56 protein-coding genes (1 of these 56 only partly in view) are annotated in these 53,818 nt (G+C 67.4%); 35 read left to right on the top strand and 21 right to left on the bottom strand.

Going from position 1 to position 53,818, the window contains the following annotated elements; all coding sequences use genetic code 11:
- Together ACTG4X_RS32400 and ACTG4X_RS32395 are read right to left on the bottom strand one after the other, a co-directional pair.
- A protein-coding gene (locus tag ACTG4X_RS32400) for a GNAT family N-acetyltransferase (RefSeq protein ID WP_097197786.1) crosses the window boundary here: on the bottom strand, positions 1-302 show its 5' portion. Its footprint begins 286 nt before the window's first position; only the first 302 of its 588 coding nucleotides appear in the window; it begins with the start codon at positions 300-302; its stop codon lies beyond the left edge, outside the window.
- A complete protein-coding gene (locus tag ACTG4X_RS32395) occupies positions 299-1,009 on the bottom strand; it encodes a cytochrome b/b6 domain-containing protein (RefSeq protein ID WP_093057768.1) in 711 nt (236 codons plus the stop codon). The genes ACTG4X_RS32400 and ACTG4X_RS32395 overlap by 4 nt, the downstream gene beginning before the upstream one ends.
- Positions 1,010-1,172: 163 nt before the next feature.
- On the opposite strand from ACTG4X_RS32395, the gene ACTG4X_RS32390 reads away from it, so the two are divergent.
- Positions 1,173-1,619, top strand: a complete 447-nt coding sequence (locus ACTG4X_RS32390; protein ID WP_097197787.1) for a c-type cytochrome — start codon at positions 1,173-1,175, stop codon at positions 1,617-1,619.
- Between the two features lie 65 nt (positions 1,620-1,684).
- Here the strand turns inward: ACTG4X_RS32390 and ACTG4X_RS32385 are convergent, their stop codons facing one another.
- Entirely contained in the window at positions 1,685-2,182 is a 498-nt protein-coding gene (locus tag ACTG4X_RS32385; protein ID WP_093057766.1) for a TlpA disulfide reductase family protein, read from the bottom strand.
- 100 nt (positions 2,183-2,282) lie between these two features.
- On the opposite strand from ACTG4X_RS32385, the gene ACTG4X_RS32380 reads away from it, so the two are divergent.
- The 11 genes from ACTG4X_RS32380 (at position 2,283) to ACTG4X_RS32330 (ending at position 10,789) form a co-directional block, all read left to right on the top strand.
- Positions 2,283-2,825, top strand: coding sequence for a hypothetical protein (locus ACTG4X_RS32380; RefSeq protein WP_097197788.1), 543 nt, complete (start codon positions 2,283-2,285; stop codon positions 2,823-2,825).
- Positions 2,826-2,994: 169 nt separating this feature from the next.
- On the top strand, positions 2,995-3,450 hold the full coding sequence (locus ACTG4X_RS32375) for a PTS sugar transporter subunit IIA (protein ID WP_093057764.1): 456 nt from the start codon (positions 2,995-2,997) through the stop codon (positions 3,448-3,450).
- Positions 3,419-3,688 (top strand): HPr family phosphocarrier protein, encoded by a 270-nt coding sequence (locus ACTG4X_RS32370; RefSeq protein ID WP_093057763.1) that lies wholly within the window; start codon positions 3,419-3,421, stop codon positions 3,686-3,688. Before ACTG4X_RS32375 ends, ACTG4X_RS32370 begins: the two co-directional genes overlap by 32 nt.
- 10 nt (positions 3,689-3,698) lie before the next feature.
- Complete coding sequence (gene ptsP, locus ACTG4X_RS32365) at positions 3,699-5,501, top strand: phosphoenolpyruvate--protein phosphotransferase (RefSeq protein WP_093178543.1); 1,803 nt, start codon at positions 3,699-3,701, stop codon at positions 5,499-5,501.
- A 133-nt stretch (positions 5,502-5,634) separates the two neighbouring features.
- Positions 5,635-6,009: a DUF4148 domain-containing protein gene (locus tag ACTG4X_RS32360; protein ID WP_097197789.1), complete on the top strand. Its 375-nt coding sequence runs from the start codon at positions 5,635-5,637 to the stop codon at positions 6,007-6,009.
- Between the two features lie 126 nt (positions 6,010-6,135).
- Positions 6,136-6,603 carry a Spy/CpxP family protein refolding chaperone gene (locus tag ACTG4X_RS32355; protein WP_440532871.1) on the top strand — a complete coding sequence of 156 codons (468 nt, stop codon included), beginning with the start codon at positions 6,136-6,138 and terminating at the stop codon, positions 6,601-6,603.
- 31 nt (positions 6,604-6,634) lie between these two features.
- Positions 6,635-7,093 carry a DUF4260 domain-containing protein gene (locus ACTG4X_RS32350; RefSeq protein ID WP_257014509.1) on the top strand — a complete coding sequence of 153 codons (459 nt, stop codon included), beginning with the start codon at positions 6,635-6,637 and terminating at the stop codon, positions 7,091-7,093.
- Complete coding sequence (locus ACTG4X_RS32345; protein ID WP_097197792.1) at positions 7,087-7,476, top strand: hypothetical protein; 390 nt, start codon at positions 7,087-7,089, stop codon at positions 7,474-7,476. The genes ACTG4X_RS32350 and ACTG4X_RS32345 overlap by 7 nt, the downstream gene beginning before the upstream one ends.
- A 50-nt stretch (positions 7,477-7,526) precedes the next feature.
- Positions 7,527-8,222, top strand: coding sequence for a response regulator transcription factor (locus ACTG4X_RS32340; protein ID WP_176928901.1), 696 nt, complete (start codon positions 7,527-7,529; stop codon positions 8,220-8,222).
- Entirely contained in the window at positions 8,219-9,631 is a 1,413-nt protein-coding gene (locus ACTG4X_RS32335; RefSeq protein WP_440532870.1) for an ATP-binding protein, read from the top strand. Before ACTG4X_RS32340 ends, ACTG4X_RS32335 begins: the two co-directional genes overlap by 4 nt.
- Positions 9,632-9,745: 114 nt before the next feature.
- Positions 9,746-10,789 carry an NADP-dependent oxidoreductase gene (locus tag ACTG4X_RS32330; protein WP_097197794.1) on the top strand — a complete coding sequence of 348 codons (1,044 nt, stop codon included), beginning with the start codon at positions 9,746-9,748 and terminating at the stop codon, positions 10,787-10,789.
- Between the two features lie 24 nt (positions 10,790-10,813).
- Here the strand turns inward: ACTG4X_RS32330 and ACTG4X_RS32325 are convergent, their stop codons facing one another.
- From ACTG4X_RS32325 to ACTG4X_RS32305, 5 genes are all read right to left on the bottom strand, one after another.
- Positions 10,814-11,131 (bottom strand): hypothetical protein, encoded by a 318-nt coding sequence (locus tag ACTG4X_RS32325; protein WP_093057754.1) that lies wholly within the window; start codon positions 11,129-11,131, stop codon positions 10,814-10,816.
- Positions 11,132-11,217: 86 nt separating this feature from the next.
- Complete coding sequence (locus ACTG4X_RS32320; protein ID WP_097197795.1) at positions 11,218-12,066, bottom strand: DMT family transporter; 849 nt, start codon at positions 12,064-12,066, stop codon at positions 11,218-11,220.
- A gap of 84 nt (positions 12,067-12,150) precedes the next feature.
- Positions 12,151-12,843 (bottom strand): AraC family transcriptional regulator, encoded by a 693-nt coding sequence (locus ACTG4X_RS32315; protein WP_440532869.1) that lies wholly within the window; start codon positions 12,841-12,843, stop codon positions 12,151-12,153.
- Between the two features lie 52 nt (positions 12,844-12,895).
- Complete coding sequence (locus tag ACTG4X_RS32310; protein ID WP_097197797.1) at positions 12,896-14,023, bottom strand: SLC13 family permease; 1,128 nt, start codon at positions 14,021-14,023, stop codon at positions 12,896-12,898.
- Positions 14,004-15,536 (bottom strand): class I adenylate-forming enzyme family protein, encoded by a 1,533-nt coding sequence (locus tag ACTG4X_RS32305; protein WP_097197798.1) that lies wholly within the window; start codon positions 15,534-15,536, stop codon positions 14,004-14,006. The genes ACTG4X_RS32310 and ACTG4X_RS32305 overlap by 20 nt, the downstream gene beginning before the upstream one ends.
- A gap of 181 nt (positions 15,537-15,717) precedes the next feature.
- Here ACTG4X_RS32305 and ACTG4X_RS32300 point away from each other — a divergent pair, with 181 nt between their 5' ends.
- Entirely contained in the window at positions 15,718-16,215 is a 498-nt protein-coding gene (locus tag ACTG4X_RS32300; RefSeq protein ID WP_097197799.1) for a hypothetical protein, read from the top strand.
- A gap of 18 nt (positions 16,216-16,233) precedes the next feature.
- Here the strand turns inward: ACTG4X_RS32300 and ACTG4X_RS32295 are convergent, their stop codons facing one another.
- Genes ACTG4X_RS32295 through ACTG4X_RS32285 form a run of 3 tightly spaced genes read right to left on the bottom strand, consistent with a single transcriptional unit; the run spans position 16,234 to position 22,056 of the window.
- Positions 16,234-17,676 carry an efflux transporter outer membrane subunit gene (locus ACTG4X_RS32295; RefSeq protein WP_440532868.1) on the bottom strand — a complete coding sequence of 481 codons (1,443 nt, stop codon included), beginning with the start codon at positions 17,674-17,676 and terminating at the stop codon, positions 16,234-16,236.
- A 5-nt stretch (positions 17,677-17,681) separates the two neighbouring features.
- The gene (locus ACTG4X_RS32290) at positions 17,682-20,819 is read right to left on the bottom strand and encodes an efflux RND transporter permease subunit (RefSeq protein WP_097197800.1); all 3,138 of its coding nucleotides are present in this window, start codon (positions 20,817-20,819) and stop codon (positions 17,682-17,684) included.
- Positions 20,820-20,832: 13 nt separating this feature from the next.
- Positions 20,833-22,056 (bottom strand): efflux RND transporter periplasmic adaptor subunit, encoded by a 1,224-nt coding sequence (locus tag ACTG4X_RS32285; protein ID WP_440532867.1) that lies wholly within the window; start codon positions 22,054-22,056, stop codon positions 20,833-20,835.
- 105 nt (positions 22,057-22,161) lie between these two features.
- Here ACTG4X_RS32285 and baeS point away from each other — a divergent pair, with 105 nt between their 5' ends.
- Entirely contained in the window at positions 22,162-23,547 is a 1,386-nt protein-coding gene (gene baeS, locus ACTG4X_RS32280) for a sensor histidine kinase efflux regulator BaeS (RefSeq protein ID WP_097197801.1), read from the top strand.
- Positions 23,544-24,248 (top strand): response regulator, encoded by a 705-nt coding sequence (locus tag ACTG4X_RS32275; protein ID WP_218840257.1) that lies wholly within the window; start codon positions 23,544-23,546, stop codon positions 24,246-24,248. The genes baeS and ACTG4X_RS32275 overlap by 4 nt, the downstream gene beginning before the upstream one ends.
- 18 nt (positions 24,249-24,266) lie before the next feature.
- Here the strand turns inward: ACTG4X_RS32275 and ACTG4X_RS32270 are convergent, their stop codons facing one another.
- From ACTG4X_RS32270 to ACTG4X_RS32230, 9 genes are read right to left on the bottom strand one after another with little or no spacing between them, the layout of a single operon-like run.
- Entirely contained in the window at positions 24,267-25,403 is a 1,137-nt protein-coding gene (locus ACTG4X_RS32270; RefSeq protein WP_097197802.1) for a DegT/DnrJ/EryC1/StrS family aminotransferase, read from the bottom strand.
- Complete coding sequence (locus tag ACTG4X_RS32265) at positions 25,400-26,368, bottom strand: Gfo/Idh/MocA family protein (RefSeq protein ID WP_097197803.1); 969 nt, start codon at positions 26,366-26,368, stop codon at positions 25,400-25,402. The genes ACTG4X_RS32270 and ACTG4X_RS32265 overlap by 4 nt, the downstream gene beginning before the upstream one ends.
- Positions 26,369-26,387: 19 nt before the next feature.
- Positions 26,388-27,164, bottom strand: coding sequence for a hypothetical protein (locus ACTG4X_RS32260; protein ID WP_440532866.1), 777 nt, complete (start codon positions 27,162-27,164; stop codon positions 26,388-26,390).
- Complete coding sequence (locus ACTG4X_RS32255) at positions 27,161-28,552, bottom strand: glycosyltransferase family 4 protein (protein ID WP_257014512.1); 1,392 nt, start codon at positions 28,550-28,552, stop codon at positions 27,161-27,163. Before ACTG4X_RS32255 ends, ACTG4X_RS32260 begins: the two co-directional genes overlap by 4 nt.
- The gene (gene lipA / locus ACTG4X_RS32250) at positions 28,549-29,550 is read right to left on the bottom strand and encodes a lipoyl synthase (RefSeq protein WP_097197805.1); all 1,002 of its coding nucleotides are present in this window, start codon (positions 29,548-29,550) and stop codon (positions 28,549-28,551) included. Before lipA ends, ACTG4X_RS32255 begins: the two co-directional genes overlap by 4 nt.
- A 7-nt stretch (positions 29,551-29,557) precedes the next feature.
- Positions 29,558-30,253, bottom strand: a complete 696-nt coding sequence (gene lipB / locus ACTG4X_RS32245; protein WP_093057741.1) for a lipoyl(octanoyl) transferase LipB — start codon at positions 30,251-30,253, stop codon at positions 29,558-29,560.
- Positions 30,250-31,464 (bottom strand): MBL fold metallo-hydrolase, encoded by a 1,215-nt coding sequence (locus tag ACTG4X_RS32240; protein WP_257014513.1) that lies wholly within the window; start codon positions 31,462-31,464, stop codon positions 30,250-30,252. The genes lipB and ACTG4X_RS32240 overlap by 4 nt, the downstream gene beginning before the upstream one ends.
- The gene (locus ACTG4X_RS32235) at positions 31,461-31,769 is read right to left on the bottom strand and encodes a YbeD family protein (protein ID WP_093079048.1); all 309 of its coding nucleotides are present in this window, start codon (positions 31,767-31,769) and stop codon (positions 31,461-31,463) included. Before ACTG4X_RS32235 ends, ACTG4X_RS32240 begins: the two co-directional genes overlap by 4 nt.
- On the bottom strand, positions 31,766-32,659 hold the full coding sequence (locus ACTG4X_RS32230; RefSeq protein WP_097197806.1) for a D-amino acid aminotransferase: 894 nt from the start codon (positions 32,657-32,659) through the stop codon (positions 31,766-31,768). Before ACTG4X_RS32230 ends, ACTG4X_RS32235 begins: the two co-directional genes overlap by 4 nt.
- Positions 32,660-32,817: 158 nt before the next feature.
- Here ACTG4X_RS32230 and ACTG4X_RS32225 point away from each other — a divergent pair, with 158 nt between their 5' ends.
- From ACTG4X_RS32225 to ACTG4X_RS32130, 20 genes are all read left to right on the top strand, one after another.
- The gene (locus tag ACTG4X_RS32225) at positions 32,818-33,303 is read left to right on the top strand and encodes an ATP synthase subunit I (protein WP_093057738.1); all 486 of its coding nucleotides are present in this window, start codon (positions 32,818-32,820) and stop codon (positions 33,301-33,303) included.
- Positions 33,304-33,307: 4 nt separating this feature from the next.
- A complete protein-coding gene (gene atpB / locus ACTG4X_RS32220; protein WP_093057737.1) occupies positions 33,308-34,177 on the top strand; it encodes a F0F1 ATP synthase subunit A in 870 nt (289 codons plus the stop codon).
- A 60-nt stretch (positions 34,178-34,237) separates the two neighbouring features.
- Positions 34,238-34,501 carry a F0F1 ATP synthase subunit C gene (gene atpE / locus ACTG4X_RS32215; protein WP_007830191.1) on the top strand — a complete coding sequence of 88 codons (264 nt, stop codon included), beginning with the start codon at positions 34,238-34,240 and terminating at the stop codon, positions 34,499-34,501.
- A gap of 88 nt (positions 34,502-34,589) precedes the next feature.
- A complete protein-coding gene (locus ACTG4X_RS32210; RefSeq protein ID WP_093057736.1) occupies positions 34,590-35,060 on the top strand; it encodes a F0F1 ATP synthase subunit B in 471 nt (156 codons plus the stop codon).
- A gap of 8 nt (positions 35,061-35,068) precedes the next feature.
- Positions 35,069-35,599 (top strand): F0F1 ATP synthase subunit delta, encoded by a 531-nt coding sequence (locus ACTG4X_RS32205; RefSeq protein ID WP_097197807.1) that lies wholly within the window; start codon positions 35,069-35,071, stop codon positions 35,597-35,599.
- Positions 35,600-35,647: 48 nt separating this feature from the next.
- Complete coding sequence (gene atpA, locus ACTG4X_RS32200; protein WP_093057734.1) at positions 35,648-37,201, top strand: F0F1 ATP synthase subunit alpha; 1,554 nt, start codon at positions 35,648-35,650, stop codon at positions 37,199-37,201.
- A gap of 33 nt (positions 37,202-37,234) precedes the next feature.
- Positions 37,235-38,110 (top strand): F0F1 ATP synthase subunit gamma, encoded by an 876-nt coding sequence (gene atpG, locus ACTG4X_RS32195; RefSeq protein ID WP_093057733.1) that lies wholly within the window; start codon positions 37,235-37,237, stop codon positions 38,108-38,110.
- A gap of 90 nt (positions 38,111-38,200) precedes the next feature.
- The gene (locus tag ACTG4X_RS32190) at positions 38,201-38,587 is read left to right on the top strand and encodes a hypothetical protein (RefSeq protein ID WP_440532865.1); all 387 of its coding nucleotides are present in this window, start codon (positions 38,201-38,203) and stop codon (positions 38,585-38,587) included.
- A gap of 137 nt (positions 38,588-38,724) precedes the next feature.
- On the top strand, positions 38,725-40,125 hold the full coding sequence (gene atpD, locus ACTG4X_RS32185; RefSeq protein ID WP_093057731.1) for a F0F1 ATP synthase subunit beta: 1,401 nt from the start codon (positions 38,725-38,727) through the stop codon (positions 40,123-40,125).
- An 18-nt stretch (positions 40,126-40,143) separates the two neighbouring features.
- Complete coding sequence (locus ACTG4X_RS32180; protein ID WP_093057730.1) at positions 40,144-40,563, top strand: F0F1 ATP synthase subunit epsilon; 420 nt, start codon at positions 40,144-40,146, stop codon at positions 40,561-40,563.
- A gap of 229 nt (positions 40,564-40,792) precedes the next feature.
- Complete coding sequence (locus ACTG4X_RS32175; RefSeq protein ID WP_093079044.1) at positions 40,793-41,962, top strand: ROK family protein; 1,170 nt, start codon at positions 40,793-40,795, stop codon at positions 41,960-41,962.
- Complete coding sequence (locus ACTG4X_RS32170; RefSeq protein ID WP_440532864.1) at positions 41,959-43,497, top strand: sugar ABC transporter ATP-binding protein; 1,539 nt, start codon at positions 41,959-41,961, stop codon at positions 43,495-43,497. Before ACTG4X_RS32175 ends, ACTG4X_RS32170 begins: the two co-directional genes overlap by 4 nt.
- Positions 43,460-44,491, top strand: coding sequence for an ABC transporter permease (locus ACTG4X_RS32165; protein WP_258352628.1), 1,032 nt, complete (start codon positions 43,460-43,462; stop codon positions 44,489-44,491). Before ACTG4X_RS32170 ends, ACTG4X_RS32165 begins: the two co-directional genes overlap by 38 nt.
- A gap of 43 nt (positions 44,492-44,534) precedes the next feature.
- Entirely contained in the window at positions 44,535-45,497 is a 963-nt protein-coding gene (locus tag ACTG4X_RS32160; protein ID WP_440532863.1) for a substrate-binding domain-containing protein, read from the top strand.
- Positions 45,498-45,534: 37 nt separating this feature from the next.
- Positions 45,535-46,662 (top strand): Gfo/Idh/MocA family protein, encoded by a 1,128-nt coding sequence (locus tag ACTG4X_RS32155; protein WP_440534449.1) that lies wholly within the window; start codon positions 45,535-45,537, stop codon positions 46,660-46,662.
- 25 nt (positions 46,663-46,687) lie between these two features.
- The gene (locus tag ACTG4X_RS32150; RefSeq protein WP_440532862.1) at positions 46,688-47,398 is read left to right on the top strand and encodes a phosphatase PAP2 family protein; all 711 of its coding nucleotides are present in this window, start codon (positions 46,688-46,690) and stop codon (positions 47,396-47,398) included.
- A 77-nt stretch (positions 47,399-47,475) separates the two neighbouring features.
- Positions 47,476-47,997 (top strand): DUF3617 domain-containing protein, encoded by a 522-nt coding sequence (locus ACTG4X_RS32145; protein WP_093178508.1) that lies wholly within the window; start codon positions 47,476-47,478, stop codon positions 47,995-47,997.
- Positions 47,998-48,036: 39 nt separating this feature from the next.
- The gene (locus ACTG4X_RS32140; protein ID WP_440532861.1) at positions 48,037-49,065 is read left to right on the top strand and encodes a ligase-associated DNA damage response exonuclease; all 1,029 of its coding nucleotides are present in this window, start codon (positions 48,037-48,039) and stop codon (positions 49,063-49,065) included.
- Entirely contained in the window at positions 49,062-50,717 is a 1,656-nt protein-coding gene (locus tag ACTG4X_RS32135; RefSeq protein WP_440532860.1) for an ATP-dependent DNA ligase, read from the top strand. The genes ACTG4X_RS32140 and ACTG4X_RS32135 overlap by 4 nt, the downstream gene beginning before the upstream one ends.
- The gene (locus ACTG4X_RS32130; RefSeq protein WP_440532859.1) at positions 50,714-53,329 is read left to right on the top strand and encodes a ligase-associated DNA damage response DEXH box helicase; all 2,616 of its coding nucleotides are present in this window, start codon (positions 50,714-50,716) and stop codon (positions 53,327-53,329) included. Before ACTG4X_RS32135 ends, ACTG4X_RS32130 begins: the two co-directional genes overlap by 4 nt.
- 5 nt (positions 53,330-53,334) lie before the next feature.
- Here ACTG4X_RS32130 and trxC read toward each other — a convergent pair whose 3' ends face one another.
- On the bottom strand, positions 53,335-53,784 hold the full coding sequence (gene trxC, locus ACTG4X_RS32125; protein ID WP_440532858.1) for a thioredoxin TrxC: 450 nt from the start codon (positions 53,782-53,784) through the stop codon (positions 53,335-53,337).
- Positions 53,785-53,818: the final 34 nt, after the last annotated feature.

The following is a 53,818-nucleotide window of genomic DNA, read 5'->3' as shown; positions in this document are numbered from 1 at the left end:
GCCACATGCGCCAGCGTGCCGTCGGCACGTTGCAGCGTCGGCGCCTGACGCCCGGCGTCTTCCGACACATTAATCGGATCGACCAACGCCAACAACAGCGTGCCGCGTGGCTCGGCGTACTCGCCGGGCAATTGCGCCAGCTCACTATCGAAATCCTGAAAATCCAGATCGATGCCCAGCGAACCCGCATAGTCGCTGAAGATCGCGCGCGCGGCCTCGATCTCGTGCGCCTCTTCGGGCGTGAGCAACACGACAGCCGGCATCGCCGACAGCGGCAGGGGGCGTGACACAGAGAAGCTCATACGCGCAACGAAGAAACCCAATAAGCCACGCCCGCGCACAGCGCGAACAACACCAGCGCAAGCCAGCGCGAGGCCGCGTCGTCGCGGCTCGGCGCCACCTGGCCGCTCTCTGCGGAAACCAGCTTGTCTCCCGTCACCATCGGCCGCACCAGGCGATGCCGCTTGACGAGCACGTAGAACAACACCGCCAGCACATGCAGGCTCACGAGCGCAATCACGGCCCACTTGCCCTGCGCCTTGTGCCAACCCGTGGCCAGGCTCACGACCTCGCCCGAGACAAAACGAGTGAGCGGCCCGGACGCCGAGATTTCGTCGTCCGCCATCAGCCCGGTAGCGACCTGCAACGCCAGGATCGCCAGCACAGCGAACACCGACAGCGCGCCCAGCGGCGTGTGCCCGATCAGATGGTCCGGATGGGCCCGTCCGCGCAGGTACGCCACGACCGACCCCGGCCCGTAGACGAAGGCCGCAAAGCGCGACCAGCGCCCGCCGACGAAACCCCAGAGCAGCCGGAACAGCAGCAGCGAAAGCACCGTGTACCCAAGGCGGAAGTGCCATTCCATGACGCCGCCCAGGCCGGTGCCGATCATGCCGATGACGGCGATGGCCAGCGCCCAGTGGAAAAGGCGCGTCGGCAGGTCCCAGACCCGCGTGCGGGCACCGGGGCCGGAGGCCGCGCGAAAGGCGGCCACGGAGGAGTCGGTCATCGAAGAAGGCGCCAAGGGGGCGCAATGCTGCGGAAGGCGCAGATTAGCAAAGTCCGGGCCCCAGTCTGCTTCGGGTTGTTGCTATGCACCGGACACGGCCCGCCCCTACACTCGCCGGCAACGCTGCGTTCGACGGCGTCTTTCCCCACAACGAGGACCCACGATGACCCGACTTGCTTCGTTCGCCCTAGCAGCCGCCTGCGCTGCCATGTCTCTTCCCGCCGCGGCCCAGTTTGCCAAGCCCGAGGACTCCATCAAGTACCGCCAGAGCGCGCTGTTCGTGATGAGCCAGCATTTCGCTCGCCTCGGCGCCATGGCCAACGGCCGTGCGCCCTACGACGCCAGCGCTGCCGCGGCCAATGCCGAAGTGGTCGCCGACATGGCGAAGCTGCCCTGGGCCGGCTTTGGTGCCGGCACCGAGGGCGGCAAGGCCAAGCCCGAAGTCTGGAAGGAAGACGCCAAGTTCAAGGAGCGCCAGCAGAAGCTGATGGAAGAAACCGGCAAGCTGGTGACCGCTGCCAAGGCCGGCAACCTCGACGCGCTCAAGGCCCAGTTCGGCCCGACCGCCGCAAGCTGCAAGGCCTGCCACGACAGCTTCCGCAACCAATAAGCAAGCCGCTTCGCCAAAACAAAAGGCGCTCTTTCGGAGCGCCTTTTCGTTGGGAAGACCGGAGATCAGGCTTCGGCCAGCAGCTTTTCGATCAATTTGTGCAATTCGGCGAAGTCCGGCTCGCCCACATAGCGCTTCACGATCTCGCCGCGCTTGTTGACCAGGTAGGTGGTCGGCGTGAGTTTCACGTCGCCCCAGGCCTGCGCCACGCTGCCGGTGTTGTCGATCGCCACCTTGAACGGCAGCTTGCGCGTCTGGGCGAAATTGACGACGTAGCTCGGCGGGTCGTAGCTCATGGCCACGGCCAGGGTGTCGTAGCCCTGCGCCTTGTATTTGTCGTAGGTGGCGATGACCTTGGGCATCTCGCCGACGCAGGTCACGCAGCTTGTGGCCCAGAAGTTGACCAGCGTGACCTTGCCCTTCAGGTCCGCCGTGCTCTTTTGCGTGCCGTCGAGCAGCACGAAGGTCGAGGCCGGCGCGGCAGTGGCGCCGGAGCCGAGGTACACGCCCACGCCGGTGGCCAATGCGATGACGACGGCGGCAGCGGCGATGTATTTTTTCATGGCTTCAAGCAAGAGAAGGGCGGCGCGATTTTAGTTCCGCGTGCCGGATCGTGCTGGCGGCGTTCCGGCGGCCCTCGCGCAGTTCGATAATCGCTGCCCCATGCCGTCGTCGCCCGCTTTCTCTTCTTCCTGGCTGGCGCTGGCCGCGGCGGCCCTGCTCGCAGCCTGCAGCCCTACTTTCAACTGGCGCGAAGTGCCGGTCGCCGAATCGGGCCTGATCGCGCTGCTGCCCTGCAAGCCGGACCGCGCAAGCCGCGCCCTGCCGCTGGGCGCCGAATCGGTGCAGGTCGACATGGCGGGCTGCGAAGCCGGCGGTGCGACCTTCGCCATCGCGCATGCCTCCGCCAAAGGCCCCGAACAGGCCGAGGCCTGGCTCAACGCATGGCACGCTGCCACGCGCGGCCAACTGGGCGAAGCGCAGATGACGCAAGCCCCCGCCAGCGTGCAGCGCGCGACCGCCACACCCGCCCCGTTGCGGCTCGACGCCCAGCCGCGGCTGCAAGGCGCCGCGCCGGTACAGGTGCTCTGGTTCGCCCAGTCGCAAAAAGACGGCACCGTGGCGCTTTACCAGGCCACTGTGCTGGGCAAGCCTTCCTCGGCCGAAGCGTCGAAGGCATTCTTCGAGGGCCTGCGGCTTCCATGAGCGGCGGCGCCATCCGCTATTGTTTTGATAGTGTCTCCCGCGACAGGTGTGGACACACGGCTGTCTCATTTCGTGCGGCGTTGTCTGTTTTTCGGGGCTGCTGCGTTATGTCGTATATCTACTTCCCCTGGGCGCCCCCGCATAATCGACGAGTCGTCCTCCGTCCCGCATGAACAGCATCCTCATCATCGCCCACTCACCGTTCGCACACGCGCTGCGGCAGTGTGCGCTGCATGTGTTTCCCGACTGCGAGCAGGCCATCGTCGCGCTCGACGTGCTGCCCAACGTGTCGCCCGAAGAAACGCTGGCGGCCGCGCGCATCACGCTTGCGCAGCAACTGCACACGCCGCGCTCGCAGGTGCTGGTGCTGGCAGACGTGTTCGGCGCCACGCCCTGCAACGTGGCGCAGAAGCTGGTGGACGGCGTCCGGTCGCGGTTGGTGGCGGGGGTCAATCTTCCGATGCTGCTGCGCGCCGTCACCTACCGGCATGAGCCTCTGGAGACGCTGGTGCAGCGCGCCCTCGCGGGCGGCACCGCGGGCGTCATGCAGGTGGCGGTGGCGGCTCCCCAGAATCAGGCGAAAAGAAAGCACAGTGATCAAGAAATCCGTGACCATCAGCAATAAGCTGGGCCTGCACGCACGCGCATCGGCCAAGCTGACCAAGCTCGCAGGCAGCTTTCCCTGCGAGGTGTGGCTCTCCCGCGGCGATCGCCGCATCAATGCCAAGAGCATCATGGGCGTGATGATGCTGGCCGCCGGCATCGGCTCGACCGTCGAGCTCGAGACCAACGGTGCGCAGGAAGAAGAAGCGATGAACGCCATCGTCCAGCTCATGGACGACAAGTTCGGCGAAGGCGAGTAAGGACCGTCCCATGACCTTCGCAGTCCACGGCCTCCCTGTTGCCCGTGGCATTGCCATCGGGCGCGCAGTGATGGTGGTGTCGAGCCGCATCGACGTGGCCCACTACTTCATCAAGCCCGAAGAGATCGAGACCGAGATCGACCGTGTGCGCACCGCGCGCAACGCGGTGGCCGACGAGCTCGCCAAGCTGCAGGCCAACGTCGCGCTGATGGGCCCCAACGACGCGCCGCACGAACTCGCGGCGCTGCTCGAGGTGCACCAGATGCTGCTGCAGGACGAGGCCTTGAGCGGCGGCGTCAAGCACTGGATCAGCGAGCGGCTCTACAACGCCGAGTGGGCGCTGACCACGCAGCTCGAAATCATCGCGCGCCAGTTCGACGAGATGGAGGACGAGTACCTGCGCGAGCGCAAGGCCGACCTCGAACAGGTGGTCGAGCGCCTGCTGCACCGCATGAAGGGCACGGCCGCCGTGCTGGCGCCGAGCCCGCCGCGCCGCAAGCGCGCCGCCGCCTCGGACGACGACAACGACGACCCCACCGCGGGCGACGGCATCGACGTGCCGCTGGTGCTCATCGCGCACGACCTCTCGCCGGCCGACATGCTGCAGTTCAAGAAGAGCGTGTTCGCCGGCTTCGTCACCGACGTCGGCGGGCGCACCTCGCACACTGCCATCGTCGCGCGCAGCATGGACATTCCGGCCGTGGTCGGCGCGCGCACCGCGAGCCAGCTGGTGCGCCAGGACGACTGGGTCATCATCGACGGCGACGCCGGCGTGGTGATCGTCGATCCGTCGCCGATCATCCTGGCCGAGTACGGCTTCAAGCAGCGCCAGGGCGATCTCGAACGCGGCCGGCTCGCGCGGCTGCGCCACAAGCCGGCCATCACGCTCGACGGCCAGCGCGTCGAGCTGCTCGCCAACATCGAGATGCCCGAAGACACCGTGGGCGCCGTCAAGGCCGGCGCCGTGGGCGTGGGCCTGTTCCGCAGCGAATTCCTCTTCATGGGCCGCGAGTCGACCACGCGCCAGACCCGCCTGCCCGACGAAGAAGAGCAGTACCAGGCCTACAAGCGCGCGGTCGAGGGCATGCAGGGCATGCCCGTCACCATCCGCACCATCGACGTGGGGGCAGACAAGCCGCTCGACAGCAAGTCGGCCAACAAGCAGGAGCACCTGAACCCCGCGCTCGGCCTGCGCGCCATTCGCTGGAGCCTGGCCGACCCGGCGATGTTCCTCACGCAGCTGCGCGCCATCCTGCGCGCGGCGGCGCACGGCGAAATCCACCTGCTGATCCCCATGCTCGCGCACGCGAGCGAGATCCGCCAGACGCTGTCGCTGATCGACTTCGCGCGCACCGAGCTCGACAACCGCGGCGCGGTGCATGGCCCGGTGAAGCTCGGCGCCATGATCGAGATTCCCGCGGCGGCGCTCACGCTGCGCATCTTCCTGAAGCACTTCGATTTCCTGTCGATCGGCACGAACGACCTGATCCAGTACACGCTGGCCATCGACCGCGCCGACGAATCGGTGGCGCACCTCTACGACCCTGCGCACCCGGCGGTGCTGCGCCTGGTAGCCGACACCATCGCCGAGTGCCGCCGCCAGGGCAAGGGCGTGGCCGTGTGCGGCGAGATGGCAGGCGACGTGGCCTTCACGCGCCTGCTGCTGGGCCTGGGTCTGCGCAGCTTCTCGATGCACCCCTCGCGCATCCTCGCGGTCAAGCAGGAAGTGCTGCGCGCCGACACCAGCAAGCTCGAGGCATGGGCCAAGAGCGTGCTCGAGTCCGACGACCCTGCCGCCATGATGGCGGGTTGAGCGTACTTTTCACTCACCCTTGCGGGTGAGTGAAAAGAAACGATACACGCCGAAACTGCGGCGAAAGGACTTGCGGGAACCCCGCAAGCACGATCAGGCCTCCTCTTCCAACCCTGAAAGAAAGGCCTGCATCATGAAATCTCTCTCCCTGACCCAGATCATCGCCGTCGGCTCCTTCGCCATGCTCGCTGCAGCCGGCGCCAAGGCTGAAAGCTACGAGGGCGTGCAGCCCACCGTGTCGGCCAAGAGCCGCACCGACGTCAGCGCCGAAGCCGTGAGCACCGCATCGGCACCCAACCAGAACGTGGTGCGCGGCTCGCGCGGCGCCGAGACCATGGCCGTGTCGACCGAGCGCGGCCGCATCGTCGCCGAAGCCGTGCGCGCCACCGCTGCGCCCGACCAGAACGTGTCGGCCAGCTCGCGCGTGAACAGCCAGGTCATCTCGACGATGCAGAACCCCGTCGACGCGCGCGCCTCGGCTGCCAACGCCAAGAGCAGCCGCCTGTAAGCCGCCTGGCTCGCCTCCACGCGCGTCGCAATAAAACGAAACACGCCGCAACCGCAGCGAGAGGACTTGGCCCGGTGCAGATCGCACCATGGAGCTTCCTCCTCACAGACAACACAAGGAATCACCATGAAGTACTGGATCAAACGAACTCTCCTCGGTTTTGCGGGCGCCGCGATGGTTGCCGGCAGCATCGCCGGCTGTGCCGGTCAACGGCACGGCTGGGGCGGTGGCGACAGCGCCGAGTTCCGCGCGAAGATGATCGAACGTGTGGGCAGCAAGCTCGAACTCGACGCCAACCAGAAGCAGAAGCTCACCGTGCTGGCCGAGAAGCTGCAGGCGCAGCGCGAAGCCATGCGCGGCGCCGGCGGCTCGGGCGACCCACGCTCGCAGTTCAAGGCGCTGTTCGCGGGCAACAAGTTCGACCAGGCCGGCGCCACGCGTCTGGTCGAAGAGAAGACCGCCGCCGTGCGCAATGGCAGCCCCGAGATCATTGCCGCCGCTGCCGACTTCTACGACAACCTGAATGCCGCGCAGCAGCAGAAGGTGCGCGACTTCATGGACCGAGGTGGCCGCCGCTGGAGCCATCGTGGATAGGCTCCACTCACCCCCAGGTTTCGCGCACTTCGTGTCGCTTCGCCTCCCCCCTCTCCGGGGACGACAGCCGTGGACCGGCGAAGCCGGCTCCACCGTATCTCCCGAACAGGCAGCGGCAGCCGGCGGGGTGCGTGCGCTGCTGCGGGTCGAAGGTGCGGTGGTGCTCGGCGTGGCACTCGCTGCCTACGCCCAGTTCGGCGCGGGCTGGGGCGTGTTCGCGCTCTGGCTCCTCGCGCCCGATCTCTCGCTGCTGGGCTACCTCGCGGGGCCGCGCGTGGGGGCGGCGCTTTACAACGCGGCGCATTCGTACGTCGGGCCGGTGCTGCTGCTGGCGCTCGGCGTGCTTGCGGCCATGCCGTGGGCGGTGGCCGGCAGCCTGATCTGGCTGGTCCACATCGGCTTCGATCGCACGCTCGGCTACGGGCTCAAGTACGCGGCGGGCTTTGCCGCCACGCACCTGGGCCGCATCGGGAAGGCCGATCCATGGTGAGCGAACGCGGCATGGTCCCCGTCATGCGCCCGCAGGCCGCGCGCGCATGGATGCTGACCGAGGCGCTCGCGCTCGGCCTCGCATCGATGGTGCACGCCGGCCGCATCGTGCCGGGCTATGCGCATGGGCACGCCCGCATCGCCGAAGCGGTGATCGCCACCGTGCTGGTGCTCGCCACGGTCGAGACCTGGCTGCGCCCAGAGGACGCGCGCCGCGCCGCCATCTTCGGCCAGGGCTTCGCGTTGCTGGGCACGCTGGTCGGGCTCGGCACCATCGTGGCGGGCATCGGTCCGCGCACCGTGCCCGACGTGGTCTACCACGCGCTTTTGCTCTCACTCCTCGTGACGGGCCTGACCTGGGCGGTGCGATGCCGGCAGGTTTGATGGTCAGCGAGGTCATCCGCCATTTCCTTGCCAGGAGGCACAATCCCGCCATGCCGCGCATCCTGCTGATCGACGACGACGAACACCTCGCCGCGCCGCTGACCACCTACTTCGCACGCTTCGGCTGCACGCTCGAGAGCGCCGTGCGCCCGAGCGAAGGCCTCGCCAAGCTGCGTGCCGGCACCTACGACGCGGCCATCCTCGACGTCATGCTGCCCGAGATGGACGGCTTCGCGCTGTGCCGCGAAATCCGCAAGGAAAGCGACATTCCCATCGTCATGCTCACCGCCCGCGGCGAGGTGATGGACCGCGTGGTCGGCCTCGAACTCGGCGCCGACGACTACGTGCCCAAGCCCTTCGAGCCGCGCGAGCTGGTGGCGCGCGTGCAGACCATCCTGCGCCGCCAGCGCAGCGTGCCGCAGGCGGTGATCAACGGCACGCAGCACCGCGTGTTCGACGGCCTGTCGATCGACCTCGACCGGCGCCAGGTGCTGCGCCATGGCGAGCGCGTGGAGCTCACGGGCACCGAGTTCGAACTGCTGGCGCTGCTGGCTGCCGAACCCGGCAAGGTGTTCAGCCGCGACGACATCCTCAACCGCCTGCGTGGTCACGAGGCCGAGCTCTACACCCGCGCGGTCGACATCGTGGTGAGCCGCCTGCGCAAGAAGCTCGAGCCGCTGGACTGCATCAAGACGCTGCGCAACGCCGGCTATGCGCTGGCCGTGGCACGAAGCGAACCTGCATGAGTTTCGGCAGAAGGGAATCCCGCAGGACACGGTGGCGCGGCGAGGAGTGCCGCGACGAGCAATCGCGTGAGGACTGGCATGCGAAGTGGCATGCGCGCTGGAACGAGAAGGTGCAGGGCAAGCGCCGCTGGCGCCGCTCGCTGCGTGTGCGGCTGGTGCTGATGTTCGTGGTGCTGGCCATGGTGATGGCGGCGGTGTTCATGGGCGGCATGAAGAAGGCCTTTTCCACCGGCTGGGCCGAAGCCGCCAAGCCGATGCTGACCGACTACGCCGACCGCCTGGTCTCGGAGATCGGCACGCCGCCCGACGTGGCGCGCGCACAGGCGCTGGTGGCCCGGCTGCCCATCACCATCCGCATCGTCGGACCCAAGGTCAACTGGGATTCCAACCCCGGCGGCGCGAACAGCCCCGGCGGCTGGATGCACGACCGCGAAGACGTGTTCGGCGGCGACAAGTGGTTCATCCGTCCCACGGCCGACGGCCACCGCGTGATCTTCGGCTGGGCGCCCAAGCTCTGGCAACTGGCGCCGCGTGCCACCGGCTGGGCCACGCTCGGCGTGCTGCTGTCGTGCGTGCTGCTGGGCTATGCCTACGTGAGCCGGTTGCTGCGGCCGCTGATCGACATTCGCGAAGGCGCGCAGCGCTTCGGCCGTGGCGAGTTCACGCAGCCCATTCCGGTGCGCCGCAACGACGACCTCGGCGACCTTGCCGAACGCATCAACACCATGGCCGACGACATCCAGGCCATGCTCGACGCCAAGCGCGGTCTGCTGCTTGCCCTGAGCCATGAGCTGCGCTCGCCGCTCACGCGCGCCCGGCTCAATGCCGAGCTGCTGCCGATCACGCCCGAAGGCCAGGCCGAGCGCGAGGCGCTGCTGCGCGACCTCAACGAGATGCGCGATCTCATCAGCGACCTGCTCGAAAGCGAACGCCTCGCGAGCCCGCATGTGGCGCTGCAGCGCGAACCGGTCGACCTGGCGGCACTGATTCGCGAGATCGTGGCCGAGATGCCCGGTGCGCAGCACGTGCACCTCGATCTGGCCGAAGGCCTGCCGCCGCATGCCGTCGACCGCATGCGCATCCGCCTGCTGGTGCGCAACCTGCTGGACAACGCCCTGCGCTACAGCGCCGACGCGCCGCGGCCGCCGTGCGTGTCGCTGCGCGCGGTGCTCGACGGCAGGAAGCAGGGCATCGAGATCGAGGTGCGCGACCACGGCCCCGGCGTGGACGACGAGCAACTCGAACGGCTGACCGAGCCCTTCTACCGCACCGACGGCGCACGGGCGCGCGCCACCGGCGGCGTCGGCCTCGGCATGTACCTGTGCCGGCTGATCGCCGAGGCGCACGGCGGCGAGCTGACGGTGCGCAACGCCGGGCCGGGGCTGCAGATCATCGTCAGGCTGGCCTGAGGCAAGGCGGCCCGGCGGGCGGGGCGCTGTCACCTGCGCTACCAGCCCGCCCGCAGGCCACGGCTACGATGCGCCTCCGTGCCAGCGTCCGGCATTCAAGGTCAAGGAGACACCATGAGCAGCTCACTCACCAACCACCAGGTTCGCCTCGCCAAACGCCCCGAGGGCACGGCCACCCGCGAGAACTGGAAATTCACCACCGAGCCCGTCGGCGAGCCGACCGAGGGCGGCGTGCTGGTCAAGACGCTGTCGCTGTCGCTCGACCCCGCCATGCGCGGCTGGCTCAACGACGCCAAGAGCTACATCCCGCCCGTGGGCATCGACGAAGTGATGCGCGCCGGCGGCGTCGGCCGCGTCATTGCCTCGAAGAACCCGCAGTTCGCTGTGGGCGACACCGTCTACGGCACGCTGGGCGTGCAGGAATACATCCTGATCCCCGAAGACCAGGTCAAGCGCAACGGCCTGGTCAAGATCGACCTGCGCGTGGGCACCATCACCCAGTGGCTCAATGTGCTGGGCATGCCCGGCATGACCGGCTACTTCGGCCTGATGGACGTGGGCATGCCCAAGGCCGGCGAGACGGTGGTGGTTTCCGGCGCGGCCGGCGCCGTGGGCCAGACCGTGGGCCAGCTGGCCAAGATCAAGGGCTGCCGCGTGGTCGGCATCGCCGGCGGCGCCGCCAAGTGCGACTGGGTGGTGAAGGAGCTGGGCTTCGACGCCTGCATCGACTACAAGGCCGGCGCAGGCGCGGTGCGCGAAGGCCTCAAGACCCACTGCCCGAAGGGCGTGGACATCTACTTCGACAACGTCGGCGGCGAGATCCTCGACATGGTGCTGGCGCGGCTCGCGCGCAAGGCCCGCATCATCATCTGCGGCGCCATCAGCCAGTACAACAACGCCAACAGCATGCCCGCGGCCGGCCCCAAGAACTACCTGAGCCTGCTGGTGAACCGCGCGCGCATGGAAGGCATCGTGGTGTTCGACTACGCCGACCGCTATCACATCGCCATCGCCGAGATGGCCGGCTACCTGAAAGACGGGCGCATGAAGAGCAAGGAAGACATCGTGAAGGGCCTGGACACCTTCCCCGAGTCGCTCAACAAGCTCTTTGCCGGAGAAAACTTCGGCAAGCTGGTGCTGCAGGTGGCGCAAGCCTGAAAAAGAAGAAGAAAAAGCGCTTCTTCAGCTTTCGTCGGGCCGCATGGGAATGTCGCCCATCGCCTCGTCTTCGCGAAGGCCCCGCGCGGCCTTCAGCAGCTCGATCGACATGCCGTCGCCGTGGCCGGCGAAACCCCTGGCGATGCCTTCGAGCACCGTCGACAGGCCGGTGTCGCCGTCGCCGCGCGCGTCCATGCTGATGTTGAGCACCCGGGCCGCCATCTGGCGGTAGGTGACGGCGCCCGCGCCCTCCAGCGCGGCCACCAGATCGAGGTACAGCGCCAGATTCAGGTCGAACACCAGCTTGGGCGTGATCTCGAAATCCCTGTTCTTGTCGTCCATGTGGGTTGGCTCCTTTGTTCCTGAGCCTCCACTCTAGCCAGAAAAGAAGACGCCGAGCCGTCGGATACAGCCTGATTCTGCGCAAGTCAGCGCGCGCGCGTGCCCATGACCGCCGCCGAGACGATGAGCCAGGCCGCGATGGCGATGGTCCAGGTCAGCGGCCGGCCGGTGACGAGCAGCAGCAGCGCGGTCGAGCCCAGCGGCGTGAGGTAGCTCAATATGCCGATCTGCCGTGCGTCGCCGCGCTTGAGTGCGATGTCCCAGACGAAGAAAGCCGCGCCCAGCGGGCCGAGGCCGCAGAGCACGAGCAGCAGCCAGTCCCGGCCCGACAGCGCCACCGAGGGCTCGAGCACGGCGTGGCAGGCCAGCGAGAGCACACCCGAGACCAGCCCGAACAGGCCGATCGCCGAGGTCGGGAAGGCCGCCACGCGCTTCGTCCAGAGCGAGTAGCTCGCCCAGACGAAAGCCGAGCCCAGCGCCGGCACGAAGCCCCAGTACTCCTGCGCTCCCGTTGCCGCCGCGCCGCCGCCGCGCGCGCCGAGGATCGCGATCGCCGCGCCCGCGAACCCCAGCAGGGCAGCCACCACGTGCAGCGGCCGCAGCGACATGCCCGGCAGCAGCACCGGCGCCAGCACCACCATCAGCAGCGGCCACAGGTAGTTGACGAGGTTGGCCTCGACCGGCGGCGCATGCCGCAGCGCGATGAACAGCAGGAAGTGAAAGCCGAACAGCCCGTAGATGCCCAGTGCCAGCGTGCGCGGCGGCACCCGCCAGGCCGAGCGGTCGTGCAGCACCAGCGGCCAGCTCGGCACGCTGCCGATGATCAGCGCAAGGCCGGTCAGGAGAAATGGCGGCAGGTGCGACAGCGCAGTGCCGAGCGAGGCGAGCGTGGCCCAGAGCGCGATGGCCAGCAGGGCGTAGACGGTGGACGACATGGGCGGCAAGGCTAAGCGACGCGGTCGTCGCGCAATGACGGTCCGTCGTCGCGCAACGACGGTCTTGCGCCGGGGAGGGCGCAGTCAGCGGCGCAGTGCGGCTGTCAGCGCCGATGGCGACCGGTAGCCCGTGCGGCGCGCCGTCTCAGCCACGCTCATGCCGCCCAGCCGCAGCTCACGCGCATGCGCCAGCCGCAGCGAGCGCAGCCAGTGCATCGCGCTCACGCCCTGCTCATCGCGGCAGCGCTGCGCGAATTGGCTCGGGCTCAGGCAGGCGACATCGGCCAGGTCGGCCACGCTCAACGGCTCGTGCCAGCGGGCCCGGGCCCAGTCGGCGAGCAGGGGCCAGTCGATACGACGCCGGTGCGAATCGGCAGATGCCGGCGCCGGGCTCCAGGCCTCCAGCAACAGCGCGGGGCCGTGCTGCAAGGCCAGGGCCGAGGCCTGCGGCTGCTTCATGCATTGCGCCAGGTAGCGCGCCAGCGCGTGCAGTTGCGGCGCATCGGGCGGTGCGCGCTCGGCACAGCGGGCCCATGCCGGTTGCGTGGTGTCGAGCACCAGGCACAGGCTGCCGTGCTTGCGCGCGTTGAAGTCGTGCCGGTCGCCCGGGGCGACCACCTGCGCCTCGCCCACGCCGATGCCGGCGCCCCGGCCTTCCACTTCGATCTCCAGCACGCCGTCGAGGCCGATCAGCACCTGGAAGTGGTCGTGCGCGTGGCTGCCATGCGAGTGGCCGTAGTCGCGCAGGGCCAGGGTGTGCGTGGCGGGCGTGTGCATGGAAAAGGGCTGGGAAGGGAGGCCGCGATTGTCCGTCCGCGCGCCGCCGCTGTCACCCCAGCCGCAGCAGTAGCGCCGAAGTCGCGCACACGAGCAGGAAAGGAATGCTGATGCGGTGGAACTCCCGCAGCCCGTTCGGCAGTTTCGCAAGCCGCAGCGCGATCAGGTTGGCCAGCGAGCCCAGCACGCAGCCGAAGCCGCCCACGCTCACCCCGGCCGCCAGCGCAGGCAGGTCGCGTACGTGGCCATCCAGCAGGATCGCCGCCGGCACATTGCTGATGAACTGCGACGTGACGATGGCCGCGAGGTAGGCGCGCCAGCCCTCCGTGATCGGCCAGTGGCCGAGCAGCGCGATGACGGCGGGCAGCTCCGCCAGCTGCCGCAGGTCCACGAACATCAGGGCGATGATCGCGAGCAGGGCCCAGTCGATGCCCCGCAGCACGCGCGGATACGACACCAGGAACACGCCGAACACCACGCCCAGCCCCGCCAGCAGCCAGTGCCGGTCCAGCGCGATCACGAAGCCGATGAACAGCATCCCCGCCAGCGCCAGCAGGCGCGGCTGCACCGGCGCGGCTTCGGCCTCGGGCTTCAGCTCGATGGGCGTACGCGGCACCAGCAGCCAGACCGCGACGAAGAGCCAGAACAGCATCACAGCCACCGTCGGCCCCATCATTCCCATGAAGGCGAAGAAGCTTTCGCCCGAGCGATGCCACAGGTAGAGGTTCTGCGGATTGCCGATGGACGTGAGCGCCGAGCCCGCGTTCACCGCCAGCGCCTCCAGCACCACAAGCCGTGCGAGCGGCAGGTGCGCCTGCGTGGCGAGCACGCGCGTCAGCGGCACCAGCAGGAACAGGCTCACATCATTGGTCACCAGCGCCGACAGAAAGGCCGCGCTGGCCGTCAGCATCAGCGCCAGGCTGCGCTGGTTGTGCGTGCGCGCGAGCAGGCGCTGCGCGGCGGCCTGCAACATGCCGCTTTTCTCCACGCCCTGCGTGATGGCCAGCAGACCCGCGAGCGCGCCCACCGTCTGCCAGTCGACCAGCCGCAGCCAGTCCATTGGCGCGCGCGGGCGCAGGAAGGCGAACAGCACAGCCACCGCCACCAGCACCCAGAGCAGGCCGTTGCCGCCGCCGTGCTCGGTCGGCGCCGCCGTAGTGTCAGCGGCCGACGAGTTCACGCAGTTCGCGCTTGAGCACCTTGCCGATCGCGCTGCGTGGCAGCTCGTCGATGAAGCTCAGCCGCGCCAGGCGCTGCGTCTTGCCGAGCTGGGCGTTGGTCCATTGCAGCAGCGCGTCTTCGCTTGTGGCGTCGCCCTCGCGGCGCACCACGAAGGCCACTGGCGTCTCGCCCCATTGCTCCGACGGCACGCCGACCACCGCCACGTCGGCCACCGCCGCATGGCCGCGCAGCACGGCCTCCAGGTCGCTCGGGTAGATGTTGAAGCCGCCGCTGATGATCATGTCCTTCTTGCGGTCGAACAGCGTGAGGAAGCCGTCGGCGTCGAAGCGGCCCACGTCGCCGGTGCGGATGAAGCGCTTGCCGGTGGCGTCGAACCACTCGGCCTCGCGCGTCTTCTCGGGCTGGCGGTGGTAGCCGGTCATCATGCCGCCCGAGTGGCCCACCACCTCGCCGGCCACCTCGGTGTTGCCGCGCGGCAACTCGTTGCCTTCTTCGTCGATCAGGCGGATGTCGCTGCCCTCGGCGGGCTGGCCCACCGTGTGCAGCTTGGTCGGTTGCAGGTGCGCCTCCAGGATGCAGGTGCCGCCGCCTTCGGTCATGCCGTAGAACTCGATCAGCCCGCCGGGCCAGCGCTTGAGCACATCGGCCTTGAGCGCGGCGTTGAAGGGCGCGCTGGTGCTGAACTTGAACTTGTACGAAGACAGGTTGTGCTCGTCGAAGCGCGGGTGCGCCATCAGCCGCTGGTACTGCACCGGCACGAGCATGGTGTGCGTCACGCGGCGCTGCTCGGCCAGCTTCAGGTAGCCGAGCGCGTCGAACTTGGGCATCAGCACCACGCAGCCGCCGAAGGCCAGCGTGGGGAAGAACACCACCAGCGTGGTGTTGGAGTAGAGCGGCGTCGACAGCAGCGTGACGGTGTCGGTGCTGTATTCGTACCTGGCGCCGCGCTGCACGTGGGACCAGCGCATGCCGTGGCCCTGCACGATGCCCTTGGGCTCGCCGGTGGTGCCCGACGAATAGATGATGTTGAAAGCCCACGCGGGCTGCACCTCGACGGCCTCGGGCTGCGCGCCGGCCGGCGCCAGCCAGCCTTCGATGTCGCGGCCGATTTGCGAGCCGTCCAGTGCCACGCGCGGAAGGCCGCCTTCCTTCGCGGGGCCGATCACTTCGGCGGCCGAGGCATCGCTGAACAGGATGCGCGCGTCGGCGTCCTCGATCATGCGGGCCAGGCTGGCGGACGTGGAGCCGGGCGCCAGTGGGGCCACCGCGACGCCCGCGCGCAGCGCGCCCAGGAACACGGCTGCGTAGTTCACCGACGACGAGGCGCAGATGGCAATGGCGTCGCCCGCCTTGAGCCCGTCGCGCTGCAGGCTGGCCGCGACGCGGTCCATCAGCGCGTCGAGCGCGCGGTAGTCCAGCGTGCGGCCGGCGTCCGCCAGCGCCGCGTGGTCGGGTGTGTGTTGTGCGTGGAGGCGAACCAGATCGGCAATGGCGCCGAAACTGCGTTCCATAGAGGCTTGAACAGCGGGGTGCATGGGAGAGTCAGTCCTTCATCTTGGCCAGTCGGCAGGATAGCGGGAACCCACCGCCCCTGACCAGCGCCTGGGCGACGCCTGCCGGTGCAGGACACAGCGCCGTCAGTTGCCGATCAGGGAGGCGGGGCGACCATGCCCGACCATCAAGGAGCTCACCATGGGATTACTCGACATCCTCCAGCAGGCCATCGGCAACAACAGCAACAACGCCGAGGACCACGTCGACCAGGTCGCGCAGCACGCCTCGCCCGGCGAACTTGGCGCGGGGCTCGCCGCGGCCATGCGCTCGGACCAGACGCCGCCGTTCGGCGACACGGTCGGCAAGCTGTTTGGCCAGTCGTCGCCCACGCAGCAGGCGGGCGTGCTCAACCAGATCCTGGCCACGCTGGGCCCGGCGGCCGCCTCGGCGCTGGCTGGCGGCGTGCTCGGGCGCGTGCTGCAGCCGGGGCAGACGCAGGTCACGCCCGACCAGGCTTCGCAGCTGTCGCCCGCGCAGGTGACCGAGATCGCCACGCACGCCGAGCAGCAGCATGCGGGCGTCATCGACGAGGTGAGCCAGTTCTACGCGCAGCACTCGGGGCTGATCAAGACGCTGGGCGGCGCGGCCATCGCCATCGCGCTGGCGAAGATGAAAGAGAACGCCACGCGGGGCTGATCGGCGCCAGGGCGGCGATCAGCGCGACGACGCGGTGGTCTCGGCCTGCACCGTCTCCCCGCCGCCCATCACCTTGTAGAGCGTGATGCGGTTGCTCTGCTCCGACAGCCGCAGGCCGATCAGCGTCTGCTGCGCCGTGTAAAGCGAGCGCTGCGCGTCCAGCACTTCGAGAAAGCTGTAGCTGCCGCTGCGGTAGAGCACGTTCGACAGCGTGTAGCTCTTCTGCGTGGCATCGACCAGCGACTGCTGCGCCGCAATCTGCTCGCCGATCGAGCCGCGCGTGGCCAGCGCATCGGCCACTTCCTTGAACGCGGTCTGCACCGTCTTCTCGTAGGTGGCGAGGTCGATCTCGCGCTGAGCCTTCGCCGAGTCGAGGCTGGCGCGGTTGCTGCCGGCGTTGAAGATCGGCAGGCTGACCGACGGCGCGAAGCTCCAGGTGCTGTTGCCGCCCTTGAACAGGCCCGACAGCGCCGTGCTCGACGAGCCCGAGCTCGCGGTCAGCGAGATCGTCGGGAAGAAGGCCGCGCGCGCCGCGCCGATGTCGGCGTTCGAGCCTTGCAGCGTGTGCTCGGCGGCCAGCACGTCGGGCCGCTGCTGCAGCAGCGTCGAAGGCAGGCCCGCGGGCACGTCGACCAGCGCGCTGGCCGTGGCCATGCCTGCGGCCGGCAGCAGCTCGTCGGGCACGGTGGCACCGGCCAGCAGGTCCAGCGCGTTGCGGTCGAGCGCTACCTGCGCGGTGTAGCTGGCCACGTCCACACGCGCCGAATCAACGGTCGTCTGCGCCTGGGCCAGCGACAGCGCCGAGCTGGCGCCCAGTTCATGCATGCGGCCGGTCAGCGCATACGTGCGCTGCTGGCTGGCCAGCGTGTCCTGCGCGAGCTTCAGCCGCTCGTTGTCCGCGGCCAGCGTGAGCCAGGCCGAGGCGACTTCCGCCACCAGGCTGATCTGCGTGCTGCGGGTCGTGGCCTCGGTCGACAGGTAGCTTTGCAGCGCCGCCTCGTTGAGGTTGCGCACACGGCCGAACAGGTCGAGCTCGTAGCTGCTGAAGCCCAGCGACGCGCTGTACGTCGAGCCGATGGACGATTCGCCGCTGCTGCTCGTTGCCGCCGAGGTGCGCGCGCGCGTGGCGCCGGCCGTGGCCGAGACGCTGGGGAACAGTTCGGCGCGTTGCACGCCGTATTGCGCGCGTGCCTTCTCGATGTTCTGCACCGCCACGCGCAGGTCGCGGTTGTTGGCCAGTGCGAGCGCGATGGTGCGGCGCAGCCGGTCGTCGGTGATGAAGCTCTGCCAGCCGGTGGTGGCGGAGACGGTTGCATCCTTGGCCTCCTTCGCACCCGAGGAGGCCGGCCAGGTAGTGGGCACCGGCGCTTCGGGTCGCGAGTACACGGGCGCGAGGTTGACGCAGCCGGCCAGCAGCGCGGCTGCAACGAGTGCGGAGAGTCTGAAATGAATTCGGATCATGGCGTTCATGCCTCAGGCAGCGCGGTCAGCGGGGATGCCGCCGCGGGTTTTTTCTTTTGCGCGAAGAAGCGCCGGATCACGACGAAGAACAGCGGCACGAAGAAGATGCCCAGCGCCGTGGCGGTCGCGATGCCGCCGAGCACGCCCACGCCGATGGCGCGGCGGCTGCCCGAGCCCGCGCCGGTGCTCAGCGCCAGCGGCAGCACGCCGAACATGAAGGCCAGCGAGGTCATGAGGATGGGCCGCAGCCGCAGGCGCACGGCCTGCAGCGTGGCCTCGACCAGCGCGACGCCTTCGTCCTGCAGCTGCTTGGCGAATTCCACGATCAGGATCGCGTTCTTCGCCGACAGCCCCACCGTGGCCAGCAGCCCCACCTGGAAGTACACGTCGTTCGACAGCCCCGCCAGCTTCGTCGCCAGCACCGCGCCCAGCACGCCCAGCGGCACCACCAGCATCACCGAGAACGGCACAGACCAGCTCTCGTACAGCGCGGCCAGGCACAGGAACACGAACAAAATCGACACCGCGTAGAGCAGCGGCGCCTGCGAGCCCGACAGGCGTTCCTGATACGAGCTGCCGGTCCATTCGTAGCCGATGCCCTGCGGCAGCTGCTTCATGATGTTTTCCACCGCGTCCATCGCCGCGCCCGAGCTCACGCCCGCGGCGGGGTCGCCGATCAGCTCGAACGACGACATGCCGTTGTAGCGCGACAGCTGCGGCGAGCCGTACGTCCAGCGGCTGCTGGCGAAGGCCGAGAACGGCACCATCTCGCTGCTGGCGTTGCGCACGTACCAGCTGTTCACGCTGTCGGGCTGCATGCGGAAGGGCGCGTCGGCCTGTACGTAGACCTTCTTCACGCGGCCGTTGTTGATGAAGTCGTTCACGTAGCTGCCGCCCATGGCGCTGGACAACGTGTCGTTGATGTCCGAGGTCGAAAGGCCCAGCGCCGAAGCCTTGCGGTCGTCGATGTCGATGGCGAACTGCGGTGTGTCGTCCAGGTTGTTGCTGCGCACCTGGCTCAGCGCGGGGTCTTTCTTGGCCAGGGCCAGGAACTGCTCGCGCGCCTGTGCCAGCGCATCGTGGCCGATGCCGCCCAGATCCTGCAGCTGCACGTCGAAGCCCGCGTTCGAGCCCAGGCCGCGCACGGCCGGTGGCAGCATGACGAACACGTTGGCGTTGCTGGTGCGCGCGGCCATCTCCATCGTGAAACGGCGCGACAGCGATGCGGCGTCCTGCGCCTTGCCATCGCGCTCGCTCCAGTCCTTCAGCGTGATGAAGGCGTTGCCCGTGGCCTGGTCGCCGCTCAGGCCGGTCAGCGTGATGTAGTGGCTGACTTCCTTCTGCGAGGACAGGTATTGCTCGAAGCTCTTCATGGTCTGCTGCAGCTGCTCGTCGGTGGCGCTGGCGGGCAGCTTCACCTGGGCCATCAGCGTGCCTTGGTCTTCGTCGGGCAGGAACGAGGTGGGCAGGCGCATGAAGGTCATGGCCAGCACGCCCACCAGCAGCGCATATACCAGCAGGCTGCGCTTGCCGCGCCGCAGCAGGCCGCCGACGCCCGAGCGGTAGCGGTCTGCATTGCGCTCGAAGTTGCGGTTGAACCAGCCGAAGAAGCCGCGCTTCTCCTGATGGTGGCTGGCCTCCACGGGCTTGAGCAGCGTGGCACACAGTGCCGGTGACAGCGTGAGCGCCACCAGCACCGACAGCAGCATGGCCGCAACGATGGTCACCGAGAACTGGCGATAGATCACGCCCGTCGAGCCGCCGAAGAAAGCCATGGGAATGAACACCGCCGACAGCACCAGCGCAATGCCCACCAGCGCGCCGGTGATCTCGCGCATCGACTTGCGCGTGGCTTCCTTCGGCGAGAGCCCTTCCTCGGTCATGAGCCGCTCGACGTTCTCCACCACCACGATGGCGTCGTCCACCAGGAGCCCGATGGCCAGCACCATGCCGAACATGGTCAGCGTGTTGATCGAGTAGCCCAGCAGCGCCAGCACCCCGAAGGTGCCCAGCAGCACCACGGGCACCGCGATGGCGGGCACCAGCGTGGCGCGCAGGTTCTGCAAAAAGAGATACATGATCAGCACGACCAGCACCATCGCCTCGCCCAGCGTCTTGGCCACTTCCTCGATGGAGATGCGCACGAAGGGCGTGGTGTCGTAGCCGACCACGGCCTTCATCTGGTTGGGGAAGAAGGGCGCCAGCTCCGCGAGCTTGGCCTTCACTGCGTTCGACACCGTGAGCGCGTTGGCGCCGGTGGCCAGCTTCACCCCCATGCCGGACGACGGCTTGCCGTCGAGGCGTGAGCTGACGGTGTAGCTCTCGCTGCCGAGCTCGATGCGCGCGACGTCGCCCAGCCGCACGATCGCGCCGCTGCTGCTGTCCGACTTGACGATCACCTCGCGGAACTGGTCGGCGGTGCGCAGCTTGCTGCGCGCGGTGATGGTCGCGGTGAGCCGCTGGCCCGCGGCCGCCGGCAGCGCGCCGAGCTGGCCGGCAGAGACTTCGGTGTTCTGGCTGGTGAGCGCGGTGGTCACGTCCGAGGGCATCAGCGAATACTTCTGCAGCTTGGCGGGGTCGAGCCAGATGCGCATGGCATAGCCCGAACCCAGCGTCTGCACGTCGCCCACGCCGTCGATGCGGCTGAGCACGTCGAGCAGGCTGCTGGAGATGTAGTCGCCGATGTCGGTGGCCGAGGCGCTGCCGTCCTGCGAGACCAGCGAGACGATCATCAGGAAGTCGGTGCCCGACTTGGTGACGGTCACGCCCTGGCTCTGCACCGATTGCGGCAGCTGCGACTCGGCCTGCTGCAGCTTGTTCTGCACCTGCATCTGCGCCACGTCGGCGTTGGTGCCGGCCTCGAAGGTGAGCTCGATGCGCGCGGTGCCCGACGAGGTGCTGCTCGACGACATCGAGACGAGCCGGTCGAGGCCCTTCATCTTCTGCTCGATCACCTGCGTGACCGAGTCCTCGATGGTCTTGGCCGAGGCGCCGGGGTAGGTCGCGTTGATGGAGACCTTGGTGGGTGCGATGTTGGGGTATTGCTCCAGCGAAAGCGTGGCAATGGACAGCCCGCCGGCCAGCATGATGACGATGGCGATGACCCACGCGAAGATGGGCCGGTCGATGAAGAAGCGTGCCATGTGCGTTGCTTCCTCAGCGGCTGGTGCCGCCGCTTGCCGCGCTGGCCACCGTTGCGGTGGTATCGGCGGTCACGGGTTTCACTGTGTCGCCCACTTTGACTTTGAGCGAGCCCTCGACGATCACGCGCTCGCCCGCCTTCAGCCCGTCGGTCACCTGCCAGCGATTGCCGACCGCGCGTGACACCTTCAGCGCGCGCTTCTCGACCTTGTTGTCGGCTGTGACCACCAGCGCGGAGGCATCGCCGCTGGCCGTGCGCGTCACGCCCTGCTGCGGCACCAGCAGCGCCCGTTCGGCAACGCCTTCTTCCAGCACAGCGCGTACGTACATGCCGGGCAGCAGCGTGCGCTCGGGGTTCGGCACCAGGATGCGCAGCGTGACCGCGCCCGTGCCTTCGCTGACGGTGACGCTCGCGAACTGCAGGCGCCCGGCGTGGGCGTAGACCGTGCCGTCTTCCAGCAGCAGCTTCACCGAGGCTTCGCTCTTGTCGCCGCTGCTCTTGAGCGTGCCGGCGGCCAGCTCGCGCTGCAGGCGCAGCAGCTCGGTGGTCGATTGCGTCACGTCGACATGGATCGGGTCGAGCTGCTGCACGGTCGTGAGCGCGGTGGTCTGGCTGGCCGTGACCAGCGCGCCCGGCGTGACCGTCGAGGCTTCGATGCGCCCCGCGATCGGCGCGGTGATGCGCGTGAAGCCCAGGTTGATGCGCGCCGTGTCGAGCGAGGCACGGGCCACGCCGAGCTCGGCCTCGGCCTGCTGCAGCGTGGCCTGGCTGTCGTCGTTGGTCTGCTGGCTGACGGCGTCGATCTTCGCGAGCTCGGCATTGCGGCGCGCGGTGACCTTCGCGGAGTTGACCGTGGCCTCTGCCTTGGCGACGCTGGCCTGCGCGCTGGCGTAGGACGCCTTGTAGCTGGCGGGGTCGAGCTGGTAGAGCACCTGCCCGGCCTTGACCAGCGCACCTTCTTCGAACAGGCGCTGCTGCACGATGCCGCCGACCTGCGGGCGGATCTCCGCGCTCAGGCGGGCGCGGGTGCGGCCCGACAGCTCGGTGGTGATCGGCTGGTTCTCGGGCTGGATGGTGACCACGCCGACTTGCGCGGCGGGGAGCTGGGGCGGTGCGGAAGAAGAGCCGGAGCATCCCGCGATCGCGCCCAGCAGGCCGATGGCCAGGGCGCACGCGAGGCCGGTGCGGATGAAGCGGGAAGACATGTTCAGAAGATTCCAATCGGGTTTGGAATCCATGGTCTTCAGTGAATGTGGAGCGAATGTGGAGGTCCCTGCGGCGTGCACGGCCATGGGCGCGGAGTGCACCGCGCGCGCCTCATCTGGCTTATCTTGTGGCCCTTCATGAAGATCAGCATCACCACCAAGCTCTTTGTCGCCGTGCTGGCCACCGCCGTGCTGGCCGTGGTCGCGATGGGCGCAGCCTCGCGCTGGAACTTCGAGCGCGGCTTTGTCGGCTACCTCAACGAGCAGGGCGTGGAGCGGCTCGACTCCGTGCTGCCGAACGCCGTCGCGGCCTACCGGCAGAACGGCAGCTGGGACTTCCTGCGAGACAACCCCCGCCCCTGGTTCGAGATCATGCGGCCCGCGCCTTCCGCCTCGGGCGAGCGCTTCGAGCCGGGGCGCACCCCGGCGCTGGTGTCCGACCTGACGGGCGCCGTGCTGCGCATCGCGCTGCTCGATACGGACAGGAAGGTGATCGTGGGCTTCAGGGAGATTCGCAAGGGTGCCATTGAACGTGCCGTGGTGGTCGACGGCAAGACCGTGGGCTGGGTCGCGATGATGCCGTTCCAGAGCGTGAGCGAGGCCGGCGACCAGCGCTTCCAGAAGAACCAGCTGCGCGCGAGCTGGGTCATCGGCAGCCTGTGCGTGCTGCTGGCCGCGGGCATCGCGTGGTGGATCGCGCGGGTGCTGCTCGCGCCCGTCAAGCGTGTGGCGGCGGCCACGCACCGATTGACATCGGGCGACTACGCGAGCCGCGTGGCGGTGGCATCGCACGATGAGGTGGGGCAACTGGCGCGCGACTTCAATTCGCTGGCCTTCACCTTGCAGCGCAACGAGCGGATGCGTCGCGAGTTCATGGCCGACGTGTCGCACGAACTGCGCACGCCGCTGGGCGTGCTGCACGGCGAGCTGGAGGCGATGGAAGACGGCGTGCGCCGCCTCGACGCGCAGGCCGTGCGCTCGCTGCAGCACGAAGTGGGCATGCTCAACAAGCTGGTGACCGACCTGTACGACCTGTCGATGGCGGACGTGGGCGCGCTCGCGTACCGCAAGGCCGACATCAACCTGCGCGAGCTGCTGGAGCTGAGCGTGGATTCGTTCCGCGAGAGGCTGGCTTCGGCTGGCTTGCGACTGGAGCTGGTGCTGCCCGCGCAGCCGCTGATGATGTTCGCCGACGAGCGGCGCATGCAGCAGCTCTTCAGCAACCTCGTGCTCAACGCCTGCCGCTACACCGACGCGGGCGGCATGCTGCGCATCGAGGCACGCGAAGAAGACAACCAGATCGCGATCGATCTCATGGATTCGGCGCCGGGCGTCGACGCGGCGCTGCTGCCGCGCCTGTTCGAGCGCTTTTTCCGCGGCGAGGGTTCGCGCAACCGGGCCAGCGGCGGCGCGGGGCTTGGCCTGGCCATCTGCCGCAGCATCGTCGAGGCGCATGGCGGCACCATCGAGGCCAAGGCTTCGCCGCTGGGCGGGCTGTGGATCGCGGCGCGGCTACCGCAATGAACGACACGACCATGGCAACTGCTTCTTCTTCGTCCGCGCACATCCTGATCGTCGAGGACGAGCCGCGCATGGCGGCGCTGCTCGCCGACTATCTCCAGGCCTCGGGCTACACCTCGCAATGGATCGCCAACGGGCTGGAGGTTGTGCCCTCCGTGAAGGCTCGCCGGCCCGACCTCGTGCTGCTCGACCTGATGCTGCCCGGCCAGGACGGCATGAGCGTGTGCCGCGAGCTGCGGTTGTTCAGCGAGGTGCCCGTCATCATGCTCACGGCGCGCGTCGAGGAGGCCGACCGCCTGATGGGTCTCGAGATCGGCGCTGACGACTACATCTGCAAGACGCCATTCAGCCCGCGCGAGGTGGTGGCGCGCGTGAAGGCGCTGCTGCGCCGCAGCGGCTATGCGTCGCGCGAGGCATCGCCCCTGCAGATCGATGAGCAGACGTACAGGGCGACGCTGCACGGCACCCCGCTGGGGCTCACGCCGATCGAGTTCCGCCTGCTGAAGGCGCTGGCCGATGCTCGGGGCCGCGTGCTGTCGCGCGACAAGCTGCTCGACCATGTGCATGCAGACCAGCGCGCAGTGACCGATCGGGCGGTCGACAGCCATGTGAAGAACCTGCGCCGCAAGCTCGATGCGGCGAGCCGGGGGCAGGAGTTGATACGGTCGATCTATGGGGTGGGGTACCGGCTCGACTTGCCTTGATCGCCGCGTTCGCCCGTATCACGCACCAGTCGCAGCAGCTCGCCACACGGCACCGATGATGTACTCGATTTCCTCGTCGTCGAGCATCGGGTAGAGCGGCAATGCGAGCGAACAGCCGGCCAGCGTCTCGCTGTGCGGCAGGGAGCCGTTGCCGTGCCAGGGCTGGAGTGCCTCGTGCCGGTGCAGCGGCTGCTCGTAGTAGATGCGGGTGGCGATGCCGGATGCGGCCAGCCGGGCCGCAAAGGTCTCGCGTTCGCGCGGGCCAGGCAGCCGGACGACGAAGTAGTTCCACGCGTGGCCGGGCGAGTCTGACGGCAAGCGCATCGGCAAGTCGGCCCAGGCCGACAGGTAGCGTGCGGCGATGGCACGCCGTCGCGCGATGTGGTCCGGGAAATCGTCCAGGGCGGCATTGAGCAGGCAAGCCTGCAGTTCGTCCATGCGGCTGTTGTGCCCGAGGCAGTGGTGCTGGCCGTCGTGGTAGCCATGGTTGCGCAACAGGCGGGCTTTGCTCGCGTGAATCGGATCCCTGAAGGCCAGTGCACCGGCGTCGCCGGCAGCACCGAGAGTCTTGGTCGGATAGAAGCTCATCGCCGCGGCGTCGCCCCAGGTGCCGGCGTTGCCCGCCGCGGTGCCGTCACTGGCCCGGGCACCGAGGCACTGGGCCACGTCCTCGACCAGCAGCAGTTTTTCGTCGCGGCAGTAGGCGGCCAGCTCGGGCAGGCCGCTCGGGTCGCCGAAGAGGCCGACCGCGAGGATCGCGCGGGTTCGGGGCGTGCGGGCATTGCGGAAATGCGCGAGCGTTGGCAGGAAGTCGTCTGGCGCACTGTCGACGAAGACCGGCCGCGCGCCGGCGCCGAGCACTGCTTCCGCGCACGCGACGAAGGTGTAGGTAGGCATCAGGACCTCGTCCAGCGCGTCCCCTCCGCCCGCGCTTCCGATGCCGAGGCTCTTGAAGGCCAGCAAAAGCGCTTCGGAACCCGACCCCACGGCCACGGTCTCGCGGCCATGCAGCAGCGCCGACAGCCGCGCCTCCAGAGCCTGGACCTGCGGCCCGAGGATGTACGTGCCGCTGCGCAGCACGGCGGCCAGGGCCTGGGCCAGGCGCGTCGCCATCGGTTCGGCGCAAGCCGCCGGCCGGAACAGCGGGATTTTCATGCGTGCAGGATCTGGCAGGCCCGGGTGACGGCCACAAGGCCGTCGGCACCCGACGCGACGCGGCTGGCCTGGCCCAGGATGGCGCGCCGGAAGCCCTGGTACTGCCGTGCCAGGGCATCGTCGCCGGTTGCCGTCGCCGTCGAACGGCGCAGGTCCAGCAGCTGCTCACGGTGGCCGTCGCACACATGCAACCGGGCGCTGGCCGGCATGTTGCCGTAGCCGCTCTCGAATTCGGCGATCAGGGCACCCAGCCGCACGCGGGCGCGGATGCTTTGTTCGCCGATGTGCCGCGCGAGCACTTCCAGCGGTGCTTCCACGGGAATCGCGCACAGCCAGGCGAACAGGTCGATGTCGTGCACCATCAGGTCCAGTACGCTGTCTCTGGCCGTGGCGACGCGGGTCGAATAGCGGCGAAACCGCATGAAGGGACGCCGGCCCTGCTGGCCCTGGCTGTGGCTTGCCGCCGCGTTCCGAAGCCGGATTAGCACGGCTTCGTCGAACACCGGGTTGAAGCGCTCGATGTGCCCTGTGCTCAGGGTGACGCCGCATTGCCGCGCGGTGCGGATCATCAGGGCACCTTCGTGCCGGTCGATGCAAAGCGGTTTCTCGACCAGCACGTGGCAGCCGCGCCGCATCAATGCCATCGCGACTTCGGCGTGCGCGTCGTCGCTGGTGGCGACTGTGACCGACGCGATGCCCGGCGGCAGATCGTCCAGGCTCGGCAGCAGCGGCAGCGCTGCGAGTTCGCTGGCAGCGCGGGCCGACGACGAGCAATCCACCAGGGCACGCAGGCGGAAGCCACTCAGGGCGAGGAGCTTTCGGGCGTGGACGCAGCCGAAGCGGCCGAGGCCCACGACTGCATGGGCCAGCGGAGCGTCGAGCGGGAGCGGAACCGCGAAGGTGGCGATGGGATCGGCGACGATGGCCGCGCTGTCGTCGTCGATGGCAGGCGTCGTGAAGGACATCGCGGCGTCGATGGCTGTGTCAGCTCATTGCGTCGCGCAGCCGGTCGGCCACGGCTTGCAGATGGGCGCCACGGATCACGTGCTTGTACACGCCGGCCGCGACGCGCTCTTCGCCGATGATTTCGAAAGAGGGCTTGGTTGCGGGCGCTTCCGCCAGTTCGTAGCGCGTGGGCTGTGCGGCGAAGAGGCATTCCCGCCCATAGGCCTGGGCACCGAACTCGGCGATGAAGCCCGCCAGCTCCCGCTCCAGCTGGCCGCCGAAGCTGCGCGCATAGCCGTGCATGTCGTCCAGCTTGGCCTGCAGCTCGTGCTCGTCGAGTTCCACCATGACATGGCGCTCGGAAGCCAGCCGCGCCGACGGGCTGGGATGGCCCACGGTGGGATAGCCGAGCGAGACGACCTCGCAGCCGCGCGCTGCGGCGTGCGCGGCGACCTGGTTGGCCAGCAGGCGACACAGGTCGTGCGACGGGTTGTAGTCCTCCGCTTCGTCGGCGACGATGCAGTCGATGCCTTGTTCGACGACGTGCGTCGTCAAGGCACTGACCCACTGCGTGAACAGGCGCGTGTCTCCTTCGAGCAGCGCCCGGTAGATGTCGGCATCGGCGACCGGCTGCACAACCGCTGGAATCCAGTTGGCACCAGCTTGCGCCAGGTTGTCGATCGTCGGCTCGAGCCGCGGCACACCGGTTGAGCCGGCGCCGTTGGTCAACACCACGAAGTCCGGCCGCTCGTTGCGCAGCCACTTCCACAGCAGCAGTTCGTGGCCCGAATGGGCGGCGATCACCAGCGGCTTCATGCGCTTGGGCCGCCCGGGCGGACAAGGGTCGAGATACGGCGCAGCGGACCGGTCACGCGCCATGAGTGACTGGCATAGACCTCGCGCAACTGCGCCTGGAGCAGGGCGAGTTCGGCGCGCGCCTGCCGGACCTGCTGCTCGGCTCCGGCCAGCCGTGCATTGCAGTCGGCGTTCGATTGTGTCGCATGCTCCGACTGGCGCAGTGCCTCTGCATGCAGCGCGTCGATCCGGTCCTGATACATGCGCTGATGGTCGTTGAAGGACTGCTGAAGGCCTGCGACGTGCTGATGCAGAGACGCGATGGTCAAGTGCGCCGCCGAAGGGCTGCCGCGCCGGATCCAGTCCTGCATGTAGCGGGACATCTCGTCCGCGCGCTGGTTCGCTGGAACCTCGATCACCGGATGTTGCTGGACCAGGCGCTGCACGCAGCTCTCGAGCGCGCCGAGCGTGGCGTCGAGGCTGCCATGCGCGCGCATCCATTCGCCGGCCTTGCCCGCATCCCCGGCGTCATAGCGGTCGAGTTCGGCGCCCACGCTCTCCCGCGTGATCGGCCGGATCAGCAGCGCCCGGCCGAAATTCCAGTGCCGTGCATGGGCCACGGTTGCAGCCGTCACCATCTCGGCCATGCCCCACACCGGGTCGAGCACCACCACCGCGTTGCCGGTGCACAGCGCCTCGGTGGCGCAGCGGCCCTTGCCGAAGACGATGTCGTAGCGGCCGAGCGCCTCCGCCGGGTCGGGCAGGTGGTTGCCGGTGCCGCTGCCGATCACGTCCAGCGACAGTCCGCGCTGCACGCAGGCGGCGCGGATTTCCTCCAGCTGCGCGTTGTGCGAGGCGTAGTTGCTGAAGACCAGCGCCGTGCGGGGCTGCGCCGGCAGGTCGCCGCGCTGGGGAAAGCGTGAAAGGTCGACGCCGTTCTGGATCAGCTCGATGCGCTCGCGCGCGATGCCGAACTCGTGCACCAGGCGCTGCGCGCAGTTCTCGTCGACGGCCACATGGCACACGACCTGTGCGAACTGCGCCGGGCGCCCGTGATCGTCGCTGCGGTCATGGCATATCGTGAGGACCGGCACGTCGTGGAAATGCAGCAGCGCGCGAACCGTCTCGTGGTGCGTGTTGCCGACGATCACGTCCGGCCGCGCAGCCATGTCGGCCAGGTCGGTGACGCAGGCGATGGAGGCGAAGCGCAATTCGTTCGCCATGTCGCCGAAGGCCGTCGCGAAGATGGTGACGGCGTGTCCGCGACGGCGCAGCCACATCGCCAGGTCGCGGGTGAACATTTCGGCGCCTGTGCGATGCAGCAGGTAGCACATCGCCAGCAGGATGTGCAGGGGCTTGCCGGACTGCGGCGCGTCCGGCGTGGGGGCCGTCGCCGTGTCGTTGTTCAATCGAGCGACGGCGCGCCGGCCAGAACGTGTCCTGCCTGCTGGTCTGCGTGATAGCTGGACCGCACCATCGCACCCACCGCCGCATGGCTGAAGCCCATCTTGTAGGCCTCTTCCTCGAACATCTTGAAGGTGTCGGGGTGCACGTAGCGGCGCACCGGCAGGTGCGAGCCCGACGGCGACAGGTACTGGCCGATGGTCAGCATGTCGATGTCGTGGGCGCGCATGTCGCGCATGACCTGCAGGATTTCTTCGTCGGTCTCGCCCAGGCCGACCATGATGCCGCTCTTGGTCGGCACGTTGGGGTGCAGCGCCTTGAACTTCTTCAGCAGGTTCAGGCTGAACTGGTAGTCGCTGCCGGGGCGCGCTTCCTTGTAGAGGCGCGGCGCGGTTTCGAGGTTGTGGTTCATCACGTCCGGCGGGGCGGCCTTGAGGATCTCGAGGGCGCGGTCGTCGCGGCCGCGGAAGTCGGGCACCAGGATCTCGATCTGCGTCATCGGCGAGAGCTCGCGGATGTTCCTGATGCAGTCGACGAAGTGCTGGCTGCCGCCATCGCGCAGGTCGTCGCGGTCGACGCTGGTGATCACCACGTACTTCAGGCGCAGCTTGGCGATGGTCTTGGCGAGGTTGAGCGGCTCGTCCTTGTCGAGCGGGTCGGGGCGGCCGTGGCCCACGTCGCAGAACGGGCAGCGGCGCGTGCACTTGTCGCCCATGATCATGAAGGTGGCGGTGCCGTTGCCGAAGCATTCGCCGATGTTCGGGCACGAAGCCTCTTCGCAGACGGTGTGCAGGTTGCTCTCGCGCAGGATCTGCTTGATTTCGTAGAAGCGCGTGGTGGGGCTGCCGGCCTTGACGCGGATCCACTCGGGCTTCTTGAGCACTTCGCCGGTCTGCACCACCTTGACGGGAATGCGCGAGAGCTTGGCCGCCGCTTTCTGCTTGGCCAGGGGGTTGTAGTTTTCGGCGCTCTGGGCGTCGCGGACGACTTCTGTGGTGCTCATTGGTGTGTCAAGGCGCCAGGAAAGTGGAGAGCTTCTGGCTCAGCACCGTGGCGGCTTCTTCCCATGTGGTTTGGATGCCGATTGTAGAAAGGTCGACCGTTTGCAGCCCTGCATAGCCGCAAGGGTTGATGCGGGAGAAGGGTTCGAGGTCCATCTGTACGTTGAGCGCCACGCCGTGGTAGGTGGCGTGGCGGCTCACCTTGATGCCCAGCGCGGCGATCTTTCCGAGGCCGCGGAACGGGTCGGCGGCGGGCATCGGGCCGGTCAGCGCGGCGTGCGAGAACGGGTCGTCCAGGCGCACGTAGATGCCCGGCGCGCCGGGCACGCGGTGGCCGGTCACGCCGAAATGGGCGAGCGTGCGCAGCACCGATTCCTCGATGCGGTAGACGTATTCCTTGACGAAGTAGCCCGCCCGGCGCAGGTCGATCAGCGGGTACGCCACCACCTGGCCGGGACCGTGGAAGGTGACTTGGCCGCCGCGGTCGGTCTGCACGATGGGGATTGCGCCAGGGTTCAGGATGTGGTCCTGCTTGCCCGCGATGCCTTGCGTGAACACCGGAGCGTGCTCGCAAATCCATAGCGCATCGGGTGTGTCGGGCGTGCGTTCCAGCGTGAACTGCTTCATGGCCGCGAAGGTATCGGCGTAGTCGACGCGGCCCAGAGGGTGCAGCTCGATGGCGGGAACGGTGGCGGTGTCTGTCATGGCATGGCCTGCTGCCGTGCAGGCAGCGTGCGGGTCTCGCCGATGGCGAGGGTGAAGAAGGCGTCGTCGGCCACGCCCTGGGCCTTGCGGGCGTCGGCCAGGTCCTTGGGCGACTGGTCGAGCGCCTCGTCGGTGAGCGAGAAGGTGGCCCAGTGCACGCCGAGGCTGCGCTTGGCGTGCAGGTCGCGGTGGATGCGCACGCTTTCGTCGGGGTTCACGTGCTGGTCGGTCATGAACCAGCGCGGCTCGTAGGCGCCGACGGGCAGCAGGGCCAGGTCGAAGCCGCCGCCCTGCGCGCTGCCCTGGCGCGGCGCGAGGCGGGCCTGGATGTCGGCGAAGTCCTTCGAGTAGCCGGTGTCGCCCGAATAGAAGGCATGCATCTTCGGCGAGAGCAATGCGAAGCCGCCCCACAGCGTCTTCATGCGGTCGCCGAGGCCGCGTGCGCTCCAGTGCTGGGCGGGTGTGAGGAAGACCTGCACCGCGTCGGGCGTGTCCGTGGCGATGCCTGCGCCGTTGCGCTGGATGCGGGCCTGTGCGACTTGTGGTGTTGTCATGGCGGCCGGCAATGTGACGCTGTCCCACCAGTCGAGCTCGACCGCATTCGTGATGCCGCGCTCCGCCAGCCACGGCGCGATGCCCAGCGGCACCACGAAGAGCGGGGGTCCGCCGGCCTGCATGGCGAGCGCCTTCACGCTGCCTTCGTCGAGATGGTCGTAGTGGTTGTGGCTGATCAGCACGAGGTCGATGTGCGGCAGGTCTTTCAGCGCCACGCCGGGCGGCTGGAAGCGCTTGGGGCCGGCGAACGAGACCAGCGAGGCGCGCTCGCCGAACACCGGGTCGGTCAGCACGCTGAGGCCGCCGCTTGCGGTCGGCACCTGCACGAGCACGGTGGCATGGCCGATGAAGGTGGCGGCGGGTCGGGTGGCGGCGCCCGTATTGGCCCGGATGAAGGCAAGGTCCGCCGAAACCACCGGCGGCGGCGCGCTCGGCGGTGGCGGCAGGCCCTTGAACCACGACGGCAGCTGCCAGCCGATGAGCACGTCGGTGAAGAAGTTCTTCGGCTTGAACTCGATGTAGTTGTCCTGGAAACCGTCGGGCCGATGGTGCTTGCGGCTGGCGTCGTAGTAGGGGTTCGGCGCCGCCGAGCAGGCGGCCGCGACGCTGCTGGCGCACAGCGCCACCGCGACGTGCCGCCAGCGGAAAGAGGTCAAAGCACGACCTTGACCATCGGGTGCGCGGACAGCGCGCGATACAGGTCGTCGAGCTGTTCGCGGCTGGTGGCCGTGACGGTGATGGTCACGCCGAGGTAGTTGCCGGCCTTGCTGTCGCGCAGCTCGACGGTGGTGGCGTCGAAGGTCGGATCGAATTGCTCGGCGATCTGCGTGACGGCATGCACGAAGCCGTCGACCTTGGCGCCCATCACCTTGATCGGAAACTGAGAGGGGTACTCGATCAGCGACTCCTTGCGCGGGTCGGGGATCGCGTTGGTGTCGGTGGTGGTCGTGTTGTCGGTCATGCCAGGGCTCCGTGCTTCTGTGCGTTGTGTTGCTTGGCCTGCTGGTAGGCCGCGTACAAGCTCTTGTAGATGGGGCCGGGGCGGCCGTTGCCAATAGGTTGGCCGTCGAGCGTGACGACGGGCAGCAGCTCCTTGCTGGCCGAGGAGATCAGCAGCTCGTCGGCGGCGAACACCTCGTCGCGCGAGATGGGGCGCAGCGCAAAGGGAATGCCGTGTGCCTTGCACAGGCGTTCGAACAGGCTGTAGCGGATGCCGGTCAGCACGAGGTTGTTCTTGGGCGGGCCCATCAGCTTGCCGTCCTTCACGATCCACACGTTGCTCGACGAGGCTTCGCTGAGCCATTCGTCGCGGAACATGATGGTCTCGGCCGCACCGGCTTCCACGCTGATCTGCCGCGCGAGCACGGCGCCCAGCAGGCTGGTGCTCTTGATGTGGGCCTTCTGCCAGCGGAAGTCGGCCGCAGTGACGCAGGCCACGCCCTTGGCGCGGACGGCGTCGGAAATCGGTGGCAGCGGGTTCACCATCACGAACACCGTCGGGCGCAGGCCGCGCACCATCGCGTGGTCGCGCGGAGCCACGCCGCGCGTCACCTGAAAGTACACTGACTGGGGTTCGTCGCCGCCGGGCTCGACCAGGCGCATCACGATCTCGCGCCATTGCTCGAGCGAAAGCGGGTTCTCCATTTGCAGCTCGGCGAGCGAGCGGTCGAGGCGGGCCATGTGCTCCTCGAAGCAGAAGGGCTGGCCGAAGTAGACGGGGACGTATTCGTAGATGCCGTCGCCGAAAATGAAGCCACGGTCGAGGACGCTGATCTTCGCGTCGCGCAGGGCGGTGTACTCGCCGTCGAGGTAACAAAGCGTGGCAGGCAGGGCGTCGGTGATAGGGTGCATGAAGGAATTATGGTTGTGTGCGCCGCGTCGGGTTCGCGTCAGGGAATGCAGCGTCGATTTGCATGCGCGACAGCGCGGGGTGGCGGGACCGGCTGGGTTTTTACTTATAATCAATGGCTTTGTAGAAATTCTGGGTCGTCATCCGGGCTTCATTCGAAATGAAAACAATCGCCCGTCAAGACTCGGAGGTCGCTGAAGACCTCGATGCAGAATTCAAGCCGTTGACCGCCGATGAGGCGCGTGAACTGCGAGCAAAGAACCCTTCGGTCTCCCCATGGCGGGTGATCGCGGGTCAGTTGGTTGTCGGTCTGGTGGTGGCTCTGGCCGCCTGGGGACTGACGGGGAGGCAAAATCTGGGTTGGTCCGCCGCTTACGGTGCGATCGCGGTGGTTGTTCCATCGGCGGTTTTCGCACGCGGGCTGACCGGTCGGTTTTCTTCCTTGAATCCGGGCACTGCGGTGTTCGGATTCTTCCTGTGGGAAATGGTCAAGATGGCCTTGTCCGTGGCGATGCTGATCGCCGCGCCAAGGCTGATAACGGCGCTGAGCTGGCCAGCAATGCTGATCGGCCTGGTGGTGACAATGAAGGCGGCCTGGTTGGCGGTGATGTTCTCGCCCCGGCGCCGGCAACAGAGAGACGAGTAACGGAATGGCTGCTGAAAACGCTGCGGAACATGGTCAGACCGCGGGTGAATACATCGTTCACCACTTGACGCACCTGCAAAGCTCCAAGCCCGGAGGTGTTGCTGACTTCTCGGTTTTCAATTTCGACTCGCTCTTTTTCTCGATCACGCTCGGCATCCTGGGTTGCTGGCTGCTCTGGCTGGCTGCCCGCAAGGCCACTTCGGGTGTTCCCGGCCGTTTTCAAGCGGCTGTCGAACTGCTCGTCGAAATGGTCGACCAGCAGGCCAAGGGCATCGTCCACAACGCCACGAGCCGCAAGTTCGTCGCACCGCTGGCCCTCACGATCTTCGTGTGGATCTTCCTGCTGAACGCAATGGACCTGTTCCCGGTCGATTTGTTCCCGGCAATCTGGGCCAAGATCTTCCACATCGCCGGCGAAGACCCGCACCACGCCTACCTGCGCGTCGTGCCCACCGCCGACCTCTCGGTGACCATGGGCATGTCGGTGGCAGTGCTGCTGATCTGCATCTACTACAACATCAAGATCAAGGGCGCCGGCGGCTGGATCCACGAGCTGTTCACCGCACCCTTCGGCAACCACTGGGCGCTGTACCCCTTCAACTTCGCCATGCAGATGATCGAGTTCGTCGCCAAGACGGTCTCGCACGGCATGCGGTTGTTCGGCAACATGTACGCCGGTGAACTGATCTTCCTGCTGATTGCCCTGATGGGTGGTGCCTGGTCCATGTCGGCCACCGGCATCGGCCTGGCCATCGGCCACATCATCGCGGGCACGGCCTGGGCCATCTTTCACATCCTGATCATCACGCTGCAAGCCTTCGTGTTCATGATGCTGACGCTGGTCTACATCGGCCAAGCCCACGATCACCACTGATCATCAGTTTTCGTTTCTGTTTTTTGTTTTCTCTTCAACCAAAGTCCTCTAGGAGTCATCATGGAAGTTATTAGCTTTGTTGCACTGGCCGCCGGCCTGATCATCGGTCTGGGCGCTGTGGGCGCATGTATCGGCATCGGCATCATGGGCAGCAAGTACCTCGAGTCGGCTGCACGTCAGCCTGAGCTCATGGGTGAACTTCAAACCAAGATGTTCCTGCTGGCTGGTCTGATCGACGCCGCTTTCATTATCGGCACCGGTATCGCTCTGTGGTTCGCAACGGCCAACCCGTTCCTGGCTCAGATCGCCAACCTGCCGAAGTAAGTCTTTCTCGTCGGACCTGCGTCGTCGTTCCCTAGTCCTCTGGCGTCTAGCGAATGGCTTCGATTCAATCCCAAAGAGAGGGTGAAAAGTGAGCATTACCGGTACCCTGATCGTTCAGATGATCGTGTTCCTGATCCTGGTCGGGTTCACGATGAAGTACGTGTGGCCGCCGATCGCGAAAGCGCTGGACGACCGCGCTGCGAAGATCGCCGAAGGCCTCGCTGCCGCCGACAAGGCCAAGTCCGAGCTGTCCGCCGCCAACAAGCGCGTGGAAGCCGAGCTGGGTCAGGCACGCAACGAGTCCGCACAACGTCTTGCCGACGCCGAACGTCGCGCCCAGGCCATCGTTGAAGAGGCCAAGGCCCGCGCGACCGAGGAAGGCAACAAGATCGTTGCAGCCGCACGCGTCGAAGCCGACCAGCAGGCACTGAAGGCCCGTGAAGCACTGCGCGAGCAGGTTGCCGCACTGGCCGTCAAGGGCGCAGAGCAGATTCTGCGCAAGGAAGTGAATGCAGGCGTTCACGCCGATTTGCTCGCCCGTCTGCAGACCGAACTCTGATAGAAGCCATGGCAGAACTCGCCACCATTGCACGCCCCTACGCCGAGGCGCTCTTCAAGGCGTCGTCGTCCGACGTCGCCGGAACCAGCGCCTGGCTCGAAAAGATTGCCGCCGTCGCGGCCAATCCGGAGCTCCAGCAGTTCGCCGACAACCCGAAGGCCACGGCCGAACAGGTGATCGGCGTGGTCGCCGGTGCATTCGGTGCACCGTTGGCCGCTCATGCCCAGAACTTCCTGGGTGCGCTCCTCGAGAACGGGCGCTTTTCGGTGCTGCCGGAAATTGCGAAGCAGTTCCGGGCACTGGCCAACGCGAAGAGCGGTTCGTCCGACGCCGTGGTCTACAGCGCCTTCCCGATCGACGGCGCTGCGCTGGCCAATGTGTCGGCCGCGCTCGAAAAGCGTTTCGGTCGCAAGCTCCAGGTCACGGTCCAGCAAGAGCCGGAACTGATCGGCGGCATTCGTGTGGTGGTCGGCGACGAGGTGCTCGACACCTCCGTCAAAGCGCGCCTTGAACAAATGAAAGTTGCGCTGGCAGCCTGACGGTTTCCAGCCCTCTACTTGTAGCCTCAAAGAAAGAAGGAAAGAGTCATGCAACTCAATCCCGCAGAAATTTCCGAACTGATCAAGAGCCGCATCGAGGGCCTCGGGGTCAGCGCCAACATCCGTAACGAAGGCACCGTGGTGTCGGTGACGGACGGCATCGTGCGCGTGCACGGCCTGTCCGACGCGATGCAGGGCGAAATGCTCGAATTCCCGCCCACGGCAGACGGCACGCCGTCGTTCGGCCTGGCGCTGAACCTCGAGCGCGACTCGGTCGGCGCCGTGATTCTGGGCGAGTACGAGCACATCTCCGAAGGCGACACCGTCAAGTGCACGGGCCGCATCCTGGAAGTGCCCGTGGGCCCCGAGCTCATCGGCCGCGTGGTGAACGCACTGGGCCAGCCGATCGACGGCAAGGGTCCGATCAACGCCAAGATGACCGACGTGATCGAAAAGGTCGCACCGGGCGTGATCGCCCGCAAGTCGGTCGACCAGCCGATGCAGACCGGCCTGAAGTCCATCGACTCGATGGTGCCCGTCGGCCGTGGCCAGCGCGAGCTGATCATCGGCGACCGCCAGACCGGCAAGACGGCAGTGGCCATCGACGCGATCATCAACCAGAAGGGTCAGAACATGACCTGCGTCTACGTTGCGATCGGCCAGAAGGCTTCGTCGATCAAGAACGTGGTGCGCGCACTGGAACAAGCCGGTGCCATGGACTACACCATCGTGGTTGCGGCTTCCGCTTCGGAATCGGCAGCCATGCAATACGTGTCGGCCTACTCGGGCTGCACGATGGGCGAATACTTCCGCGACCGCGGCGAAGACGCCCTGATCGTCTATGACGACCTGTCCAAGCAGGCCGTTGCTTACCGCCAGGTCTCGCTGCTGCTGCGCCGCCCGCCGGGCCGCGAAGCCTACCCCGGCGACGTGTTCTATCTCCACAGCCGTCTGCTCGAGCGCGCAGCCCGCGTGAACGCCGACTACGTCGAAGCCTTCACCAAGGGTGAAGTCAAGGGCAAGACCGGTTCGCTGACCGCACTGCCGATCATCGAAACGCAAGCCGGCGACGTGTCCGCTTTCGTGCCGACCAACGTGATCTCGATCACCGACGGTCAGATCTTCCTGGAAACCAACCTGTTCAACGCAGGTATCCGCCCCGCCATCAACGCCGGTATCTCGGTGTCGCGCGTGGGTTCGTCGGCTCAGACGAAGATCATCAAGGGCCTGTCCGGCGGTATCCGTACCGACTTGGCGCAGTACCGTGAACTGGCTGCGTTCGCGCAGTTCGCTTCCGACCTGGACGAAGCCACCCGCAAGCAGCTCGACCGCGGTGCCCGCGTGACCGAACTGCTGAAGCAGGCGCAGTACAGCCCGCTGCCGATCTCGCTGATGGGCGCGTCGCTGTTCGCCGTGAACAAGGGCTTCATGGACGACCTCGAAATCAAGAAGGTGCTGCCGTTCGAACATGGCCTGCACCAGTTCCTGAAGTCCAGCCACGCCCCGCTGCTCGACAAGATCGAGAAGGCCAAGGCGCTCGACAAGGAAGCGGAAGCCGAATTGCTGGCAGCCGTCACCGCGTTCAAGAAGTCGTTCGCCTGATCGACCCCTTGATCGACGCAAGAAGGAGCTCTCATGGCAGCTGGTAAGGAAATCCGCGGCAAGATCAAATCGGTGGAAAACACCAAGAAGATCACCAAGGCCATGGAAATGGTCTCGGTTTCCAAGATGCGCAAGGCGCAGGAACGCATGCGCGCCGCTCGCCCCTACAGCGAAAAGATCCGCAACATCGCAGCCAACCTCGGCAAGGCGAACCCGGAGTACACCCACGCGTTCATGAAGACGACCGATGCCAAGGGCGTCGGCTTCATCATCGTGACCAGCGACAAGGGCCTGTGCGGCGGCTTGAACACCAACCTGCTGCGTGCCGTCACCGGCAAGCTGCGCGAAGCGCAGGCAGCGGGCAACGTGGTCGAGTCGGTCGCCATCGGCAACAAGGGTCTGGGTTTCCTGAACCGCATCGGCGCCCGCGTGGTGGCCCATGTGACGCAGCTGGGCGACACGCCGCATCTGGACAAGCTCATCGGGCCGGTCAAGACGCTGCTGGACGCCTATGCCGAAGGCAAGCTGTCGGCGGTGTACCTGTGCTACACGAAGTTCATCAACACCATCAAGCAAGAGCCGATGGTGGAGCAACTGCTGCCGCTGAAGGCCGAGACGCTGCAAACCGAGTCGGGCCATCATTCGTGGGACTACATCTACGAACCCGACGCGCAAAGCGTGATCGACGAGCTGCTGGTGCGCTACGTGGAATCGCTGGTGTACCAGGCCGTGGCCGAAAACATGGCGTCCGAGCACTCGGCGCGCATGGTGGCCATGAAGGCTGCGACCGACAACGCGGGTAACGTGATCAGCGAACTGAAGCTGGTCTACAACAAGACCCGTCAGGCAGGCATCACCAAAGAGCTGTCCGAAATCGTGTCCGGCGCGGCCGCGGCCGCAGGCGTTTGATTGAGGCAATGCAACAGGCCGCGTTGCTGATCGGATGCGCTCTGCGCGCCCGGTAACCCAAGGCCTTTATTTAAGGGGACTCTGCGCAAAATGAAGAAGATTCTTGCTCTGGTGGCTATTGCTGCCGCTCTGACTGCTTGTTCCAAGAAGGAAGAGGCGCCCGCGCCTGCACCGGCTCCCGCTGCTGCACCCGCCTCTCCGGCTCCTGCCCCCGCTCCCGCAGCAGCGCCGGCTGCTCCCGCTGCAGCCCCGACGGCATCGGCCGCCGACCTGCCGCAGGAGTGCAACGACTACCTGGCCAAGGTGCAAACCTGCGTGGGTTCGCAAAGCGGCGCCGCTGCTGACGCGATGAAGGCCAGTCTCGACCAGACGAAGGCCACCTGGGCTTCGATGGGCGCCGACAAGGCCGCGTTGGGCCAGGCCTGCAAGGCTGCTTCGGACGCTTTCGCTGCGCAAGCGACGGCCATGAAGTGCTGATGAACTGACGAGAAGAAGTAGAGATTCAAGGGTGCCGGCCCGTCCGGCATTCTTGCAAAAGCGGCCCGTTTTGGCACCAGGACGCTTCTGCAAGAACCTGTCGCAAATTTATTGAGATCCATCCAGAAGGAAACGCCATGGCTGAAGGAAAAATTGTCCAATGTATCGGCGCCGTGGTCGACGTGGAGTTCCCGCGTGACCAGATGCCCAAGGTGTACGACGCCTTGAAATTCGAAGGCGGCGGGCTGACCCTCGAAGTTCAGCAGCTGCTCGGCGACGGCGTGGTGCGCACCATTGCACTGGGCTCGTCCGACGGCCTGCGCCGCGGCCTGATCGTGACCAACACCGGTGCACCCATCACCGTGCCGGTCGGCAAGGCCACGCTCGGCCGCATCATGGACGTGCTCGGCCGTCCGATCGACGAGCGCGGCGAAGTGGGCCAGGAGCTCACCGCTTCCATCCACCGCAAGGCTCCCGCGTACGACGAGCTGTCGCCCTCGCAAGACCTGCTGGAAACCGGCATCAAGGTGATCGACCTGGTGTGCCCGTTCGCCAAGGGCGGCAAGGTGGGCCTGTTCGGCGGCGCCGGCGTGGGCAAGACCGTGAACATGATGGAACTCATCAACAACATCGCCAAGGCTCACTCGGGTCTGTCGGTGTTCGCCGGTGTGGGTGAACGTACTCGCGAAGGCAACGACTTCTATCACGAGATGGCCGACTCCGGCGTCGTGAACCTCGAGAAGCTCGAGGACTCGAAGGTGGCCATGGTCTACGGCCAGATGAACGAACCCCCGGGCAACCGTCTGCGCGTGGCGCTGACCGGCCTGACCATCGCCGAGTCGTTCCGCGACGAAGGCCGTGACGTTCTGTTCTTCGTGGACAACATCTACCGCTACACGCTGGCCGGTACCGAAGTGTCGGCTCTGCTGGGCCGCATGCCTTCCGCCGTGGGCTACCAGCCGACGCTGGCTGAAGAAATGGGCCGCCTGCAAGAGCGGATCACGTCGACCAAGGTCGGCTCGATCACCTCGATCCAGGCCGTGTACGTCCCCGCCGACGACTTGACCGACCCGTCGCCCGCCACGACCTTCGCTCACTTGGACTCGACCGTGGTGCTGTCGCGCGACATCGCCTCGCTCGGTATCTACCCCGCCGTGGACCCGCTGGACTCGACCTCGCGCCAGCTCGACCCGAACGTGGTCGGCGAAGAGCACTACAACGTGGCCCGCGCCGTGCAAGGCACGCTGCAGCGCTACAAGGAACTGCGCGACATCATCGCCATTCTGGGCATGGACGAACTGGCTCCCGACGACAAGCTGGCCGTGGCCCGTGCCCGGAAGATCCAGCGTTTCCTGTCGCAGCCGTTCCACGTGGCCGAAGTGTTCACGGGTTCGCCCGGCAAGTACGTGCCGCTGGCCGAAACCATCCGTGGTTTCAAGATGATCGTGAACGGCGAAGCCGACCACCTGCCGGAACAAGCGTTCTACATGGTGGGCACCATCGACGAAGCGTTCGAAAAAGCCAAGAAGGTCGCTTAAGGCGGCATAGGAACTCAGATGGCAAACACCATTCACGTCGACGTGGTCAGCGCGGAAGAGTCGATCTTCTCGGGCGAAGCCAGGTTCGTCGCGCTGCCCGGTGAAGCCGGTGAGCTCGGCATCTATCCGCGCCACACTCCGCTGATCACGCGCATCCGCCCCGGCGCCGTGCGCATCGAAACGGCCGACGGCAAGGAAGAGTTCGTCTTCGTGGCCGGCGGCATTCTCGAGGTGCAGCCCAACGCCGTCACCGTGCTGTCCGACACCGCGATCCGCGGCAAGGACCTCGATGACGAGAAGGCCAACCAGGCCAAGGCCGCCGCCGAGGAAGCGCTGAAGAACGCGAAGAGCGACATCGACATCGCGATGGCGCAGTCCGAGCTGGCCGTGATGGCCGCCCAGATCGCCGCCCTGCGCAAGTACCGCCAGAAGAAGTAATCGGTCTTCCCGATTGCTCCGACAAGAAGCCGCCTTCGGGCGGCTTTTTTGCGTCCGTACGCTTTCGCTCGATCATCTTTGGCTGAAACATGGTCGAAGTTCGGCCTTGTCTGGCTGAAGAGCGCCGCCTAGTATTCGCCTTCGTCCAGCAGCCGGGCTGCGGGCGCAAAGCAAAAGAACACCGGAGACAAAGCGCGTGGCACCCTGGAGTGGCATCACTGCGGACGAGATGCGGCTGCTGGAAACGACCTTCTGGTCGGCCGGCGGCTCGCGCCACGCCATGGCCGAGCAACTCGGCTTTTCCAAGAGCAAAGCCAACGGGCTGATCGCCGGCCTCGTCGACCAGGGCCTGCTCGCCGAAGCCGGCCTGCAACGTTCCTCAGGCGGTCGCCGCGCGGAAAACCTCCAACTGCATGCCGGCCTTGGCGTGCTCGTCGGCATCGACATCGGCGCCACCAGCCTCGACGTGGCCGTGCTTCGGCCCGATCTCACCGTGCTCGCGCAGCACGACGAACCGGCCGACGTGCGCGAAGGCCCGGCCGTGGTGCTGGCCCGCGTGCGCACGCTCATGCGCGAACTGCTGGCCCGCTGCAACGCGAGCGCCAAGGACGTGCTCGGCATCGGCATCGGCGTGCCCGGCCCCGTCAACTTCGAGATCGGCCAACTCGTGAACCCGCCGCTGATGCCCGCGTGGGACAGCTTCTCCATCCGCGACTACCTGCGCGAGGACTACGCCGCGCCCGTCTTCGTCGACAACGACGTGAATCTTATGGCGCTCGGTGAGCTGTGGCGCCTCAAGCGCTCGCTGACCAACTTCCTCGTCATCAAGATCGGCACCGGAATCGGCTGCGGCATCGTCTGCCACGGCGAGGTATACCGCGGCGCCGCAGGCTCGGCCGGTGACGTGGGCCACATCTGCGTCGACCAGGAAGGCCCCCGCTGCCACTGCGGCAACCTCGGCTGTGTCGAGGCCATGGCCGCCGGCCCCGCGATCACGCGCATGGCGATGCAGGCGGCCGAGGCCGGCGAGAGCGCGACGCTGGCCGAGTGCCTGCGCGTGCATGGGCGCATCGACGCCATCGATGTGGGCCAGGCCAGCCGCGGCGGCGACACGGCCGCCAACGCCATCATCCAGCGCGCGGGCAGCCTGATCGGGCAGATGCTCGCGTCGGTCGTCAACTTCTTCAATCCGTCGCATGTGTTCATCGGCGGCGGCATCACGCGCATCGGCCCGCTGTTTCTTGCGGCCGTGCGGCAGAGCGTGTACCAGCGCTCACTGGCGCTCTCCACGCGGCATCTGGAAATCCAGTACACGCCGCTGGGCATGCAGGGCGGCCTGATCGGCGCCGGCGTGCTCGCGATGCAAGAGACCCTGAAGGCCCGCGGAGTGGCGCCATGAACGCGGCCGAGAACATCAAGGGCAGCGTCGCTGTCGAGTTCGATGGCGTGGTCAAGGCCTTCGGCCCCGTGCAGGTGCTGCACGGCGTGAGCTTTGCGCTCGCGCCCGGCCACGTCTACGGCCTGCTCGGCGAGAACGGCGCGGGCAAGTCCACACTGATGAAGATCCTGGCTGGCTACGAGCCGCTGAGCGGAGGCACGCTGCGCGTCAACGGACAGCCGCAGCAGTTCGCGAGCTCGCGCGATGCCGAAGCACTGGGCATCGTGCTGATCCACCAGGAGTTCAATCTCGCCGAAGACCTGAGCGTGGCGCAGAACATCTTCCTCGGCCACGAGAAGAAAAAGGGCTGGCTGCTCGACGATGCCTCGATGGAACGCGACGCCGCCACCGCACTTGCAGCAGTGGGCCTGACCATCGACCCCCGCACCAAGGTGCGAAAGCTCATCGTCGCCGAGAAGCAACTCGTCGAGATCGCGAAAGCCATCGCCCGCCGCGCACGCCTGCTCATCATGGACGAGCCCACGGCAACGCTGACGCCGGGCGAGACCGAACGCCTGTTCAAGCTCATCGCCCAGCTGCGCGCCGATGGCGTCACCATCGTCTACATCTCGCACAAGCTCGACGAAGTGGAGCAGGTGACGGACGAAGTCATCGTCATGCGCGACGGCCGCTTCGTCGCGCGCGCGCCGACGTCCGAGGTCACGCGCCAGCAGATGGCCAACCTCATGGTGGGCCGCGAACTGGCCGACCTCTACCCGCCGCGCGACGTGGTCGTCGCCGCCGACGCGCCCGCCATGCGCGTGCGCAACTTCTGCGTGCCCGGCTGGGCGCAGGACGCGAGCTTCGAAGTGCGCCCCGGCGAAATCCTCGGCTTCGCAGGCCTCGTCGGCGCGGGCCGCACTGAACTCTTCGAGGGCCTGCTCGGCCTGCGCCCCGCGAGCGGCAGCGTAGAGATGCTCGGCAAGCCCGTGCCCCACGACAAGGGCTGGCGCAACCCGCGCGATGCCGCCAAGCACGGCCTCACCTACCTCAGCGAAGACCGCAAGGGCAAGGGCCTGCACGTCAATTTCGGCCTGCGCCAGAACCTCACGCTGATGGCGCTCGAACGCTACGCCCAGCCCTGGCTCAAGCCCGAGGCCGAACGCGGCGCCTTGGCCGAGGCGGTGAAGGACTACGGCATTCGCACCGGCTCGCTCGACGTCAAGGCGTCGTCGCTGTCGGGCGGCAACCAGCAGAAGCTCGCGCTCGCCAAGGTGCTTCAGCCGCAGCCCAAGGTGGTGGTGCTTGACGAGCCCACGCGCGGCGTCGACGTGGGCGCCAAGCGCGACATCTATTTCCTGATCCAGCGACTCGCCCGCGAAGGGCTCGCGGTGATCGTCGTCTCGTCGGAGCTGATGGAGCTGATCGGCCTGTGCCACCGCGTCGCGGTGATGCGCGCGGGCCGTCTCGTTGCCACACTCGACGCGGACCATCTGACTGAAGAGGAGCTCATCGCTCATGCCACCGGAACAGCCAACACCACCGCAGACGCTTGAAGCCGCGCAGCAGCAGCACCGCAGCGAGGCCAAGCCGGGCTGGGTGCAGCGCCTGCACGGGCTCGGCCCGGTCATCGGCCTCGTGCTGCTGTGCATTGCCGGCACGCTGCTGAACGGCGACTTCGCGACCCTCGACAACGCGATGAACGTGCTCACGCGCACGGCCTTCATCGGCATCATCGCGGTGGGCATGTGCTTCGTGATCATCTCCGGCGGCATCGACCTGTCGGTGGGCTCGATGGCCGCACTCATCGCGGGCAGCGTGATCATGTTCATCAACTGGGCCGGCCCGGCCTCGGGCTCGCCGCTGCTCGCAGTGGTGATGGGCGCTGTACTGGCGGTGGTGCTCGGTGCGGTGTTCGGGCTCGCGCATGGCCTGCTCATTACCAAGGGGCGCATCGAGCCCTTCATCGTGACGCTGGGCACGCTCGGCATCTTCCGCGCATACCTCACGTACTTTGCCGACGGCGGCGCGCTCACGCTCGACAACGACCTGTCGGACCTCTACGCGCCGGTGTACTACGCGAGCCTCGCGGGCATCCCTGTGCCGGTGTGGGTGTTCGTGATCGTCGCGGTCATCGGCGGAGTCATCCTCAATCGCACAGCGTATGGGCGCTACGTGCAGGCCATCGGCTCGAACGAACAGGTGGCGCGCTACGCGGCAGTCGACGTCGACCGCGTGAAGATCCTCACCTACGTGCTGCTCGGCGTGTGCGTAGGCATTGCCACGCTGCTGTACGTGCCGCGCCTGGGCTCGGCCTCGCCGACCACCGGCCTGCTGTGGGAGCTCGAAGCCATTGCCGCGGTGATCGTCGGCGGCACCGCGCTCAAGGGCGGCGCGGGCAGCATCACCGGCACCGTGGTGGGCGCGATCCTGCTCTCGGTCATCAGCAACATCCTGAACCTCACCAGCATCATCAGCGTGTACCTGAACGCTGCGGTGCAGGGCTTCGTGATCATCATCGTCGCGTTCCTCCAGCGAGGCCGCCGCTAATCCCTTTCCCGTTCGTTCCATCAACCACAAGGAGACACCCAGCATGACGACTTTCACCCGACGCCTCGCACTCACGGCAGTTGCCGCCGCAGCGTTCGCCAGCCTGCCCGCGCTTGCCGCGGAAAAGGTCAACCTCGGCGTTTCGATTCCCGCGGCCACGCACAGCTTCATGGGCGGCATCAACTACTGGGCCAACCAGGCGAAGAAAGACCTGGAGAAGGAACACAAGGACCTGAAGATCACGATCAAGACGGCGGCCAACGCACCCGAGCAGGCCAACCAGCTGCAAGACCTGTCGACCGTCACCAAGATCAACGCGCTGGTCGTGTTCCCGTTCGAGTCGGCGGCGCTGACCAAGCCCGTCGCGCAGGTCAAGGCCAAGGGCGCCTACGTGACCGTGGTCGACCGCGGCCTCACCGACACCAGCGCACAAGATGCGTACGTTGCCGGCGACAACACGGCCTTCGGCAAGATCCCGGCCGAATACATCGTGAAGCAGCTGGGCGGCAAGGGCAACGTGGTGGCGCTGCGCGGCATTGCGACCACGCTCGACAACGAGCGCATGGACGCCTTCAATGCCGTGCTCAAGAGCAGCCCCGACATCAAGCTGCTCGACGCCAAGTACGCCAACTGGAACCGCGACGACGCCTTCAAGGTCACGCAGGACTACCTCACGCGCTTCAAGAGCATCGATGCCATCTGGGCCGCCGACGACGACATGGCCGTGGGCGTGCTGAAGGCCATCGAGCAGGCCAAGCGCGACGACATCAAGATCATTTTCGGCGGCGCGGGCGCCAAGGGCATGGTCAAGACCATCATGGACGGCAAGGACAAGCGCATCACCGCCGACGTGAGCTACTCGCCGAAGTTCATCTACGACGCGATCAAGCTGACGGCCGAGGCACGCCTGAAGGGCGAGAAGCTGCCGGCGACGACGATCATTCCTTCGGTGCTCATCACCAAAGAGAACGCCAAGGACTTCTACCACCCCAACTCGCCTTTCTAAGGTGACCGAGATCGCTTCTCGCAAGCTCCGCTACGCCATGGTCGGCGGCGGGCGCGACGCCTTCATCGGCGGCGTGCACCGCAAGGCCATGGCGCTCGACGGCCAGATCGAGCTCGTGGCCGGCGCGCTGTCGTCGAGCCCGGACAAGGCACGCGCCTCGGGCCGAGACCTCGGCCTGGCCGATGACCGCAACCACGGCGACTGGCAGGCGTTGCTGGCCGACGAGCTGAAGCGCCCGGAGGACGAGCGCATCGACTTCGTGTCGATCGTCACGCCCAACCACGTGCACTTTCCGGTGGCGCAGGCCTTTGCCGAAGCGGGCTGCCATGTGGTGTGCGACAAGCCGCTGGTGCACACGCGCGAGCAGGCCGATGCGCTGGTCGCGACCGTGGCGAAGCAGGGCACGGTGTTCGGCGTCACCTACAACTACACCGGCTATCCGATGGTGCGGCAGGCGCGCGAGATGGTGCGCTCGGGCCAGATCGGCGAGGTCCGCAAGGTCGTCGTCGAATACAACCAGGGCTGGCTCGCAAGCCACGTCGAAGGCGGCACCAACAAGCAGGCCGACTGGCGCACCGACCCCGCACGCAGCGGCGCGGCCGGTGCCATCGGCGACATCGGCTCGCATGCCGAGAACCTCGTGGCCACAGTCACCGGACTGCAGATCGAAAGCCTGTGCGCCGACCTCGGCGCGCTGGTGCCGGGCCGCATGCTCGACGACGACGGCAGCCTGCTGCTGCGTTTCAAGGGCGGCGCACGCGGTGTGCTCATCGCTTCGCAGATCAACACCGGCCTGGAGAACGACCTGCGCCTGCGCGTGTCGGGCACGCTGGGCACGCTCGAATGGCGTCAGGAGCAGCCGAGCCGGCTGGTGCACCTGCCGCATGACGGGCCCCTGCGCGTGTTGACGCGCGGCGCGGCGTGGCTGTGCGAATCGGCGCAGCGCGCAAGCCGGCTGCCGGCGGGGCACCCCGAAGGCTTCATCGAGGCTTTTGCGAATGTCTATGCGGGCGTGGCGGCGGACATCCGCGCCCGGCTCGCGGGCCAGCCGGCCGATCCGCTGGATGCTGACTACCCGCGCGTGGAAGACGGCGCGCGTGGGGTGCGCTTCATCGAACGCACGGTGGCTTCGTCGAAAAGCGAATTAAAGTGGACGCCCTGGTAGCGCGCGACGCGCTGCTCAGGCCTCCATGACACCCTCCGCATCCGACGCTTCTTCTTCTTCTTCATCGGCAACGCAGCCCTGGCTCGCCGCCCTCTGGCGCCGCTGCATCACGCTGTTCCCCCTGAAGCTGGTCGGCAACACGGTCGCCACCCTCGGCTTCTTCCCGCTGTACTTCTGGATCATGAAGAACGCTGGCCAGGCCTGGGTGCTGCCGCTCACACCCATCGACCGGCTGATCGCCTTCTGGCCGGCGCTGCTGCCGGTGTACCTCTCGCTCTGGGGCTACATCGCGCTGCCGGTGCTGCTGGCCAAAGACAAGCGCGAGCTGCTGGGCTTCTCCTTCGGCTGCGCGGCCATGACGGTGCTGGCGCTGCTCGTGTTCTGGTTCATGCCCACGGCGATTCCCAACTTCGCGGTCGAGGCCGCCCCGGGCACCTCGCTGCAGTTCCTCAAGATGGTCGACTCGGCCGGCAACGCCTTTCCCTCGCTGCACGTCTCGTTCTCGGTGTTCGCCTGCGTCATGCTGGCGCGGCAGTTGCGCGATGTGGGTGCGCCGGTTTGGCTTCGCGTCGTGAACGCGGCCTGGGCCGCGGGCATCGTCTATTCGACGATGGCGGTGCGCCAGCATGTGCTGATCGACGTGCTGGGTGGCCTCGCGCTGGGTGTGGCGCTCGGCGTCGTCACGCGGCAGCGCGGCCCGGTGCTCGCGCCGGCGCAGCAGGCGCGTCCGGCTTAGGCCGATTGCGCTATTCCGCCGCCGCGGTGCGCGCGGTACAACCCGGGGATCGTCGTCCACCGCTGCGGGAGCCTGTCATGAAGATCCGTTTGTCCGCCGTCGCTGCCTGCATGGCGGCCAGCGCCATCGCGTGTCCCGCGTTCGCGCTCGATTTCCCTTCGCGCAAGCCCGGCCTGTGGGAAATCCAGTCCGGAGACCCCACGGGCAAGGGCGCCGGCCACACCATGCAGCAGTGCATCGACGCGGCCAGTGACAAGGCGCTGCGCGACATGGGCCAGGGCATGGGCAAGGACATGTGCTCCAAGCAGGAGCTGCGCGCCGACGGCGGCAAGCTGGTGATGGACTCGGTCTGCAAGATCGGCAACACCGTCGCCACCTCGCATGCAGTGATGAGCGGCGACTTCAGCACCGCCTACCGCATGGAAAGCAAGTCGACCTACAACCCGCCGCTGATGGGCCGCGCCGAAGGCGCGAGCGTCATGGAAGCAAAGTGGATCGGCCCCTGCAAGGCCGACCAGAAGCCGGGCGACATGGTCATGTCCAACGGCATGAAGATGAACGTGCTCGACATGATGAACAACCGGCCCAAGAAGCCGTAGCCTGTCGCGCAAGCCCGGCTGCGCCTACCATGGCGTGCCATGCCCGCAAAGCAGGAAGAAGATCTCCTCGTTGTCGCCCGGCCCGAGGGCCTGTACTGCCCGCCCGGCGATTTCTACATCGACCCGTGGCGGCCGGTGGCGCGCGCCGTCATCACGCACGCGCACTCTGACCACGCGCGCCCCGGGCATGCGCACTACCTGGCCCACACCGACAGCGCCGGCACGCTGCGCACGCGGCTCGGCCCTGACATCGTCCTGCAGACGCTGGCCTACGGCGAGGCCATCGAGCACCACGGCGTGCGCGTCTCGCTGCATCCTGCCGGCCATGTGCTGGGCTCGGCGCAGGTGCGGCTCGAACACGGCGGGCGCGTGTGGGTGGCCTCGGGCGACTACAAGACCGAACCCGACGGCACCTGCACGCCCTTCGAGCCCGTGCCTTGCGACACCTTCATCACCGAGTCGACCTTCGGCCTGCCGATCTACCGCTGGCCCACGCAGGCCGTGCTGTTCGCGGAGATCGATGCATGGTGGCGCGCCAATGCGGAAGCAGGGCGCGCATCGGTGCTGTTCTGCTATGCCTTCGGCAAGGCGCAGCGCATCCTGCACGGGGTGGACGCGAGCATCGGGCCGATCGTCGTGCACGGGGCAGTGGAGCCGCTCAACGCCGTGTACCGGGCGGCAGGCGTGGCATTGCCGCCTACCTTGCGCGTGAGCGACGAAGGCGTCGATGCCGCATTGCTGAAGCGCGCGCTGGTGCTCGCGCCGCCATCGGCACAAGGCTCGCCGTGGATGAAGCGCTTCGGCAACTACGCCGATGCGTTCGCGAGCGGGTGGATGCAGTTGCGCGGCACCCGGCGGCGGCGCGGCGTGGACCGCGGCTTCGTGATGTCCGACCATGCCGACTGGCCCGGCCTGCAGCAGGCGATTGCGGGCACCGGCGCGGAGCGCGTGTTCGTCACGCATGGCAGCGTGCAGGTGATGGTGCGATGGCTCACCGAGATCGGCCTCGACGCGAAGGGCTTCAAGACCGAGTACGGCGACGAAGACGATCAAGAGGCAGAGGCATGAAAGTCTTCGCCGCCCTCTACCGCGACCTCGACGCCAGCACGTCGAGCCTCGCCAAGCAGGCGGCACTGCAGCGCTACCTGCGCGACGCCGATGCTGCCGACGCCGCATGGGCCGTCTACTTCCTCGCCGGTGGCAAGCCGCGCCAGCTCGTGCCCACCAAGCTGCTGCGCCTGCTTGCACAGGAAGCGGCGGGCCTGCCCGAATGGCTGTTCGACGAAAGCTACGACGCCGTGGGCGACCTCGCCGAAACCATTGCGCTGCTGTTGCCGCCACCGAGCGAGGCGCACGACCTCGGCCTCGCCGGTTGGGTCGAGCAGCATCTGCTGCCGCTGCGCGAAGCCGCAAAGGCCTCGCCCGAGCAGCTCGCCGACCGCCTGCGCGCACAGTGGCGGCAGCTCGCTGCCGAAGAGCGGCTGGTGTACTTCAAGCTCATCACCGGCGCGTTCCGTGTCGGCGTGTCGAAGCTGCAGGTCACGCAGGCGCTCGCTGCGGTCGGCGGCATCGATGCCAAGCGCGTCGCGCAGCGGCTCATGGGCTACACGCACATCGGCGCGCGGCCAAAGGCCGACGACTACCGCATGCTCATCGCCCCCGAGTCGAGCGCCGAGCAGGTGCAGAAGACCAGCGGCCAGCCGTACCCCTTCTTCCTCGCGCATCCGTTCAACCTGTCGCTCGAGCAGTTCGATGCCGCGCTGGGCCCGCCGTCCGACTGGATCGTGGAATGGAAATGGGACGGCATCCGCGCGCAACTCATCAAGCGCGCGGGCGTCGTGTGGCTGTGGTCGCGCGGCGAAGAGCTGGTGACAGAGCGCTTCCCCGAGCTCGCCGTCCTCGGCGAGGCCCTGCCCGACGGCACCGTGCTCGACGGCGAGATCGCCGTGTGGCGCGACGACCGCGTGCAGCCCTTTGCCGAGCTGCAGAAGCGCATCGGCCGCAAGACGCTGGGCGCGAAGCTGCTGCGCGACATTCCCGTGGTGCTGCTGGCCTACGACATCCTCGAATGGGAAGGCCGCGACCTGCGCGTGCTGCCGCAGTCGCAGCGCCGCACGCTGCTCGACAACCTGGTCACGCGCATGCAGCATCCCTCGCTGCTGCCGAGCCTGATGCTCACGGGCTCAGACTGGTCCGATCTCGCACGCCAGCGCGAAGCGGCGCGCACCATGGGCGTCGAAGGGATGATGCTCAAGCGCCGCGACGCGCAGTACGGCGTGGGCCGCACCAAGGACGTCGGCGTATGGTGGAAGTGGAAGATCGACCCGCTCAGCGTCGATGCGGTGCTGATCTACGCACAGCGCGGCCACGGCCGGCGCGCGAGCCTCTTCAGCGACTACACCTTCGCCGTGTGGGACGGCCCGCCCGGGCAGGAAGACCGCAAGCTCGTGCCCTTCGCCAAGGCCTACTCGGGCCTCACGGACGCGGAGATGGCGCGCGTGGACGCGATCATCCGCAAGACCACGGTGGAAAGCTTCGGACCGGTGAAGAGCGTGAAGCCGACACTGGTGTTCGAGTTGGGCTTCGAGGGCATCGCGCGCAGTACGCGGCACAAGAGCGGCATCGCGGTGCGGTTTCCGCGGATGCTGCGGTGGCGGGAAGACAAGCCGGTGGAAGAAGCGGACACCCTGCAGACGCTGGCGGCGTTGTTGCCCCTATGAAAAGGGCCGTCAAGCAGGCGCTCGACGTGTGGTTCGCTGCGCGCGGCTGGAAGCCCTTCAAGTTCCAGCGCGAGGTCTGGAAGGCCATCGGCGAAGGCAAGTCCGGCCTGCTGCATGCCACTACCGGTGCAGGCAAGACCTACGCGGTGTGGCTCGGCGCGCTGCAAGCCTTCTCGCAGGCCCGCAAGGCAAGCGCGCGACCTGCGGCCCCGCCGCTCACCGTGCTGTGGCTCACACCCATGCGTGCACTTGCCGCCGACACGCTGCGTGCGCTGCAACAGCCGCTGGAAGCCCTCGGCGCCGAGGTGCATCCGTGGAGCGCGGGCGCGCGCAGCGGCGACACCACGTCTGCCGAACGCAGCGCGCAGAACCAGCGCCTGCCCACGGTGCTCGTCACCACGCCCGAGAGCCTTTCGCTGCTGCTCGCGCGCGCCGATGCCCGCGAGGTGCTCGGCCACGTGCAGATGGCGGTGGTCGATGAATGGCACGAGCTGCTCGGCAACAAGCGCGGCGTGCAGGTGCAGCTTGCGCTCGCGCGGCTGAAGCGCTGGAACACTGGCCTCGCGATCTGGGGCATGTCGGCCACGCTGGGCAATCTGCATGAGGCAATGCATGCGCTGCTGGGGCATGAAGACGGCGTGCTCGTGCAGGGCCAGGTGCCGAAGAAGCTCGTCATCGATTCGCTGCTGCCCGGCACCGCCGAGCGCTTTCCATGGGGCGGACACCTGGGCCTCACGATGCTGCCGCAGGTGATCAGCGAGATTGCCGCGAGCAAGACCGCGCTGGTCTTCACCAACACGCGCTCGCAGGCCGAGATCTGGTACCAGGCGATGCTCGAAGCCAAGCCCGAATGGGCCGGCCTCATCGCGCTGCACCACGGCTCGCTCGACCGCGAAGTGCGCGAGTGGGTCGAGCTGGGCCTGAAAAGCGGCGAGCTGAAGGCCGTGGTGTGCACGTCGAGCCTGGACCTGGGCGTGGACTTTTTGCCGGTCGAGCGCGTGCTGCAGATCGGCTCGCCCAAGGGCGTGGCGCGGCTGCTGCAGCGCGCGGGCCGTTCGGGCCATGCGCCGGGGCGGCCGTCGCGCATCACGCTCGTGCCCACGCACAGCGTCGAGATGGTGGAAGGCTCGGCAGCGCGCATGGCCATTGCGGCGGGCCACATCGAGGCGCGGCATTCGCCCGACCAGCCGCTCGACGTGCTGGTGCAGCACCTGGTGACGGTGGCGCTGGGCGGTGGCTTCGTGCCCGACGACCTGTATGACGAGGTGCGAGGCACGGCCGCGTACGAAGGCCTCTCCCGCGAGAGCTGGCAGTGGTGCCTCGACTTCGTCTCGCAGGGCGGCCCATCGCTCGCGGCCTATCCGGATTACAAGCGCGCCGTGCCCGATGCGGAAGGTGTCTGGCGCGTGCCCGATGCGCGGCTCGCGCGGCGGCATCGCATGAACATCGGCACCATCGTGAGCGACGCGAGCATGTCGGTGCAGTACCTCGGCGGCTCGAAGATCGGCAACGTCGAAGAGAGTTTCGTCGCACGCATGAAGGCCGGCGACTGCTTCCTGTTCGGCGGCCGGCTGCTCGAACTCGTGCGCATCCGCGACATGACGGCCTGGGTGCGGCGCGCCAGTGGCAAGCGGCCCGCGGTGCCGCGCTGGAGCGGCGGGCGCATGCCGCTGTCGAACACGCTGGCCGATGCGGTGGTGCAGCAGCTGGCGCTGGCCGGCGAGGGGCACTACGACTCGCCCGAGCTGCAATGCGTGCGCCCGCTGCTCGAAATACAGCAGCAGTGGTCGGCACTGCCGACGCCGCAGACACTGCTGGCCGAAACGCTGAGCACGCGCGAAGGCTCGCACCTGTTCCTCTATCCGTTCGCGGGCCGGCATGTGCATCTCGGGCTCGCGAGCCTGCTGGCCTGGCGCGTCGCGCAGCACGAGGCGCGCACCTTCTCGATTGCGGTCAACGACTACGGTTTCGAGCTGCTGAGCGCGACCGAGATCGATTGGGCTGCGCTGCTGCCGCAAGTGCTGAAGCTGCCGCAGGGCGATGACGCGCACGGGGTGTTGCTGCACGAGGTGCTGGCGTCGCTCAACGCGAGCGAACTCGCGCAGCGGCGCTTCCGCGAGATCGCGCGCGTGTCGGGGCTCATCTACCAAGGCTACCCGGGCGAGAAGCGCAGCAGCAAGCAGTTGCAGGCCTCGTCTTCGCTGTTCTGGGAGGTGTTCCGCAAGTACGACCCCGGCAACAGGCTGCTGCAGCAGGCCGAGCAGGAGCTGCTTTCGCAGGAGCTCGAAATCGGCCGCCTGCGCGCCAGCCTCGAGCGCATGGCGACACAGCAGCTCGTGCTGAAGCCGCTGGCGCAGCCGACGCCGTTCTCGTTTCCGCTGATGGTCGAGCTGTTCCGCGAGAAGCTGTCGAACGAGAATGTGGCCGACCGCATTGCGCGCATGGTCGAGCAGCTGGAGAAGGCCGCGGGCGGTGTGGTCACGGCCGGCGGCGTGGAGCGCGTGAAAGGCACGCTGGCCTTCGGTCAGGAGGGGCCGGGCAAGCCGGCGAAGTCGTCATCAGGCGCTCGGCGCGAGCGCAGGCGGCCTTCGCGTCCGTTGCCGCCGCTTTGAGCGGGTCAGCCGGCGCCGTGCGCCTTCACCCATCGCACGATGTCCGCCGCGCTCATCGCACCGGCCTGTCGAGCCACTTCGCGGCCACCGCGGAACAGGGCCAGCGTCGGGATGCTGCGGATGTTGAAGCGCGCGCCCAGGGCAGGCACGGCCTCGGTGTCGACCTTGGCCAGCCGCACCCGCGGTTCGAGCTGGGCCGCGGCCTGCTCGTAGCCCGGCGCCATCTGCCGGCACGGGCCGCACCAGGGCGCCCAGAAGTCGACCAGCACCGGGATCTCGTTGCGCGAGATGTGGCGGTCGAAGGTGGCTTCGTCCGGCAGCGCGGTCGAATGGCCGGTGAACAGCGGGCGGTGGCAGCTGCCGCAGTCGGGCGCGCTGCCCAGCTGTGCCGCGCGCACGCGGTTGGTCGTGTGGCAATGCGGGCAGACGATGTGCAGCGGGGGCGATTCGGTCATTTGCAGAAGCTGGGGGCTGCTGGAGCCCATTGCA

This window comes from Variovorax sp. YR566, from assembly GCF_051992195.1.
In the GTDB taxonomy this organism is placed as follows: Bacteria; Pseudomonadota; Gammaproteobacteria; order Burkholderiales; family Burkholderiaceae_C; genus Variovorax.
This window is presented reverse-complemented; position numbering and strand designations above follow the sequence as displayed.

Coding starts and splice junctions, on each gene's coding strand:
- lipA (WP_097197805.1), bottom strand. CDS start 29,550: ATGAGCACCACAGAAGTCGTCCGCGACGCCCAGAGCGCCGAAAACTAC.
- ACTG4X_RS32300 (WP_097197799.1), top strand. CDS start 15,718: ATGGGATTACTCGACATCCTCCAGCAGGCCATCGGCAACAACAGCAAC.
- ACTG4X_RS32285 (WP_440532867.1), bottom strand. CDS start 22,056: ATGGATTCCAAACCCGATTGGAATCTTCTGAACATGTCTTCCCGCTTC.
- atpD (WP_093057731.1), top strand. CDS start 38,725: ATGGCTGAAGGAAAAATTGTCCAATGTATCGGCGCCGTGGTCGACGTG.
- ACTG4X_RS32265 (WP_097197803.1), bottom strand. CDS start 26,368: ATGTCCTTCACGACGCCTGCCATCGACGACGACAGCGCGGCCATCGTC.
- ACTG4X_RS32205 (WP_097197807.1), top strand. CDS start 35,069: ATGGCAGAACTCGCCACCATTGCACGCCCCTACGCCGAGGCGCTCTTC.
- ACTG4X_RS32135 (WP_440532860.1), top strand. CDS start 49,062: ATGAAAGTCTTCGCCGCCCTCTACCGCGACCTCGACGCCAGCACGTCG.
- ACTG4X_RS32165 (WP_258352628.1), top strand. CDS start 43,460: ATGCCACCGGAACAGCCAACACCACCGCAGACGCTTGAAGCCGCGCAG.
- ACTG4X_RS32175 (WP_093079044.1), top strand. CDS start 40,793: ATGCGGCTGCTGGAAACGACCTTCTGGTCGGCCGGCGGCTCGCGCCAC.
- ACTG4X_RS32260 (WP_440532866.1), bottom strand. CDS start 27,164: ATGAAGCCGCTGGTGATCGCCGCCCATTCGGGCCACGAACTGCTGCTG.
- ACTG4X_RS32270 (WP_097197802.1), bottom strand. CDS start 25,403: ATGAAAATCCCGCTGTTCCGGCCGGCGGCTTGCGCCGAACCGATGGCG.
- ACTG4X_RS32360 (WP_097197789.1), top strand. CDS start 5,635: ATGAAATCTCTCTCCCTGACCCAGATCATCGCCGTCGGCTCCTTCGCC.
- lipB (WP_093057741.1), bottom strand. CDS start 30,253: ATGACAGACACCGCCACCGTTCCCGCCATCGAGCTGCACCCTCTGGGC.
- ACTG4X_RS32150 (WP_440532862.1), top strand. CDS start 46,688: ATGACACCCTCCGCATCCGACGCTTCTTCTTCTTCTTCATCGGCAACG.
- atpG (WP_093057733.1), top strand. CDS start 37,235: ATGGCAGCTGGTAAGGAAATCCGCGGCAAGATCAAATCGGTGGAAAAC.
- atpE (WP_007830191.1), top strand. CDS start 34,238: ATGGAAGTTATTAGCTTTGTTGCACTGGCCGCCGGCCTGATCATCGGT.
- ACTG4X_RS32235 (WP_093079048.1), bottom strand. CDS start 31,769: ATGACCGACAACACGACCACCACCGACACCAACGCGATCCCCGACCCG.
- ACTG4X_RS32130 (WP_440532859.1), top strand. CDS start 50,714: ATGAAAAGGGCCGTCAAGCAGGCGCTCGACGTGTGGTTCGCTGCGCGC.
- ACTG4X_RS32290 (WP_097197800.1), bottom strand. CDS start 20,819: ATGGCACGCTTCTTCATCGACCGGCCCATCTTCGCGTGGGTCATCGCC.
- ACTG4X_RS32355 (WP_440532871.1), top strand. CDS start 6,136: ATGAAGTACTGGATCAAACGAACTCTCCTCGGTTTTGCGGGCGCCGCG.
- atpA (WP_093057734.1), top strand. CDS start 35,648: ATGCAACTCAATCCCGCAGAAATTTCCGAACTGATCAAGAGCCGCATC.
- ACTG4X_RS32180 (WP_093057730.1), top strand. CDS start 40,144: ATGGCAAACACCATTCACGTCGACGTGGTCAGCGCGGAAGAGTCGATC.
- ACTG4X_RS32330 (WP_097197794.1), top strand. CDS start 9,746: ATGAGCAGCTCACTCACCAACCACCAGGTTCGCCTCGCCAAACGCCCC.
- ACTG4X_RS32190 (WP_440532865.1), top strand. CDS start 38,201: ATGAAGAAGATTCTTGCTCTGGTGGCTATTGCTGCCGCTCTGACTGCT.
- ACTG4X_RS32375 (WP_093057764.1), top strand. CDS start 2,995: ATGAACAGCATCCTCATCATCGCCCACTCACCGTTCGCACACGCGCTG.
- ACTG4X_RS32160 (WP_440532863.1), top strand. CDS start 44,535: ATGACGACTTTCACCCGACGCCTCGCACTCACGGCAGTTGCCGCCGCA.
- ACTG4X_RS32340 (WP_176928901.1), top strand. CDS start 7,527: ATGCCGCGCATCCTGCTGATCGACGACGACGAACACCTCGCCGCGCCG.
- ACTG4X_RS32345 (WP_097197792.1), top strand. CDS start 7,087: ATGGTGAGCGAACGCGGCATGGTCCCCGTCATGCGCCCGCAGGCCGCG.
- ACTG4X_RS32380 (WP_097197788.1), top strand. CDS start 2,283: ATGCCGTCGTCGCCCGCTTTCTCTTCTTCCTGGCTGGCGCTGGCCGCG.
- ACTG4X_RS32170 (WP_440532864.1), top strand. CDS start 41,959: ATGAACGCGGCCGAGAACATCAAGGGCAGCGTCGCTGTCGAGTTCGAT.
- ACTG4X_RS32275 (WP_218840257.1), top strand. CDS start 23,544: ATGAACGACACGACCATGGCAACTGCTTCTTCTTCGTCCGCGCACATC.
- ACTG4X_RS32295 (WP_440532868.1), bottom strand. CDS start 17,676: ATGATCCGAATTCATTTCAGACTCTCCGCACTCGTTGCAGCCGCGCTG.
- ACTG4X_RS32335 (WP_440532870.1), top strand. CDS start 8,219: ATGAGTTTCGGCAGAAGGGAATCCCGCAGGACACGGTGGCGCGGCGAG.
- ACTG4X_RS32140 (WP_440532861.1), top strand. CDS start 48,037: ATGCCCGCAAAGCAGGAAGAAGATCTCCTCGTTGTCGCCCGGCCCGAG.
- ptsP (WP_093178543.1), top strand. CDS start 3,699: ATGACCTTCGCAGTCCACGGCCTCCCTGTTGCCCGTGGCATTGCCATC.
- trxC (WP_440532858.1), bottom strand. CDS start 53,784: ATGACCGAATCGCCCCCGCTGCACATCGTCTGCCCGCATTGCCACACG.
- ACTG4X_RS32390 (WP_097197787.1), top strand. CDS start 1,173: ATGACCCGACTTGCTTCGTTCGCCCTAGCAGCCGCCTGCGCTGCCATG.
- ACTG4X_RS32155 (WP_440534449.1), top strand. CDS start 45,535: ATGGTCGGCGGCGGGCGCGACGCCTTCATCGGCGGCGTGCACCGCAAG.
- ACTG4X_RS32320 (WP_097197795.1), bottom strand. CDS start 12,066: ATGTCGTCCACCGTCTACGCCCTGCTGGCCATCGCGCTCTGGGCCACG.
- ACTG4X_RS32145 (WP_093178508.1), top strand. CDS start 47,476: ATGAAGATCCGTTTGTCCGCCGTCGCTGCCTGCATGGCGGCCAGCGCC.
- ACTG4X_RS32305 (WP_097197798.1), bottom strand. CDS start 15,536: ATGGAACGCAGTTTCGGCGCCATTGCCGATCTGGTTCGCCTCCACGCA.
- ACTG4X_RS32225 (WP_093057738.1), top strand. CDS start 32,818: ATGAAAACAATCGCCCGTCAAGACTCGGAGGTCGCTGAAGACCTCGAT.
- ACTG4X_RS32325 (WP_093057754.1), bottom strand. CDS start 11,131: ATGGACGACAAGAACAGGGATTTCGAGATCACGCCCAAGCTGGTGTTC.
- ACTG4X_RS32315 (WP_440532869.1), bottom strand. CDS start 12,843: ATGCACACGCCCGCCACGCACACCCTGGCCCTGCGCGACTACGGCCAC.
- baeS (WP_097197801.1), top strand. CDS start 22,162: ATGAAGATCAGCATCACCACCAAGCTCTTTGTCGCCGTGCTGGCCACC.
- ACTG4X_RS32230 (WP_097197806.1), bottom strand. CDS start 32,659: ATGCACCCTATCACCGACGCCCTGCCTGCCACGCTTTGTTACCTCGAC.
- ACTG4X_RS32385 (WP_093057766.1), bottom strand. CDS start 2,182: ATGAAAAAATACATCGCCGCTGCCGCCGTCGTCATCGCATTGGCCACC.
- atpB (WP_093057737.1), top strand. CDS start 33,308: ATGGCTGCTGAAAACGCTGCGGAACATGGTCAGACCGCGGGTGAATAC.
- ACTG4X_RS32395 (WP_093057768.1), bottom strand. CDS start 1,009: ATGACCGACTCCTCCGTGGCCGCCTTTCGCGCGGCCTCCGGCCCCGGT.